Genomic DNA, 42,951 nt, shown 5'->3' on the forward strand with positions numbered 1-42,951 from the left:
AGGCCTTGCCCGCCTTCATCGACCATTACAACCTAGACAGAGCCCACCTCGGCATCGAAGGCAAACCACCCATCGACCGAATCAACAACGGTCGAGGTCAGTACATCTAGCGCGCCAGGCGTTCGTCGTGACGGTGGAGACACGCATAGATGAGGGCATGGAACCCGCTCCCGCCCCTGTGCGCATCCTGGTCACCGGAAGCCGGGAACTGACCGACCGCGAGCTGGTGCGCGCCGCGCTGAACGCGGCTGTCCGGGATCTACGAGCTGCCGGGCATCTCGGACCGGTTGTCGTGGTCCACGGTGACGCGCGAGGCGCGGACCGCATCGCCAGGGACCTCGCACGGTCAGCGCGGGTGGCCGACGAGGCTCACCCCGCGGACTGGGACGGGCTCGGGAAGTCCGCTGGCCACACGCGCAACCAGGCGATGGCCGACTGCGGCGCGAGCGTGTGCCTCGCGTTCCTTCGCGACGGGGCGGCGAATCGGCACCCGGGACATGATGCGGCGCGCACGCGCGTCCGGCATCCCTGTGAGGGAGCACTGGCAGGGGTAGCGGGCATCGCCTTCCGGAGGGACACCTCAGGCTGTGCCACGCACGTGGTCACGGTGTTGACCTCCAGCAGCCGTGAGAACGGGATCTAGGACCTTCTGAGCCGGGGTCTTATTTCGAACGATGTGGGATGAGGCACGAGGCGATGGGTCAGGAAGTCAGACTCCCTGGCGTGTTCCCGCGATTCGATTCTTGAAGCGCGGCACTCGGGTGTCGACGACGTTTGAAATGTGGGCCGATGTGACGGTCGAAAAGTAGGCCACCGGTTCGTCGTGTTCAGTCTGCCGTGTCGTGGGTTTTGATGCTGGGGAGGCTGTCGATCCCGCGGCCGCGGAGCCGGTAGCTGGCACCTTTGAGGGTGAGGACGTCGGCGTGGTGCACGATGCGGTCGATCATCGCGGCCGCGACTGCTTGGTCGCCGAACACGCCGCCCCAGCCGGAGAACGGCAGGCTGCTGGTGAGGATCAACGAGGCGTGCTCGTAGCGGGAGGAGACCAGTTGGAAGAACAGGTTCGCGGCGTCCTGCTCGAAGGGCAGGTAGCCGACCTCGTCCACGATGATCAGCCCGTAGCGCTTCAGCCGCGCGAGCTCGGCCGGGAGCCGGCCCTGCCGGTGCGCATCCGTGAGCCGGGTCACCCAGTCGGTTGCGGTGGCGAACAGCACCCGGTGCCCGTGCCGGGCCGCGACGATCCCGAGGCCGGTGGCCAGATGGGTCTTCCCGGTTCCGGGCGGCCCGAGGAGCACAACGTTGCGCGCCTCGGCGAGGAACCCGCCGGAGGCCAATGCCGCGACCTGCTGCCGGCTGCCGGGCTGCGCGTCCCAGTCGAAGTCCTCGAGGGTCTTACGGGCGGGGAAGCCAGCGGCGCGGATGCGCAGCTCGGCGCCGGAAGCGTTGCGTGCTGAGACTTCCCGCTCAAGGACAGCGGCGAGGTAGTCCTCGAACGACCAGCCGGCATCCCGGGCCTGATCGGCCAGACGCGATGCGGCCTCGGTGATCCTGGGTGCTTTCAGCGCCCCGGAGAGGTAGGCGATCTGCTTGACCGCCTCGCTCGAGATGGCGCTCATCAGGCCACCTCGCCGGTGAGCCCGAACGCCCGGTCGTAGTCGGCCAGATCCCGGCCGAGGTCATCGCCGAGCACGGGCTTGGGCTGCTGGAACTGCGTGCGCATGAGCTTCGCGGTCTCCACATGCGCCGGGTCGGTGATCGTCATCCCGCGTGCCCACACACGAGCGTGGTCGGCGATGATGCGGCCCTCCAGCCGCACGCGCACCCGGTCGAGATCGGCAGCCACATCGACCATGCGTCCGATCGCGTGCGGATCGACCGAGTAGTCACTCCCGGCGAGGCGCACGTAGTAGTCGCGTCCGAGTCGGAACCGTTCGCGCCAGCCGAGCTGCAGCGGGATCGGCGGCAGTGGCAGCATCCGGGAGCGATCGTGCTCGATCAGATCGATCGGCCGCGCCATGATCGTGCGCACCAGCCGCGCGTTCGCCTTCTCGAGCCACTCGGCCAGCTGCGTGTTGAAGTCCTGCGGCGAGGCGAAGGCGCGACCGGGCATGAACGAGGTCTCGAAGAACCCGTTGTGCCGCTCCACGATGCCCTTGGACTCCGGATCGTACGGTTTCAGCTGCACGATCCTCGCAGCCAGCGTCCCAGCGAACGAGGACACCCCCTCGGCCAGGCGCCCCCTTTGCCCGATCCCGGACTCGTTGTCCCAGATCAGCCTCCTCGGCACCCGGCCCAGCTGCCGGATCAGCTCCCACGACCCCAAAAGCAGATCCTCGGTCTTACGCGACGGGATCATCCGGGCGGTGAGGAACCTCGAGTGCGCGGCCACGATCACCAGCACCGGCAGCAACGCGGCCGACCCGTCCTCGAGCGGGATGCGCTGCGGCGGGAACCACAGATCGCACTGCACCGCATCGCCGGCCGCCCACGTAAGTCGATCCGCGGGATCGACCGGGCGGTGCTCGGGCCGCAGCCGCTGCACGTTCTGACGGAACCAAGTGATCGACCCCGACCACTCCAGCCGCTCCGCGATCACCATGGCCGGCATCTCCGGGTGCTCCTCAAGCAGCGCCCGCACCCGTGGCTCAAACGGCGTAAACGACGTCGGAACCGCCTTGCGCTCGTACTTCGGCGGCCGCTCCGACGCCACCGCAGCCGCGACCGTCTTCCGTGCGATGCCCAACTCTCTCGCGACCCGACGCTGCGGAACACCCTCCGCGACCAGCCGCCGGATCAACGCCCAATCCTCCAAGGAGGTCACCCATCCAATCTGTCTGGATGGCCTACTTTTCAACCGTCGCTATGGCCTACATTTCGAGCGTCGTCGACACAGACGCCCCCACCCACTGAGTCCACGGTGCAGCAGACCTGATCGGCGAATCTCAGTGATCGGGTTCATGTGCAGCCGGCGAGGTTCCAGAGACGTCCCCGTGAGCGTGACTGATGCAATGCCACTCTGGTGGTAATGCAGTTTCGGCCGCTCGTCGAGGGTGACGAAGTCGGTGGCTTTGTCGAGCAGGTACCTCGGAGTGACGCCGTATGTCCATCGTGCGTTGGCGATCTTGGCGGGCGACACGAAGATGCCGCCGTCGCGAATCATCCCGATCGCGCAGATCGGCTTGAACTCGCCCCGTGCACCGCGCGCGACACCGAAGCGAAACGGCTTCGCACGCGGGACCACATCCATGGGGTGAACGTAGCGTGCTCGGCCGACATTGCCTGGCAATCTCGGACGACGAGCTTGACGTCAAACCGAGGAGACGCGACGGATGGTGGCCCATGGGCTGATCGGCTGCATCGCCTGGACGTACTCGTAAGGATGCTCCTCGATCTGCTGAAGGTCGCCGGTCGCGTCTCTCGCCCAATCCCGACCTGCAGCGTCGCGGAAAGCTATCGCGGCTTCCACATGGATATGCATTCCACCGCCGGGATAGCCCGGAGCCCCGGCTACAGCCCACATGCCCGGCGGGAGACGGTTGATGAAGAGGAGCGCGTCGTTGGAGTTCCACTCCCCCTTGAGGAAGCCGGTACCCGCCCCGTAGGCGACGCCGTAGCCGATCACGACGTCGTAGATGGCACCGGTCGAAGCGTTCGAGAGCATAACGTCACCGCGGCCCGACCCCTCGTCCTGGTCGAGCCAGACCGTGATCAGCTCGGCCTGGGCCCGAAGATCGGCTTCACGGCTTCGACGAAGCTCGTCTTCCGCTCTTGCTGTGACTTCACGCGATCGCTTCCGATCGACGAGGGCCAACCAAAGCGACACGAGCAACGCCGCGATCGCCACGATCGCCGTAATAACGGTCGCCAAAGCGCCGCCGGCTTGCGCAGCAAGCGCCAGCCAGTCATAGCCGTCATGTCCGAAGAAGACTGATGGGACGATCACATGTCGAGCTTCGCAGCTTGCCGTGCACAACGTGGGCACGAACAGCGCCCGATCCACGATCGTCACGGCGCCAAACCGCTCCGCGTGAAGGAGTTGCTTCGCCTGAGGCGAGAGCACGTCTGAGAATCACGACCGCCACCTCCATGCTGAACAAGAAGTGAATCCGGCGCCGCGATAAGCGCTGACATGGGCACCTGAGATCAAAAACCCCTGCGATCCGCCGAGAATCGGCGAGTGCGCCCGAATCAATCGGCGAACAGTCGAATACTTATCGAACCCCATGCACATCGATCCGCAAAGTGGCGATCAAATAGCGGCTTGATCAGGGCTCCTGGTGGATCTGAGGGGACTCGAACCCCTGACCCCCTGAAGAATCCTGACCGCCTCTGGTGTGGCGGCATGGGGGCCACGGTTTCGAGTCTTCTCGGCAAAACTCCTGATAGATCTGGCCATTCACGGAGCCAGTTCTTGACCTCTTTATTAAGCATCGTGCCACCTCGGTCGCTCTGGAGCCAGTTCGATGAGGCTGAACTGTCGAATAACTGTCGACTGCGCCCCACCACAGACTGGACGTGACCTTTGGGGCATCGCGGTTGCCGTGCTCGCGCTCACTGCCGCATCTACAGCACGAAATCGACAAGCGGTCAGTCAGCGTTCGATGTGCCGCGACTCGCTGCAACGAGCCATATACCGCGTCGCAATCGACGATGAGATCTCTTCGCACGTGAGCACGTTGTTAGCGCCTCTCGACCGCAGCGCGGGTCGCGCAATCGCCCAACCAGTGCGTGTTGCGCCGCACCGCCGTGGTGGACGACGACGGAGAAGGATGAGTGTCCAAGCAGCAATAGAGAACAAGGTCTACGACCTTATGTCTGATCGACGTCCGTGTAGTCGGCGACTGCGATTGATTCCAGCAACTCCTCGTACACCCTTAGGTCGACTGGGAGCGCGGTGCCTGTTGCTTGAAGGCGCCGGAACAGGCTCATCGCGAAGGAGATCAGTTGAACGCCCGGTTCGCTGAACGTCAGCCCTGGCGTGAGCGGCTTACTCGTGGATGATGCGGGTCAGCCTCCCTTTGTAACAAGGTGTCTGCATCACACAGCCCCAAGAGCACACCACTCACGCCGATGCTCTCCGGTTCGATTGCACTCATGTGCGGAACTCTTCTGCGCGATCCGAGACGCTGAGTCCGTGACCGGGCAGGTCGTGCGGTACCAGGGCGCCGGACCGAACGTGGAGGGTGCCGTCGAACAACAGCGGTTCGATCCGGGCGTGGTCGTGGAAGTACTCAAGGTGCCGGGCGTTCGGGCTGGCGCACACGGCGTGTGCACTGAGTTGGGGTGCGCAGTGCGCCGAGATCTCGACGCCGTGGGCAGCGGCGACTGCCGCGCCCTGAAGCCAGCCAGTGAATCCACCGCAGCGAGTGACGTCCAACTGCAAACAGTCCACGGCTCGTGCTTCGAGGAGGCGCGCTGCGTCCTGGACGCGCCAGCAGTATTCGCCTGCGGCGATATCCATCCGGCTGCTTGAGCGAATGTCGGCGAGCTCCTCGGGCATGTCCGAGGAGACCGGCTCCTCGAACCAGCGCACCCCGAATTCCTGGAGTGCGCGCTCCATGCGGCGGGCCTGGGACGGCGTGTAGCCGCCGTTGGCGTCGACGAACAGCTCGACAGACGGCCCAATCGCCTCGCGGGCCAGACGTACGCGGTGCAGATCGCGGCTTTCAGCGCCGCCTCGGGACTCGCCGATTTTGATCTTCGCAGCCGTCATCCCCGCGGCAACCCAGCCGCGCAACTGCTGGGCCATGGTCGAGTCGTCGTACGTCGTGAAGCCGCCACTGCCGTAAGCCCGCGCCGAGGGCGAGGCGCGGCCGAGAAGAGCAAGTAGCGGCACGTCGAGGAGGCGTGCCCGCAAATCCCACAGTGCGACATCCATCGCGGACAGGGCGCACGCGACCAGGCCGTCGCGGCCGGTGTTGCGGACCTTGTGCTCCAGCACCGCCCTGATCGCAGGTAACTCCTCGGGGCGACGCCCTCTCACCAGAGGTGCGAGCATATGCTCTATGACATCGGCGGCGCCGGCCTCGCAGTAGCTGTAGCCGAGACCTTCGGTACTGCCGGCGGCGACCGTCGCGACGACGATCGTGGTCTCAGCCCATTCGGCCGTTCCGTCCGCTTCCGGCAGATCTGTCGGCACGCGGTACACATTGGTCTCGATTCGATCGATCGCCGCTGATGCCACCACCGGTTTCTCCTCTCTTTTCTTTCACCGGAGGCCACGCGCCTTAGGGAGGATTCACGCGGCTCCGACCCCAGCAACACCCAGTCGGTGGATGAAACTAGCCTGTGGCCGCACCGGGGGTGCCTATTCGCGTTGCCCGGGATCGTTCTTGCCGAGGTGGAGCGCGCTCTTGGTTCGGTGGAGGGCTTCGCTGGCCAGCGCCTCGGCGCTGTCGACCAGCGTGGGGACTTCCAGTGGGTCGGCCTTGAGCATCGCCTTCATCATGTTGTTGCGATACTGCTTCGTGATCTTCGGCGGCAGCGGGGGCGCGTTGCGGGTCACATACGCGTCGATCAGTGTGGGGCCGTCGTGCGCGAATGCCTCGTCCCATGCTGCGCCGGCATCCTCGTCGCTCCTCAGGCGGATCCCTTTGAAGCCGAGCAACTCGGCGTAGCCGGCATAGTCGACGGATTCGACGTCTTGCGCCGTCCGCCAAACAGGGTTGGCATCCTCGGTGCGCATCTCCCACGACACCTGCGACAGGTCATCGTTATGGAGCACAACAACGATGAATTGCTTGTTCGGCCACCTCTCCTGGTACTTCTTGACCGTGATTAGCTCGTTCATGCCGAGCATCTGGAAGGCGCCGTCCCCGATGGTGCAGATCACGGGCCGCTCGGGGTATGCGAATTTCGCGGCGATCGCATAAGGCATCGCGGCGAGCATGCTCGCCAGGCGCCCCGAGAGGTCGCCGCGCATGCCGCGGCGCAGGCGAATGTGCTGCGCATACCAGTCCGCGGTCGTCCCGGCGTCCGCGGTCACGATCGCGTTCTCGGGCAGCCGTTCGTTCAGCTCGAAGTACACCCGGCGCGGGTTCCCACCGTCGGGGAAGCCGAGCATCGCCTGTGCATGCAGCTCTTGCTCGGCCTGCGTCCATTCCTTGGCGATCTGCTCCTGCCAGGACAGGTCTTCCTGCTGCACGAGCATCGGCAGCAGGGCGGACAAGGTCGCACCGACATCGCCCCATAGATTCACCTCGGTCGGATAGCGTATGCCGAGCTGCTCGGGCTTGAGATCGACCTGTACGGCACGAGCCTGGCCCGTCTTTGGCAGGAACTCCCCGTACGGGTAGTTGGTGCCGAGAAGGACGAGCGTGTCGCATTCCGTCATCTGCCGGTAGCTGGGAAGCGTGCCGAGCAGGCCCACCTGCTGGGTATGGAACGAGACATCCGAGGGGATGACGTCCTTGCCGCGCAGCGCGGTGACGATCCCAGCGCCGACCCGCCGCGCTGCCTCCACGACGAGGTCGGTGGCTCCCCGTGCGCCAGCGCCTACGAGGAACGTCACCTTGCGGCCTTCGTTGATGACCTGTGCCGCCCGCTGGATGTCCGAAGACGGAGGCGTGATCTTCGTCGATGCCGCCGCGCTGCTGGATCGCGACACCCAATGCGCGGCCGCGGGCTCGGTCATCTCCATGCCCTGAACGTCGTGCGGCACAACGACGATAGCCGGCTGCAACCGGGTAGTCGCGGTCCGGAATGCGGTGTCGATCACGGCCTGCGCCTGCTCGGGCGACACGATCGTCTTCACGTATGCGGCAACGTCCGCGAACACCACCTCAAGGTTGCTCTCCTGCTGCGTGAAGGTTCCCAGCGCGTCAAGGCCTTGCTGGCCGACGATCGCGACGACCGGCACATTGTCCATCTGCGCGTCATACAGCCCGTTCAGCAGATGGAACGCGCCGGGGCTGGACGTGGCGGCGCACACTCCGACCTCGCCGGTGAACTTCGCATGTGCCGTCGCCATGAACGCCGCGATTTCCTCATGCGTCGGCCGGACGTAGTCCAACCCGGTACCGGCCCGCTCGGCGCGGCCCAGCGCCCCGTCGAAATCGCCAATGCCATCCCCGGGATATCCGAAGATGCGGCTTACGCCCCACTCTCTGACGCGTTGAATCAGGAAGTCGCTCACTGTGGTCATCAGGATTCCCCCTTTGCCGCTGTGGTTTCACCGCGCTGCCTGCGACACGGAGCGAGCCTCGGACTCGTGCACACCGGAATCTGCATGGATTGCATACGCGCAGCAGTTGGAGTGAAGCATGCTTGAGTTGCGGACGCGCCCGGCTTGCGCCCGTGTTCGATAGGGAGAGACAATCGGCCTCCTCGCATCTGCAAGCACCGAGGCGATCCACTCAGCCCGGTCACGCCGCAGCCAGGTACCCCGCCGTCCGCGCGGCGATGGCCATGATGGTCAGCGCCGGGTTGGCGCTGCCTTGTGTCGGCAGCACGCTGCCGTCCGCGATGAACAGGTTCGGCACGGCGAAGGAGCGACCGTACCGGTCGACGACGCCCTCCTGTTCGCTGGCGGCCATGCGGGCTCCGCCGACGAGGTGCGCGTATCGATTGATCGTGATGACCTCGTCAGCGCCCGCAGCCTTCAGGATGCGCTCCATCACGGCTGTGGCGGCCTTCACGAGCTGCTTGTCGTTCTCGCACTGGCTATAGGCCATGTGCGCGATCGGCATGCCGTTGCGGTCCTTCTGGTCCGCGAGCGTGATCCGGTTCTCAGGCAGCGGGAGGAACTCGCACAGGGCGCCGAGCACAGACCAGTGCACGTAGTCAGACATGTAGTTGCGCAGATCCCTGCCCCAGTGCCCCTGCGCCATCACGTGTTCCGCCCAGGTAATCGGTAGCGGCGAGACGGTCTGGATCGAGAAGCCACGCTTGTAGGACTTCGTCGGGTCGGTCTCGTAGAACGCCTCGGTGCTCACCTCCGGCGGCGGGGCCTTGAACATGCGGATCTCCTCGTCGAACCGCCCCGCCGTCTGCGGCGCTCCCTGCACCATCAAGTAGCGACCCACCTGGTCGAAGTCATTGCAGAGCCCGTCAGGGAACCGCGCCGAGGCCGAGTTGAGCAAGAGCCGCGGCGTCTCGATCGAGTAGCCGGCGACCACGACGATGCGGGCGCGCTGGAAGCGCTGGCGGCCGTCGCGGACGTAATGGACCCCTGTGGCGCGCCCGGTCCGCTCGTCGATTTCGACGCGCGTGACCATGCAGTCGGGGCGAATCTCGGCGCCGTGAGTGAGCGCGTCGGGGATGTGCGTGACGAGCGGAGAGGCTTTCGCGTTCACCTTGCATCCCTGCAAGCAGAAGCCGCGGTAGATGCAGTGCGGCCGGTGCCCGAAACGGCCGTTCGAGATGGCGACGGGTCCAACCTTCGCTTCGATGCCGGCAGCTTGTGCGCCACGCAGGAAGATCTCCCCGTTGCCGCCGACAGGGTGCGGCCGCTGCGGATAATTGTGCGGGTCGCCCCACGGCCAGTCCTCGCCGGCAACTGGCAACTCGGCTTCGATCTGCTCGTAGTAGGGCTTGAGGTCGTCGTAGTCGAGCGGCCAGTCCGCTCCGACGCCGTCCTGAGTGAGTGTGCGGAAGTCGCTGGGATGGAATCGCGGCGTGTACCCCGCGTAGTGCACCATTGAGCCGCCGACTCCGCGGCCTGAGTTGTTGGAGCCGAGCGGTACCGGGTCGGATCCTCCGATCTGCCGCGGTTCGGTCCAGTACAGCTTGTGGGAGCCGGCCTCGTCGCTGACCCAGTCCTGCTCCGGATCCCAGAACGGTCCGGCATCCAGGGCCACCACTTTCCATCCGGCCCGGGCGAGCCGCTGGGCGACGGTCGAACCGCCGGCGCCGGCTCCGACGATGACGGCATCCACCTCGTCCTCATCGTCGAAGCGACGCATCTGCTCGCGTAACTGGGTGGGGAACGCACCGCGCGGGGTGAGCAGCCATGCCGACTCGTTGCGGTCCCGTACCCGGCTCACGGCGCGCTCCGGTGCACGGGGTCGTCGCCGGGCATCGCGTCGGGTACCTCGTACGGTTCGCGTTTCCCGACTCCGGCAGCTTTGTAACCGCGGGGATACGCCGGGCCGCTGAATCCGATCTCGTTCCATGCCCACGGGTGCGAGTAGAAAGCAGTGGCGGCGTAGCGCGTCCACAGGCTCCACACCTGGGCGCGCGGCAGTCCGTGCCAGGTCTTCTCCTCAGACGTCTGAATCGCTAGTAACAGCGCGTGCTGCTCATCCCACTCGCAGTACGCGAAAGCCGCGCCGTGAGCCCCCTGGGCATCCTCGTCGAGACCAGCGAGTGAGCACCGCCACGCCTCCCGGTCCGGCGGCATCGTGTCGTAGTGCCAGCCGTCGGTCTCATCTTCAGCCAAGCGCGAGTCCACCATGCGCACCACGTCGACGGACTGCTCGCCGGGTGACGGGCGCTGGTCGAGCAGTTGATCGAACAGGCTCTTGGCCGCAGCCTCCTCCTCGATCGTGAAGAAGCGCACCGGCGGCAACGCGTGCATGCGGCCCGTGATCGCCGCGCGGGTGGCGTCGTCCCAGTGCGCCGATTGGTCGAGCACATTGAAGCCGGGAAAACGTGGGCCGACGGCGCCGGCCGGCAGCGGAGTGCGTTCGCTCATCGCTCCCTCCGCAGCACCGCGGCGAGCAGACCCATGCCCCCGACGAGCGTGACCAGGAGCGGCGCGAACAGGGGCGGCCCCATCTCGACGTTGTAGCGGAAGTTGCGCCACCCGCCGGGCCGCTGTGCCACCCCGCGGGCGTGCAGCACGGTACCTTGAAGCCCGTTGGCGATGATGACGGCGGATGCCAGGGGCAGCACGGTCTTGGCCATCGTCTTACTGCGATAGCCGGCCAGTCCTGCCAGGGCGCCCACTGGGCCGATCACGATAGGCGCCCACATCCAGCGGTTGCCGAAGCTCGCACGATCATGCTCGAAGAAGATCTCGGCGGTCGTCACGGCGGCGCCCATCGCGGTCAGTACGGAGAGCAGCCGTTCGAACCGGCCATGCCTGATCTCGTGGACTTCCCGCGCGGCGGCGCGCGCTGAATTGGCTGCTTTCGTCGTCTTCCGTTTCACGCTTCTCCTCACATTCGTAGGTCTCTTGAGTGCTACTCGTGCGCCGCATCCGCAGCGGTGGGCGACGTGACGGTGTCACCGGTGGCGAAGTCCAGGACGCGGGCCCAGTCCGATGCGATGGTCATGGCGGCTGTTTCTGCAATGACCTCGACATGCGGATGCGGAAGCCGCCGCGCGAACCACTTCGCGTCTGAGGGGCCGAGCCGCTTGTCGCGTGCGCCGTAGAGGACGAGGGTGCGCGCTCGAAGGGAGCGCGCCGCCGGTGCCCAGCCGCCTCGGTGTAGGGCCCGGCGGTCGAACTCGATGCCGGCCTCGCCCTGTGCGACGGCCTGGTCGAGCATCCGTTCGCAGCGCTGCTCGGTGCCGGAAAGGCGCAGCGCCTCGTCTTCGTCGCCAGCGCCCAGCAGGGACAACGCCTTGATCCTGGTGCCGCCGAGTAGTGCCGCGCGTGCTCGAAGCGGGTCGCGGTGCTGCGGGATCCAGGCGCGAGTGCGGCGGATGACGATGTCGTGTAGCCGGTTTTTCGGTGCTGCCGTCTGCACGAGCGCGACGCGCGCGATGGCGTCGGGGCGCTCCGCGGCGACGCGCAGCGCGATGAGGCCGCCGTAACCCCAGCCGATGACGGCGTCGATGCGAGCTCCGGCACCGGTCAGCTCGTCGAGGACGGCAAGCTCGGCGAGGTGCGGCTCAGCGAGCGGCGATATCCGCGGGGAGCTTGCCCCGTAGCCAGGACGATCCGCGGAGACGATCCGGACGGACCTCTGGCCGGTGATGACCGGATCGGGATCGAAGCCGGACGCTCCCGGTGTGGGATGGCACAGCAGGACAGTGTGTTGGGCGGCCGGGTCGCCGAGGGTGGTCATGCCGACCACGCCGCCGGTGGCGAGTTGCAGGAGGCGTGCGCTCATCGGGCGTGGAATCCGCGGTAATACTCGTAGACCCACCCGACGAGTGCGACGGCTACCAGCGCGCCGCCGATCATGACCATCCAGATGCCGATGGCGAAGCCGAGGAAGACCACGAAGCAGGAGGTGGCGAGAGCGAAGGGCCACCAGCTCCAGGGGCTGAAGAAGCCCATCTCCGGGTCGCCATCCTCGATCGACGCGTCGGCGCGATCCTGCGGGAGACGGTTCGGGGCGGAACTCGAGACGGTGAGGTAGAACGCCAGCAGCACACCGAAGATGAAGCACAGGCCCATAGCGACGGTTCCGGTCCATTCGATGCGGCCCTGATCGTGCAGCGTCCAGAGTCCATAGCCGATGTCCTCGAGGAGGAAGAAGCCGGCAAGGCCCCAGAACAGCAATGCGCTCGCCCTCATCGCTGAGCCCCTTCCGGCACGGCGATCGGAGCGGCCTCCGGATGGTTCAAGTCGAAGGCCGGAGACTCAGAACGGATGCGGGGCATGCTCGTGAAGTTGTGCCGAGGCGGCGGGCAACTCGTCGCCCACTCCAACGACCGGCCGTACCCCCACGGGTCATTCACCTGCACCTTTGGCGCATGCCGCCAGGTGACGTACACGTTGAGGAAGAACGGCAGCATCGACGCGCCAATAAGCATCGATCCGATCGTGGAGAGCTGGTTCATCCAGGTGAAGCCGTCAGATGCGGAATACGTGTAGTAACGCCGCGGCATGCCGTCCACACCCAGCCAGTGCTGGATGAGGAAAGTCGTGTGGAACCCGATGAACAGGATCCAGAAGTGCCAGACGGCGAGCTTCTCGCCCAGCATCTTGCCCGTCCATTTCGGCCACCAGAAGTAGAAGCCGGAGAACATCGCGAACACGACCGTCCCGAAGACGACGTAGTGCAAGTGCGCGACCACGAAGTAGGTGTCGGAGACGTGGAAGTCCAGCGGCGGCGAGGCGAGGATCACACCGGTCAGCCCTCCGAAGAGGAAGGTGATGAGGAATCCGATGGCGAACAGCATCGGCGACTCGAACGTGAGGTGACCGCGCCACATGGTCCCGATCCAGTTGAAGAACTTCACCCCTGTCGGCACCGCGATGAGCATCGACATGAGCGAGAAGAACGGCAGCAGCACGGCGCCGGTGACGAACATGTGGTGGGCCCACACGGTCACGGAGAGAGCGGCGATGGCGAGTGTCGCGTAGATCAGGCCCTTGTAGCCGAAGACCGGTTTGCGGCTGAAGACCGGGAACACCTCGGTGACGATGCCGAAGAACGGCAGGGCGACGATGTAGACCTCCGGGTGGCCGAAGAACCAGAACAGGTGCTGCCAGAGCAGGGCGCCCCCGTTGGCGGCGTCGAAGATGTGGGCACCGAGCATCCGGTCGGCGCCGGCTGCGAAGAGGGCTGCGGTGAGAACCGGGAAGGCCAACAGCACGAGGATCGCGGTGACGAGGGTGTTCCAGCAGAAGATCGGCATGCGGAACATGGTCATGCCGGGGGCGCGCATGGTGACGATGGTCGTGATGAAGTTCACCGAGCCGAGGATCGTGCCAAAGCCCGAGAGGATGAGCCCGAACACCCACACGTCGCCGCCCAGCCCGGGCGAGAACGTCGACGAGGCCAGCGGCTGGTACGCGAACCAGCCGAAATCCGCGGCACCTCCCGGCAGCAGGAATCCGAGGACCACGGTCAGCGCCCCGTAGGCATACAGCCAATAGGACAGCGCGTTGAGTCGCGGGAAGGCCACATCGGGGGCGCCGATCTGCAACGGCATGATCACATTCGCGAAGCCGGCGAACAAGGGCGTGGCGAACAGCAGCAGCATGATCGTGCCGTGCATCGTGAACAGCTGGTTGTAAACCTCTCCGGTCGGAACGAACCGCTCCCCCGGCTCGAACAGCTGCACCCGCATCAGCAACGCCAGCACCCCGCCGATCAAGAAGTAGACGAACGAGGTGGTGAGGTACAGGTAGCCGATGACCTTGTGGTCGGTCGCGGTGAGGAGGCCGAGGATGCGGTCGCCCATCGCGAGCGCGCGGCGCTGCCCGCGTACATCGCGTGCGGCCGCGTCGGCGTCCCGCACGCTCTGCATGAGCCGGGACGCTTTCATCGCCTGCTCCGAAGCGCTGTGCTTCCGCCCACCGCGGCGGCGGCGAGAGCGGCTCCTGCAGCCGCCCATGCCGCGGTGCGGTGGGTGATTGCCCAGGTTTGCGGAGAGGTGCGGCGAGCCCGGTCGTCGAAGATGCCGTGCGCGCCTTGGTCACCCGGGACGGGTTCGTAGAGGTTCACGCCGATCTGAGCCTCACGCTTGTCGGGGGCCTGCTGGCCGGAGTACCCCGTCCGAGCGAGGTACCAGTCCGCCACCCGGGTGGACAGCCGGTTGCCGATGATCGTCGCCACGGTCATCTCTCCCACCCAGGTCCGCCGCCTGGGATGCTCGGCAACGTGTGCGACGGCGCGGGCCCCGACTTCGGGCTGGTAGATGGGTGGGACGGGTTGAGGATGATGCGGCAGGGCGTTTCTCACCCAGTTGAACTGGATCGTGTTCAGCGCCGGCATATCAACCTCCGACAGCTTGACCCTACTGCCGTTGTGGAGCAGCTCGGTCAGCACGGATTCGGTGAAGCCTTTGATCGCATGCTTTGCGGCGCAGTACGCGGCCTGCAGCGGGATGCCGCGGTGGCCGAGAGCCGAGCCGACCTGGATGACGTGGCCGTGGTCGCGCGGGACCATGCGTTTCAGTGCGGCGCGGGTGCCGTTCACGAATCCGAGATAGACGACCCGGGTGGCGCGGTCGAAGTCCTCCGGATCGGTTTCGAGGAACTCCCCGAACACGCCGGTCATCGCGTTGTTGACCCACAGTTCGATCGGGCCGAGCGCCTGCTCGATCCTCTCGGCGGCGGACTCCACCTCGTCGTTGACGCTGACATCCGCGAGGACCGCCAAGCCGCGGCGACCCGCAGCCTCGACGTCCTCAAGCGCGGCCGCAGCACCGTCATTACCGCGGGCAAGGACGGCGACATCCCATCCTCGAGCCGCGAGCTCACGCGTGATGGCACGCCCGAGACCCGCAGATCCGCCGGTGACGACGGCCACCCGGCTGCGCGCATCAGAAAACTGCATCTCGTCCTCTACTCCTTCGGTAACCGGCACTGTTTTCGCCCATGTCTGTCACGCCTGCCCTGCGCTGTGATCTCGGTGAGGCTCGGCGAGGGCTCGCGCGGTCTCGGCGAAGAAGGCGTGCACGAACGCCTGCGGCACGTTGCCTCGGCTCTGCCGTTGCAGGACGTCCCATTCTTCGGAGAAGAGACCTGCCGGTCCGCAGCAGCCGCGGACGCGCTCGAACCACCTAGTGGCCTCCACGTCACGGCCCTGCTGATGCAGGGACAGCGCCATCATGAGGCTGCACAGCAGGAAAGCTCCTTCCTCGTCCCCTAACTGGCCGTTCTGCGGGAAGCGATACAGGTATTCCTCGCTGGCCAGCTCGCCCAGCGCTGCCGAGACCGTCGACAGGGCTCGCGGATCCTCCCAGGCGACCGCTCCGCGGATCGCCGGCAGAAGCAGCGCCGCATCGATGCCGGGATCGTCGGCTGCCCGTTGCCATCTTCCGCTGGCGTGCACACCTCGGTTGCCCACCTCGGCGAGGATCCTGTCCGCGAGCGCCGCCCACTGCGCCCCGCGCCCTGAGGGTGCGTGGGCAGCTACGGCGCGCAGCCCGGCGACGCAGGCCAGTCGGGAATGCGTCCACCACCGCGCCTTAAGCTCCCAGATTCCCGCATCCGGCTCGTCCCAACGTGCGGCGATTGCATCCACTGCCACTTCAACCGCCGGCCACATCTCCACGTCCAAACGGTCAAGGCGCGCTGCAGTGCCGAAGAGCGAAAGAGCCTCGCCGAAGGCATCGAGCTGGAATTGCTGGTTGGCCCGGTTGCCGGCGATCGCCACTCCGCCGGGATAGCCAGGCAGCGGCAGTCTCTTCTCATCCGGCACGGGACCGCCGTCGACGGCATAGGCCGGCTTGAGTCCGGGGCCGTCCTGCTGCAGCCGGTCGGCGACAAAGCTGACGGCATTGTCCAGCAGTGCATAGTCCCCGAGCGAGGCCATGCTCTGGCCGGTGAAGCACTGGTCCCGAATCCACGCGTAGCGGTAGTCGTAGTTGCGCCCCTGCTCGGCTCTCTCCGGCAGCGACATCGTCGCGGCGGCGACCATGCCGCCGTGTGAGCTGGTGAGCCCCCGCAGGACCGCCCGGGCGTGGTGCACGTCCCGATCCGCGACGGTACCGTGCGTCTCCGGCACCTCGCTACGCCACCGCTCCCGCGTGGCCGTCCATAGCCGCTCCTCCTCCGCCGGCTCCTCGGCGAGAACCCCGCCTGCGATCTCCAGCACCACGTCGTGCTGCTCCCCCGCGGCAACCGTCAGCACCGCTTCTAGGCCGCCATCCGCACTCAGACGTGCATCCTCGAGCCCCTGCACGCGGAACGAAAGACCGCTACCGTGCCCCTCCCACAGCGTCCTTCCGCTACGGCTCCACGAGACCCGGTGTCTTCCGTACCCCGGGCGCGGGTGCAGCACGATCCGAACGCGGCAGTCCCCTTCGCCCGCCACGACACGCCGCAGCAGCACGAGGCGGTCCTGCTCACCGGGGAACGCGAGCGCCTCCTGGCACTCGACAATGTGGGCGTCCTCGACCCACCGGCTGTGCCACACCAGAGTCCCCGGCTCGTAGTACCCGCCCCACACATAGTCATCCGCGTCCGGAGTGATGGCGAAGAGGCTGTCACCGCCCAGCAGCCGAGAGAAGACCGCCGGCGAATCCCAGCGCGGAGCGCACAACCACACGACCTCCCCCCGAGGGCCCATGATCGCCCCGCGCTCCCCGTCCGCGATCAGCGCGTAGTCCCGGGCGACGTGCAGGCCGTAGCCGGTCGCGCCGGTCACGTTACAGCCCCGCTCGGGGATTGAGATCCCGCAGATGCGGACACTCTCCCGGACAAAACTGACCGCCCGTGTCCGAAGGAACGCCGTTGCTCACCACCACACTGGAAATCGCCCGCGCCGCAGCCGGCCTGCTGTGCGCGACCCAGGCCGACACAGATCCGGTCGTCCGCCGCGGCACGAAGATCGCCGGCGCCAGGCACATCGTCCAAGCGGCCCTCACCATCGCGGCACCCGAGCTGCGAACCCTGGGCCTGCTCACCGACGGCCTGCACGCCGCGTCCATGCTCGTTGTCGCGGCATCCCCGCGCTACCGCCGCCCAGCGCTGAGCCAAGCGGTGCTCGCCGCCGCGTTCGCGGGCGCCGAACTCTGGACGGTGCGCCACCACGCCGCACAACACACCCGCAAGCGCCGCTGTCGGCGTCCATAGCGTTGTCGACATCGGCCCACCACCTCAGCTTGACGCTTGCACGTACGCAACACTTGCAATGCTGCACACAATCGCCAGCAGGGCCAACGGCTTGCGCAGCAACGGTCGGCACGGTAGACACGGGCCCGAGCGCGCCGGGGGGCTCAGGCAGCTTTGAAGGCGCTATTCCAGCGCGGTCGCGCGGAACGCGCCACCGGTTCCCAACTGCGACGTTCCGCTCAGCTGGCACCTCGGCCCTGGCGCACCAGGATGCGCGACAGCCGGTCGTCTTGCATCATCCGAAACCGCGCGCCGAACTGCCTCCGAGCTCCTCGTTCGCGACCGATCCTGCACCTAACGCCGTGCCGACGTTGAGACAGAGCAAGCGATGCCAGGCGTCATCACTTTGGTCGCCCGGCTGAGGCTGTCGCCGCACGGCTTCGCGGGTCGCCGCTACGTCAAGCGGCCAGGACGCAGGGAAGCGCGCGTTTTACCTCTCGTCTTCCGGGTTGCTGTCGGATGCGGGGCCATCATTGCCGACATCGCCGCCGACCCAGAAGCCCGCCCCATCCACGAAACCCTGCCAGGGGTGCGGCGTACGGGCGCGCTGATACTGCGGCGTCTCGGCGTCCGTGTGAGAGCGCGAGCGCTCACGCTCCCTGACATGGCCACCGAAGAGGAGGACGCAAGCGGCCACCAGTCCAAAGGCTGCGATCAGCAGCAGCACGAAGAGCGCGACCGCAGACATCGCCACGGTATCGATACCTGACTCAGGACTCATAAGCGTTGCTCCCTCCCCTCGAGTCGTCGCGGCGACAGATGCCGCCGTTCATTGCACAACAGCATTATTTGTATGAATGCAGTAATCGTCTAGTCTCTGGGGCCGAGGGCTCCGCGGTTTTCGGCTACGGTTTGGTACCCGTCGTTGTCGGCGATGAGGTGGCGCTGGGCTGCGGGGATGCGTCGGGCGTGCTCGTTGCGGTCGGGCTCGGCGTGGGTGTGCGGGTCGGCGCGGCGGGATACCCGACGAGGGCGGTGTCGGGACTGGGGAGCGTGGTGCCGCCGAGTTGGCTGTCGAGGACTGGCAGGAGCTGCCTGGCGATGGAGAATTTGGCGTCGTAGCCGTTGGTGCCGGCCAGGAGCGGCCAGGTGCCGAGGTGGACTTTGCCTGCGACGTTGCCGACCCAGGTGGAGTTGGTGTATTTCGTGGTGGAGGTGATGAGCCAGTTCTGCTCGTCGTAGTCGCTGGTTCCGGTCTTCGCGAAGTGCGGGGTGCCGTCCGCCGGGTTGGCGGTCTCGGCGGTCCCGCCGCGTCCGAGGACGCCGCGCAGGTCGTATTCGACGGTGTTGGCGATGTTCGTCGGAATCGCCTGGGTGCAGTGGGGGGTCGTGAACGGGATGGCCTTGCCTGCGGGGTCGGTGATCTTCGTGATCGCGGTCGGGGTGCACACGATGCCGCTGTCGGCGAAGCCGGCGTAGGCCTCGGCCATGGTCAGCGGGGAGATGGCGTTCACGCCGAGGATCATCGAGGGGAACTCCTTGAAAGTGCCGCCCGGGTCGGCAAGGTGCACTCCCATGTCTGTGGCGATGTTGTAGATGTCGCAGAGGTCCAGCTGGGTGCCCATCTTCGCGAAGGCGGTGTTCACAGACTGCGCGGTGGCCTGAAGCACGGTGAGGTTGGGGGCGGCGGGGTCGGCGTTGCTGACGTGCCATTCTCCGGTTCCCAGGTTTTCGCAGCTGTTGGCGAAGTCGCCGAAGGGGAACTGGTGCTGGGTGGTGGAGACGGTCTCCTCGAGGGTGTGCCCGGCTTCCAGCCACGCGGCCAGGGTGAAGGCTTTGAAGGTGGAGCCGGTCTGGAATCCGATGGAGCCGCCGTAGTCCTTGTCGGTGTTGTAGTTGACGGACGTTCGGCCGTCTGCCTGCTGGTTGCTGTAGCTGGTGTTCTGCACCATGGTGAGGACGTTCCCGGTGCCGGGCTCGACCGTGACGTTCGAGCCGCCGAGCTTCACCCCGGCAGCGGTGGCCGGGACGTAGCTGCTCAGCGCCTTCTGCGCGGAAGCTTGCAGGCCAAGGCGCAGCGGGGTGTAGATCCTGAGTCCTCCCGTGTTGAGCGCGCCGATCCGGTCGGCACGGGTCTTCCCGAAGGCGGGGTCATTCTCCAGCTGGTCGCGCACGTAGGAGCAGTAGTACGCCGCGTCGTACTTCGCGGCTGCCGCGCAACCGGAGGTCAGCGGGGTGATCTTCGGGGAGACCGGGGTCTTTTGCGCGGTCTTCAGCTGGGCTTCGGTGATGGAGTGGTGGGCGTACATGCGCGCCAGGACGTAGTTACGGCGCGCGAGGGTGAGCTTGTACCCGTTGGCTGCCCCGTTGGCGGTGTTCTTCGGCTGGTCGATGCGGAGGTTGTCCGGGTTGTTGAGGATCGCCACGAGGGTGGCGGCCTCGTCCAGGGTGAGGTGGGCGGCATCCGTGTCGAAGTAGTAGCGGGCGCCGGCCTGGACGCCGTAGACGGTGCCGCCGAGGCCGACGATGTTGAGGTAGCCGGTGAGGATCTGCGACTTCGTGTACTTCTGGTTCAGCGCCGAGGCGTAGCGGATCTCCTGCAGCTTCCGCTGCGGCGTGATCGCGGTGGCCTTCTTGTAGCACGCAGTGACTTGCGCCGTTGGACCCAGTTGTTCGCATTCCTGGATGCGGACGTTCTTCACGTACTGCTGCGTGATGGACGATCCTCCCTGCACGTCATCGCCGTGACCGAACGCGGTGGCAAGCGCCCCGCGGATGGTGCCGATGACATCCGTGCCGCCTTCGGAGTAGAACCTGGGGTCCTCGGTGTCGATGGCCGCGTCCTTCACCAGCGGGGAGATCTGGTCGGCGTCGACCTCGATGCGGTCCTCGGAGTAGAAGGAGGCGATCGCGATCTGCTTCCCGGCCTGGGTGGCGTACATGGTGCTGACCTGCTCCGGGGTGCCGATCTTGAGATCCGCGGGGAGCGCGAAGTACGCGCTCGCGGCGGTGTTCACGCCATGCGCACTGAGCATCGCACCGGGCACGGCCACGGCGGCGAGGAACACTCCGGCGACCGCGCTGAGCGCAAGGAAGCCGAACAGCCCGGACAAACGAATGAGCACCCTCACCAGCTCCTCCTCACGCCGCTGAGGGCTCGTCGTCGTTAACGGCGCCGAGCATGCGCCGGTACTCGACGTCCTGCAGCCGCTCGATGTCCTGCCCACGCCGCAGCAGCTTCTGCGTGTAGATCGTCCCGTAGGAGATCGACCGGGAGATCAGCGTCGAGATCGCCGCCGTCAGCATCACCGGCAACGCGAGCGAGAAGTCCCCGGTCATCTCCACCACGGACGCGAGCCCCGTCAGCGGCGCCCGGGTTCCCGAGACGAAGACTCCGGCCATCCCGATCGCCGCGTACATCGCCGGGCTGCCGGCCGCGGCCCCGAAGAAGTGGTCGGCGATCATGCCGTAGGCGGTGCCGGTCATGAGTCCCACGAACAGCGAGGGGGCGAACACGCCACCAGACCCGCCCACACCCAGGGTCAGCGAAGTGGCGAGGATCTTCGCGGCCGCCAGCAGCACGATGAACCACAGCGCGTAATCGCCTTGAAGGGCTTTGAACATCACCGGGTAGCCCACCCCGTACATCTGCGGGATGGCCAGCAGCAGCAGACCCACGAGAAGGCCCCCGACGGCAGGGCGCGCCCACTCGGGGCGTCCGGCCCAGACCTTGTCGCAGAGGTCCTCGATGGCATAGAGCGTCCATTTGAAGAACTGGCCGACGACCGCGGCGATCACCGCGAGCAGCGCGATCAGCAGGTAATCGATCGAGTGATGCAGGCTGACGCCCGTCGGGAACTGGGCCAGGAACGGCGCGCCGCCGAGGATCGGCCGGATGATCGCGTCGGCGACCATCGAGGAGAGCATGATCGCAAACAAGGACCCCGCGGAGATCTCCCGCAGGATGATCTCGGCCCCGAAGAAGACGCCTGTGATCGGCGCGTTGAAGGTCGCTGAGATGCCGCCGGCGGCGCCGCATGCGACGAGGATCCGCAGCCGGCTCTCCGGCGCACGAACTGCCTGGCCGGTGCTCGAGGCCAGCGCCGAGCCGATCTGCACGATCGGCCCCTCCCGCCCAACGGATCCGCCGGTGCCGATGTTCAGCGCCGAGGCAAGTGCCTTCACCGCGGCGACCTGCGGGCGGATGCGCCCGCCGTTTTCGGCAACGGCGACCATCACCTCGGGAACGCCGTGCCCGCGCGCCTCCCGCGCCCACCGGTAAACGACAGGACCGAAGACGAGTCCACCGAGGGCCGGAATGAGCACATAGAAGCCGGAGCCCAGCCACGGCAGGTGGCTGCTCGCAACCCGGCCGGCCTGCCCGAACTCCTGCTTCCCGGTGGCCAGCCACGTGAAGCCATAGACCATGAACCGGAACGCGAGAGCGCCGAGAGCCGAGCCGGTTCCGACGATCAGCGCCATCAGGAACAACCCATAACGGTTATCCCGCAAGACCGCAGAAACCCGAGTTAAGATTGCACGCACGCAACTATTGTAAGAGTGCAATCATCCGTCACCGACCATGCGGGTCGGCACCAGAGGAGAAGTCGATGGCTGAAGCGAAAGAGCCGTCCGATCCGGCCGAGGCGACGCTCACCGCGTCCCGCGCGCTGCTGGGCATTGTGGCGCGCTCGGTCGCGCCCGCGCTGGAGGTCGTCTCGCTCCCCCAGTTCCGAGTACTCGTGCTGCTGTCCGCGGCCGGCCCCACGCGGGTGGGGCAGCTGGCCGAGAAGGTCGGCGCGAACCCCTCCACCTTCTCCCGCTCCATCGACCGCATGGTCGCCGGCGGCTGGGTCATCCGAGCAGAGAATCCCGACAGCCGCCGCGAGGTGCTCCTCGAACTCACCGATGACGGCCGGTGGCTCGTGGAATCCGTCACCGTCCGCCGCCGCCGCGCGCTCACAACCGTGCTCGAGCGGATGAGCCCCGCCGACCGCAGCGCCCTCACGAGCGCCCTCAGCGCCTTCAACACCGCCGCCGGCGAGACAAGCATCGGCGACCTCCTCGCCCTCGGCCTCTGACAGCCAGACTTCAAAGAAGGGTTGCATGCCTTCAAAAGCGGCCACCACACTCCTCCGGCTGCCGAATGTCCTCTATGGGGTGCACCTGGGCTGGGTGCTTGGAAACCGGTTCATCCAGCTGACGCATACCGGCCGCCTCAGCGGCCGCTTCTACACGGTCGTGCTTGAAATCCTGCGCTACAACCCGGACACCCGCGAGACGATCGTCATGTCCGGGTTCGGCACCAAGGCCAACTGGTACGCCAACATCCGCTCCGGTCGCGCCGCCTGGATCGACAAGGGGCACGGCCCCTACCGGGTCAACTACCGCCTGCTCGAGACCGAAGAGGCGGTATCCGTCCTGGCCGACTACGAGCGCCGCATCCGTCTGGTGCGCCCGCTCGCCGGCTGGGTGCTCGGACGGCTCGCCGCGTTCGACTACCACGGCACCGCCGCCGACCGCCGCCGCCGCCTGGTCGAGACCCTGCCGCTCGTCGCCTTCACTCCGATCGCCGAGAAGTAAGCCACCGCGCGCATGACCATGATCCCCACATCCTCGCCTCTGCCATCCGGTATGCCCATGCCCACAGGAACACCGATGGGCGGCGCGCGCATGTCGGGCCTCATGTGGATGCCGGCCGAGCCGCCCACGCTCGCCCGCATCGTCGCCTGGCATCCCCAGCCGATCCCGATCTTCCCGCTCCTCGGTATGGCGCTCCTCATCGCGTATCTTCTCGGCGTGGTCGTGCTGCGCCGCCGCGGGGACAGCTGGCCGATCGGCCGCATCCTGTGGTGGCTCGCAGGGGTGTTCACGATCGAGGCGATGACCGTGACCGCGGTCGACGGATACGGCATGGAGCTCTTCAGCATCCACATGATCCAGCACATGGTCATCGGCATGCTCACCCCGATCCTGCTCACCCTCGGCGCCCCGATGACTCTGCTGCTGCGCGTACTGCCCGCCGGCCGCGGGCGCAGCGCCCGCGGCACCCTGCTCGCGATCATCCACTCCCGCGCCGTGCAGGTGATCGGCAACCCGGTCGTGACCCTGCTGCTGTTCCTCGGCAGCCTCTACGGCCTCTACTTCACGCCCGCCTTCGACGCGCTGATGAGCACCATGTGGGGCCACAACCTCATGCTCATCCACTTCCTGGCCATCGGGATGCTGTACTTCTGGGGCGTGATGGGCATCGACCCGAGTCCACGTCGCGGCGGCGGGTTCATGGGCGCCTTCGGCAAGCCGGTGATCCGCGTCTCGGAACTCGCAGCAACGGTCCCCTTCCACGCCTTCTTCGGCATCGTGATCATGATGGCCAGCACGCTCATCGTGCACTTCTACGCCCGCCCGTACCCGTCGTGGCACGTCTCGCCGCTGTCGGACCAGCAGACCGCCGGCGGCATCGCCTGGGGCTTCACCGAGCTGCCGACCCTGCTGGTGCTCGGCGTGCTGTTCCTGCAATGGCAGCGCTCGGATGCCCGGCATGCCCGCACCGCCGCGCGCAAGATCGCCCGCTTCGGCGACACCGAGCTCGATGAGTACAACGCGCGCCTGGCAGCGCTGGCCGCCCGGGATGCCGGGCGCCCATGAGCGCGGCGCTCGTCTACGCGTTCACGCTGGGTCTGGTGGGGCTGCTGAACCCCTGCGGCTTCCCACTGCTGCCGGCCTACCTCGCCCTGTTCCTCGGCGAGCAGGACGGCGGCTGGACGACACGGGTCGTACGCGGCCTGGCCGCAGGCGGCAGCCTGACCGCGGGGTTCATCCTCGTCTTCGGGGTCCTCGGCCTCGCCGCCGGCGCGGTCTCCACGGTCCTCGATCCGGTGATTCCGTGGTTGATGATCGCCTGTGCCCTCGCCCTGCTCGTCGTCGGCGTCCTCGCCTCCGCTAGCCGGATGCGGGAGCTGCGCCTCCCCGCCCTGCCCTTCCGGCCCGGCACCGGAGCTGTGACGATGGTCGGCTTCGGCGCCGCCTATGCGCTCGGTTCCCTCAGCTGCTCACTGCCGCTCTTCCTCGCCGGCGTCTCCAGCGCTCTCGCGCGCGGGGGCACGACCGGGGTACTCGCGTTCCTCGCCTACGGGATCGGGATGGGGCTGTTCGCCACCGGCGCCTCCGTCACCGCCGCCGTGGCCGGTGCGAGTGCCGTACGGGGTCTCGGGCGCGCCGCCCGTATCCTGCCGCGCATCGCAGGCGCGATGTGCGCCCTGGTCGGCGCCTACCTCCTCCTGTACTGGGTGCGAGACCTCGCCGCCCCGAGCGTGCAACTATCGGCGATCACCGTCGTCCAGGACGTCCAAGCGCGGCTCGCCGCCTGGTTCAGCGCCGCCGCGCTCCCCCTCGCCGCCCTTCTCGCCGCGATCATCATCGCCGCTTTCAGCTCGCTAGCCATCACCGCCCAGAAGGAGGCCGACCGTTGACCGCTCCCACCCCGACGCCCACACGCCGAGCGCGAGCAGCTGTGCTGATGTGGACCGGTGCAGCCGTCGTCCTCGCGCTCATCATCGCCATCGCCCTCGTCGCGATCGCAGGCAAGAACAGCACCTCCGCAGCTTCATCCGACGACTACCTGCGCGCCGGGCTCAACAAGCCCACCGCTGATCTGCTCTCCCTGGACCCGATGACCGGCGAAGGCACCGTCACCGCGCCGGCGATCAACCTGACCAACGAGAACGGCACGCCGCTGACCCTCAACCGGTTCCGCGGCAAAGTCGCCATCGTCACCGTCAACGACGACCAGTGCACCGACCAATGCGCGCTCTTCGCCCAAGACATCCAAGCCGCCGACAAAGACCTCACCGCTGCAGAGCGTGCCCATATCGTCTTCGTCGCGATCAACGCCAACCCCTACTACCCGTCTGTCTCCGACACCCTCGCCTGGAGCAAGCAGCATGGCCTCGCGGCACTGCCGAACTGGTACTACGGCACCGGATCCCCGGCGCAGCTCTCCGCCACCTGGAAGGCATGGGGAGAGCCCGTCGAGCTCGACCCGAAGACCCGGACCGTCGAGCACGGCACCGACATCTTCATCGTCGGCCCCACCGGCAACGAAGTCGATCTCGCCACCTTCGGCGACGAGTCCGCCGACACCGGCCCCTTCGGCCACGGCCTCGCCCAGATCGCCGTCGACGCACTACCCGCCGCCCAGCGCGGAAAGGTGGCCGGCGCGAACCTGCCGGCACCGCTCACCGACGGGACAGATGTCGGCGCCACTCCCGCTCCGTTCTCCCTCGCGTCGCTGACCGGCAGCGGGAAGGTCTCGACGGCATCCGACCGCGGCACGTACACCGTGATCAACTTCTGGGCGAGCAGTTGCTCGGCCTGCACCACTGAGATGCCCGATTTCCAGCGTGAATACGGCCAGCTCGACGGGAAAGTGGCGTTCCTCGGCATCGACGTCAGCGACCCGACGGATGCCGGACGCTCCTTCGCCACCAAATACCACGTGACATACCCGCTCGTCGCAGACCCCAAGGGCTCGATCGCAGGACGCTTCCGCATAACGGGCCTGCCCTACACCGTGATCCTCTCCCCGCAGGGCGAGGTGCTCATCAGGCATCCCGGCACCTTCACCCACGACGAGCTCGCCTTCGTACTCCAAGACCTCGACACCTCACTCCCCGACAACGATGACTAAAGACTGATGACCAAGGCACACCCCCTCACCGCGATCGCCGCCGGCGCGGTTCTCGTCCTGGCCCTCGCCGGGTGCACGAGCACAGCCCGAAGCGATGCCGGATGGGTACCGAAGCCGCACTGCCCGACCCCCGCGGCCCTCGCAGCGGCATCAGCGTTGCCGTCCCTAAAGTTCGCCGCGCACACCTCACAGCCCGAGACGCTCACGAAGACCGGCTGCGCCTACCTGGCCGGCGACAACGCGACACGACTGGACGTCGAACGCGACCCCGGACCCCCAAGCGAGATTGCCTTCGGCACCGCAGCCCACCTCACCATCACCCAGAAACCCAAGCTCGGGCCAGGGGCAGAAACGGCACGCTCGTCCTCCTTTCGCGCCCTCATCGCACCCGCCTCCGGAGGTGCCACCCTGCAGATCCAGGTCATCGCCTCCGGCGACACCGACATCGCCTCGGCCTGCCGGCAGCTCACCACGCTGCTTCCACAGTTCGCCACTCGACGGACAACGTGAGGCCCGGGTCGCGCGGCAGTCCTGGGGCATGCGACCACGTACGAATCCCCGCACTCACGCCCGGACGGCGCCCGCTGCTTGCGCGCTGTGCTAGCGAGCCGCGTAGCTCACCGCGCGCGGCGGCAGGTCTCTCCTACATCGCTTCCTTGATCCCCTTCTGGATGAGAACGGCGTTCACGGGGTAGCTGCAGGCGAAGCCGACGAGCATCGCCAGCTGCATGCCCAGCCAGAAGACGGCGGTCGTTGCAGGAAGCATGCCGCCCCACAGCGGCCGTGCGACCAGGAACTGGATGATCGCCATCGTCCCGTACATCCCCAGCTGCCACGCCAGGATCGAGAAGGTGTCCGCCTTCAGCGCATCCCGCAAGGAACGCCGCCGCGGCTGATCCCGCATCGGCGCGATCGCGAAGTACTGGAACACGATGCCCAGCACGAAAGCGAGCACCAGATCCCAGATCCACGCCGCAAAGAGATGCACCTCATACAAGTGATGCCACCCCACCGCAACCGCCAGCACCGGAAGCATCACAATCGCGAACTCAGCGATGAGATCACCGAGCGCACACCCGGCCCCGCAATGCGTCGTCCCGATAGCAATAGAGGCCCAACGCGGATGCTTGCTCGTCGCGCGATCGTCGCCTACGGCATCGGGGCGCTCCGCCCGCCCATAGCGGCGATACAGCCACACCCACAAGCCGCTGCCGAACAAGGCGGTAATCGGCCACACGAGATTCATGATCGCCGTCCGCTGCGGACGCCGGGCCACGTCGACCGCCGTCCACACCGCGCATCCCACCGCCGCAATAAGGGAAAGTGTGGCGACGACCGTCAGCCAGACGGGAACCTCCGCGTTTGTCAACTCCGTCACCGCACGCCTCCCCTCACGTAACGACCGCGTTACGGCTTTCGCTGATCTCCCGCAACCGGATTGAGAAACCATTTACATTCTGCAACTGTTGCAGGGATGCAATCAACCGCACAAGGGAGGCCCCATGTTGCACATTGATCCCGCAGACCTCGACGACCCCAGCTCGGTAAGCGTCGACCTCACCGACCTGCACGACGCCGTGCTGAGGCAACTCGGCGCCAATGAGGCGCACCGCCGAAAGGCGGTCGACGAGTGAGCATCGACCCCTTCCACCCCGACGACGCAGGCGACTACTCCGCGATCTACGAAGGACGACACACCCGCGGACGAGGCCGCGGCCTCGGCCTGCGCATCGCGGTCGTTGTTGGCGCAGTCGTACTCGTGGCGGCGGCAGCCGTCGTCGCCGTCGCAGTCGTCTGAATCGTGGTGCCTCCCCAATACGGCACGACAGTGAGAACAGCCGATGCGCTGGGTCCGGAACCGCCGCTGGCAGACCGCAGCATCACCGCTCCAGGAGACGCGCACGCCTCAGTCTTCTCGGACTGCGCGACGCATCAGACGGCAATCGACCTCCACGTCGTACACCTGTTGTGCCGCCTCATCCATTCGCGCGTGGTGTGGCGCGAACGTATTCGCAGAGAGATCCGGTCATCGAGTTACAACGCCTTGTTGACGGCTGTTGCGAGTTTCTCCCATGCCGCGCGCTCGTCATCGGTGAGAGCCGTGTATCCGTTCTGTCCGAGCCAGTTCATGAACGACTTCGAGAGCTTCCACTTGGAGACGCTCTTGGTCCCGTGCTCAGCGGCAAGAATTTCCATGATCGGCCGGGTCGGTTGGGCGGCGATCGTGGCAATGCTGTCCCAGCCGAGGTCTTTGGCGCGTTCTGCGAGTGTGCTGCGGAACAGATCCTCGATCTCGGCGCCGCGGTATGGAGTCACGAGGAAATCTGCAACCCGCAGAATTGCTTTCTTGGGAAGGAGGGCGGTCAGAGCGTCTTGGGTTGCCGCCTGGTCGCCGGCGTTATCGGAGTCCAGGAGCGCGGCCACGTCCAGACTCTGGCCCGCGTAGATCGTGCAGAAATATGCGACCTTGCTCGCCGTCCCCGCAGGGATGACCGCCGGCGTGCCTTTGAGTGTTGGCCCGTTCTCGGCGTCAGCTGCGGAGTTGACCGCGTTGAGGTAGAACATGTCGGTCACGCCCTCGCACACCAGATTCTTCTTCTGGGCGAACAGCGTCTGCGCGAGCTCGTATCCGAGAGCGGCCTGGAGGGGGAAGATCGAGCGGGGGTCGTCCACCTGGACGCGGGTGTGTACCTTGGTGCCCTCTTCGCGGCTTGGCATTTCCACGATGCGTACGAGATCGAGCTCGTCGGAGCCGACCATGAAGGGCGAGTGGGTGCTGTAGATGATCTGGTTGTCCTCGCCCAGCAGCGAGATGGTCTTGCGGAACTCCTGCTGTTTCAACGCGTGCAGGCTCAGTCCCGGCTCGTCGAGGAGCAGCACCGCGTTCTTCAAGTCGTCTGTGGCCTGGGCGCGGAAGACGACGAAGAAGGAAACCAGCCACCGGAAGCCCTCGCTGCGTTGGTCGAGCTCTACCTCCACGCCCAAGTCGTCGACGACCATGACCTTTAGATACTGACCGTCCGCGATCAGACGGAGGGTGAGCTGCTCGTCGCCCCACACACGGCGCAGATCGCGAGTGAGCTGCACCCCGGCGGCGTTAAGCCGATATTGCCGAGCGTCCAACTTCCGCTGATGCTCCTGCACAGCCTGGTCATGGGCTTCCCGGACGGCTTCGTTCTGCTCGTACTGCGGCGGCTTCACCGGGGCACCCGCGCCGAGCTCAGAGAGCTCCTGCGCGGTGAAACCAAGGAACTTCAGCAGGCATAGGTTTCCGAAGTCGTATTCATCATCGATGTCGTCGCGCGCCTGACGCGCCGCGAGGGATTCGAGGTCGATGCGAGGGCGCACGGTGAAATATGTGGAGTAGTACACCAGCAACGGGGTGCGCGCGTTCAGAATCCCGACGGCTTTCTTCAAGTCCGCGCCGTACTCGGTGGCCGCGTGCAGGCGCGAAAGCCGCGCCGTCTCTTTGTCATCCTCCTCGTCCACGATCGGGGTGGCCTGCTGCACCAAGCCCGCTAGCGACGTCGCCAGGGTTTCGGTGATCTCGGCAGAGTCCGAGTTGGTCAGCAGGTTCTCGAACGCTGTGATGATCGCAGTTTCGGCCTCTTGCTTCTCCAGATGCGCCTTCAGTCGCACCAAGTCCTGCCTGAGCTCCTTCATCGTCGGAGCATCAGCGATACCGGTCAGCGTGTATCGGCGGACGTTGTCGAGGTAACGGTGCCAGGTGAGTGAGGCGTCCTTCTGCACGGCAAGGCTCCCGGGCAGCGCCGCCCGATCGCTCTCATCGAGCGCGAAGGTCACCTCCGCGACTTTGATGTCCTCGACCTTGGCTTTCCCGGTCTGGATGTCGTTGAGGTGCGCGCGGGGGTAATCAGCTAGGAAGTCGAGCTGCCCGGTGTCATCCGGCGGGTTCACGGTCTGGATTGCTTTCAACAGGGCGGTCTTCCCGGACTCGTTGATCCCGACGAGGATCGTCTTGTCCCGCTCTAGCGCGAAGTCGTTGGAGTCCAGCACGGACCGGTAATTGCGCACACGCGCCTGGGAAATCCTCATCGCTCTCCACTTCTCCTGGTCGGATACTACGGGCCAGCTGTGACATTGACTCACCCTTGGCACCGCGCGGCGACGCGGAACCGCGGAGCGTGCGGACTTAGGGGCCCTTGCGTCTCTGGCTGTGATCGGTCCAGTCGCTTCCAGATCCTGATGCAGTAGAAGCCGCCCTTCTCGGCTTCACAAGAGTCGAAGCCCACTTCACCTGCTCAGCCCACATGCGACCGAAGAGCCCTTCTATGGGCCGCTTCCAGGAGACAGCGAGAACTGAGGGCGCCGCAGCGTCTTGGTCTTCGCTGCTGGCGATATGGCTACGAAGCTCAGCTTCTCCGAAAACCGGAGAGTGGCGCCGAGAAGCGGCTGCGTCACACGAGAAACGTCGACTAATTATCGAACCGTATGCCGATCGGTCCATCGCCGACCGAGCTGAATAGACCTCTGACCGGGAGCTTTGGTGGATCTGGAGGGACTCGAACCCTCGACCCCCTGAAGTCGGGCCGCATCCTCGACGTGGAATCTCGTTCCCCGTGGACTCTGCCGATCTCGACAAAACTCCTGACAAATCGGCTCGTTGCCGGAGCCGGTGCTGTACCTCTTCTATTAAGCATCGTCCAGGCTGCTGGTGTCTAGAGAGGTCTCGGCTGCTCTGAAGTGTCGAATATGTGTCGACCTGGATTGGGCGGCTCGTTGAAGCGGGCTTGCAGTTGGTGCAACATTTGTGGCCCTGGTGGTTGTGCTCGCCACCGCCGCGTCGCCAGTCACCGGCGGTTCCATGCGCCCGTTCCGGAGATTGCGGTCTGCTGGCTTCGTGCACCTCGGCTGCCGGTTCAGGGGTCACTCGAAATAGGGGTCGCGTCCGGGTCTGTGGGGGAAACCGAATGCGGAAGCCGCCAGCACCGGCACGAGGGAGGGCCCGAGCGTCTGAGCGGTGCGGCGCCGGCGGTCGAGACAGCGTGCGTCCACCTCGCCTCTGATCGACGCGGCGACGTACAGGAGCCCGAAAGGAACTCAGGCGGTCCCCCGCAGCATCACGCTGCAGGTGGCTCAGGCCTCCCTTCACCTCTCCTGTCGCCCTCACGGTTGTTTAGAGTCCGTCCCGTTGCGGACTTCGCGACGCCGTAGGCTCCTCTCGGTGCCGGCGTGAAATCACATCAGAGGAACCGCGTTTCAGCGCTAGGACCGGGATTGGGCGCGCATCCCGACTAGCAATTCACGTCGTTCGGTGCGGGTGAGCTTGTCGTGCTGGCGTCCTTCTGCGGCCTCAGCCGCGTAGACGTCCCGGACGGTAGCCCTCAGCATTCGCGCCTCCTGTGCTCGCACCCGGAAGAGCTTGACGGCGCTGATGGGGATGAACATGAGGAACTTAATGGCGTCCCAGAGTGCGACCGCTGCGAGCAGGTATAGCCATGGGCTGAGTCCCTGCTGAACGGCGTAGCTGATGCCGAGGAACATCCCGCCGTACGCGACGGCGCCGGCGAGTCCCACCACTCCGCCCCATCTGAGGCCACGCCGGCTACGGAGCCGCCAGAGCACGATGTTGGAGGGCCCGTACTTCTGCAGCAGCTCGTAGACGCGCACGCAGATGGTCCAGACGATGCTCATCATGACGTTGCCTCCTTCCGGCGGCTTTGCTGTTATGGCCAGGGTAGGTCGGACTCTGGTATTCCGGTATCGCTGAGGTCAGTTGAGCACCACCCACTGACATTCTTAACGGGACAGGTCTGGCGCATCCGGTCGGATCGAGCGCGAGCCGCCTGTTTGTCGCTGCGCTACGCCGAGTTCCCGTGCGGTGCGCAGAGCGTTCTCAGCGCGTTGCCGGTCGATGCGGCGAATGCTATTCCCAGTGCCGACGGGACCGAGAGGTGCCAATCCCGTCACCTCGTACCGATCACGGTAGGCGGCGACGACCGCAACGCTGCGCAGCCAAGCCTCTTCTCGGACAGGATCTGCCGGTCGCACCCCAAGCCCGGCGGCCCAGGAACGGGCATCGGTGACGGCCGCCTCGGCGAGGGCTCGGGCACGCTGCTCTATGAGTTGCTCACGTTCGTCAAGAGCGGTCTGAAGCTCTGCGGGCATATGACCCTCGGCTTTCGGGATCAGGCCAGCGATGAGGTTGGTCACCGCCGGAGCACCCACTGGCCTGCGCGTGACGGCGCGTTGGATGCGCCAGCGCAGGACACTGGCGACATCCTCGACGTCTGTCCAGTCGCGGGAAGCTGCGGCCACCTTCAGGAGCCACTGAGGGTCATGTCCATTGGCTTCGGCGCGCCGCAACTCGACGATGAGCGGGCCGAAGGTGTCGGCTTCGATGATCTGGTCGATTTGCTTCTCGGCGAGTCCAGAGTGCTCGAGGGCCTCGATCCAGCGCTCGCGTTGCGCGGTCTGGGCTACGGTTTCATACTCGGCGGCGAGCTGAGTGATGTTGGTCCAGGCCTCCTGCTCGCGGGTGGTGGCCTCATGGGCGGATATTTCGGCGCCGGAGTGGTGGAGGATCCCGGTGAGGACCATACGTGCGGTGATGTCTTGCCCAAGCTTCTGGTGTTCTTCGAGATCGGCTTCGTCGGTGGACACGTAGGCGATATTGCTGTCGCGTCCGCGGGTCATGGCTACGTAGAGGGCTTCGCGGGTCATAGACGAGGAACGGATAACCGAATGGGCGCGATCAACTGTCATGCCTTGGGCGCGGTGCGTGGTCACGGCGTAGCCGAGCTCGACGTTCTCGGCCACATACGGGGCCGGCAGTCGGAGGCGGCGCGGGTCGGTGGAATGAGCGCGGCGCACCGTCAACGACCCGTCGCGGTGGTGGGCCGTGACGGTCCAGCTGTCGCCGTTCTTCACCCAAGTGGAACCCGCGGTGAGACGCCGGTCGTTCTTGCGGGTCACGATGATGTCTCCTCGTCCAGCGAGGTTGCCATCGTGGAGAGCCACACCATCGGCGGCCACGTCTCCTGCCTCGATCAGATCGAGCCGCGCCCGCAAGTTGAGCTGGGTCACCAGCTCGATCGTCTCGGCGATCAGTACCGTACGGACGCCACGGGCTTTATCTGCAAGCCAGCCATGATAGGCGGCGTCCAGGACATCGTCCTGCGGTGCGGGCAGAATGCGTCCGTGCCGGGCATACGCGGTGATCGAGTCCTCCTCGCCGAGGCGCAACTGCAGGGATGCGCTTCGTTCCCAACTGTTGCGGAAACGGTGAAGGGCGGTCAGCTCGGGAGTGTCATCGCGCGTGCGGGCGAGCATGCCAAAGGCGCCGCCGGCGTCGATAGCCGTCAGCTGCGCCCAGTCCCCTACCAGGAGCATTTTCGCTCCTACCTCGGCGGTGTGCTGCGCGAGGGCGTGCAGGGACAGGGTCCCGGCAAGCGATGCCTCGTCCACAATAAGGAGGTCCCCCGCGTGGAGCCGCCAGCCCTCGATGTCGGCAAGGATGCCCCGGCGTCGTCCGTGCAACCAGTTGACCTGCCTGCGAGCCTCCGCGCGGGAAAGTTCGTGGTCCCGAAGACGATGGGCCACGGTGGTGAGCTGCGCGTCGATCTCGCGGATCTGCGTCGCGCGCTCGGCGCCGCGGCGATGCTCGTGGAGCCACTTCGCGGTGTTCTCGGTTTGGATGCCGAGCTCTTCCGACAGCACCTCGGCTGCGGAGGACGACGGGGCCAGGCCGACCACGCTTCCGGACCCGTGCTCGGCTTCCCAGATCATCCTGAGCATCCCCAGCGTCGTGGTCTTCCCCGCCCCGGCGGGACCCACGAGCACGTCGACAATCCGCTGCGAGGAGGCAATCTGAGCCAGCGCGGATCGCTGATCCGGGCCGAGCAGCAGCCCATTGGCATCCGGCTGTGACGCCGCCTCCTCGACGGCGTCGAGCGCAACTCCCGGGCCGGAGCAGGTGGCCGCCAGTTCGAGAAGCTCGTCCTCCACCTCCAGCACACGCGTTGACGAGTAGACCATCGTCGCCTTCGGGCGGAACACGCTGCGACCACCAGCATCGTGGAATGGTGTTGGTGACGAAGCAACTTCAGCGGGTGTCAGCTGGAGCGACAGTTTCTCGGCCTCATCGGCGATCAGTCCGATCAAAGCTTGCCGATCCTCTGAGGTGGCGAAGCGGAAGGGCATGCTAGTGCGCGCTGCTTCCGCCATCAGGTTCCAGCGCCGCCAAGTGGACCGTTTGGTTCCGACTGTGTTCACCACCGACGCCGCCAGCGCCACGACGTCATCAGCCGCAATGTCGTCAACCCGGAGCATCCGCCGCTCATTGCCCTCGAGCAAGTGTGCAATTGCCCAAGCCGCGGCATCGTCGCCGAGAACGCGCGCGGCTCGTGTGCGCCATCCCTGGGTCAGCTCAGAGAGGGAGTGAGGCTCCTTCTCGGGCCGCGTGGACAAGGTCGCCTGCTGGCGCAGATGCAGGATGGTGGCTCGCGCAGGGAAGCGCCCGTGCACGTCCAGGTAGGCCTGGATGAGGCGGTCTGCCTCGGCGTTGATGTCGTGGGTTCGATTGGAGAACTCGTCCAGCAGCTCGTCAGGGACGACCTCCAGCTCCCACGCCGGCGTGCGGTTCGGCCCACGCTGCCGTTGCTCCCAACCCAGACCGAGGCTCGCGCTGATTCGGTCGCTGAGCACGGCGTTGTAAATCTCCGACAGAGCGACCACCGACGCGAACAGGGGCCTGCCGTCCGGGGCACGCCACTTCCCGTCCAACCCCTGCACCTTGTTCCCCACGACAACATGCGTATGCAGTTGCGGATCGCCGGCACGCGAGTCGTAGTGGTCGAATGCTGTCGCAATGAGCCCGCTCGTCTCAACCTGAGCTACCGCGCCCCCGCGACCGTTGAAGCCCACCCGTGTCATGATGACGTCCTGCTCCATCACCTGCAGCACATCTTCGACTGCCGCGAGATGCGCGTTCGCGATCAGCGACTGCGTACCCGCATCGCTGACCGCCCACAGCACCGAGACGCTTTTCGGGACCGAGAAGGTGAAGTCGAATCCCGCGACCGCGCGTCTTTGAGTACGGTCCTCCTCCTCACGCGTGATCGTCGCGATGCTCGCGGCGCGCTCATCATCGGGCATCCCTTCGGGCAGCACCTTGGTCCGGCGTTCGATCCGTTCCTGGACCGTTTTGAACTGCCCGTAAGGGCGACCCAGTTGGACTCCCGTTACCGGGTCCATCCCCTGGCCCAGGAATCTGGCAAGGCCCTCTTCTGAGACCTCATCTCCGGGTGCAAGCGCGCCGTCAGCGAGACCTGCGACGCCGGAGCCCAACCATCGACCGGGAGGCGTTCCCTTCTCCTGGTAATAGCGCGTAAGCGGCGAACTGAAGTCCCGCTGCCCATCCCCAGACACGACAGTGCGCCAGAGATACAGATATCCGTCGCCAGCAGACATCACCCGCATCGAGACCGTCACACGGTTCAGGTGGTCGGACACCCCCAAAGGAACTCCGAAGGTAGACGACCTTACGCGTGGAATGCCCTTTAGCGTGACGCTATGGAATGGATCACAGGCGTGGCAGTTCCATTGCTGCTCGGGCTGTTAGCCGCCTTCGGCGCAACGTGGTACTCGAACAAGAAAAACGCGCAGCGGCTCAAACGCGAAGCCGACGAAAACGTCGCGAACGCTGTCCGGGCATACATCCGCTCGCTCCGAGACACATCGGACTATCTCGAGGCGCAGGCGATGGCATACGGAGGGTGGGACCCTACGAAAGCCGTGATCAACCACGGCGGACAGAGTGCGGTCCGCGATGCGTACACCGCGGCAGCACGCTATTTCCATCGGCTCGATATTCGGAGTGAGGACAGGAATCCGTTGCGGAATGAATTTCCTGACTACGGCCAGCACCCGATGGATGGGGCCGGTAACTTCCACGAGCGCGCAAACCAGATCCAGGCACTCCTCGACCGCGGCCTGAAGTGATGGGCAGCATTTGAAGTACTCGCCGACGGTGCACACCCGGACGGCTTGGAAATCGTCTCACACGCTTGAGACAACATCCCTCTCGCTCAGTCCTGGACCGGTTTCCCAGCGCAGGCTGAAGAGCGGTGGCACAGGTCACGCTATTACGCCAGCCCCACCCTGAGCTCCTTGCCACTAAGCGTATGCACGTGAAGCTAAAAGTCGGCATGCCGGTGAGAAGGATCTGACTCTTGGCGAGTCAGCGGGAGAAGCAATTCGCCCAGGTCCATCTCGAAAGCGCGGGCCAGTCGGAACCACGTATCCAAGCTCCCTCGCGTCGCTTCCCGACCGGGGTTGCGTCTCGGTTTGCCTGACTCAAGGGTGACAAGAGTAGAACGACCAATGCCGGTTCGGGCTGCGAGGTCGTCATATGACCACCCGCGCTCGTGGCGCAGCCGCGACAGATGGAGCCTCAGCGCCTCGTAGTCGGGCTCATCGGAGCGGGAATCGGCCACGACTCAAGACCATCGGACAGACCTCTTGCGGCTGTTATGGCTATCCATCACAATTATGGCTAGCCATCCTCGGGCTGGTCGCCGCTATACCCCTCCTGTTGACTCGTCTGGATAGAGTCCCGCGCCCTACGACAGTTGATGCGCACAGCCCGGGGATGGCATCTGCTTCAAGAGCGAGCACGACGCCTGCAGGCGATGCCGCGAGCGCGAACGGGGTCTGGCGCGGAGATCGATGCTGGTCAAAGCTCTGGCGGGGTGCCACCAGCAATCTCGGAGACGAGGTCGATCACCCGTTGATCGGGGGCGATACTGGCTTGCATGTGCGGTCGCTATGTGGTGCCGAAGACGGACGGCCTTGCGTCGCTGTTCGACGTCGACCTACTAGCAGAGAATCTGCCAGAGCCGACGTTCAATGCCCGCCCCAGCTTTTCGCTGACAGACCCGGAGCCGCCCGTTCCGGTCATCGTCGAGGCGATCCCGGACGACGACCGACTGGTGCGTCGGATGGAGCCCGGGTTCTGGTCGTACATTCCATCGTGGGCGAAGGAGTTGCCGCGGAATACGTTCAACGCGGTGAGTGAGGAGGCTGCGTCGAAGCCGACGTGGAAGGCGGCGGTGAAATCGAAGCGGTGCGTGGTGCCCGCGGCGGCGTACTACGAGGCGGGCGGTCGCGGAAAGAACGCCTACCGTTATGCCTTCGCACACCCGGGTGATGAGGTTCTTCCGCTGGCTGGCTTGTGGAGGTGGTGGCGGCCAGCCCCGGATGCGCCCTGGTTGCTGACCTTCGCGATCTTGACGATCCCGTCACCGACTCCGGGTATCGCGGCCGTGCATCATCGTTCACCTTTGGTACTGGATCGGGGCCTGGTGGACACCTGGCTTGATCCACGGCAGGCCGGCGATCAGGCGTTCCTGGACATGGCCGCCACGAGGGCGGCGGATCTGGTCAGCGGCTTGCGGTTCTGGGAAGTGGCACGGTTGGATGTGAATTCGGAGGAGATGCTGGCGCCGCGCGTCGACGCGTCTCCGCTTCTATAAGGTCCCAGGCCATCTCGCCGGTGACGGAGATGCCTCGGGCGCCTGACCGGCGGGTGCGGCCGCGGATCAGCAGGTAGGAGGTGCGGAAGATCCGGTTCCCGGCCTTCTCCTGAGCGTCCGGGAAGAGCACCACGTTCGCTAGCCCGGTGCCGTCGTCGAGGGTGATGAACACGGTTCTGCGGCCGTTGCGCATGGGCGGGGTGTTGGTCGCGCGTCGAACCCCGGCAAGGAGCACCTCGGTGCCGCCGGGAAGGACGATCAGGTCGCGGGCCGGGGTGACACCGAGTTCGCGGAAGAGCGTGTGAAACCGTGTCATGCGGTGACCGGCGATGGACACGCCGAGCTGCTGCAGCTCCAGGTCGGTCTGGGTGTGCGCGTGCAGGTCCATGGCGGTCACTCCGTCCAACCGTGGGATGGGCAGGTCGAGGTCGAAGGCGAGCTGTGTGGCCGGCACCTTCTGTGCGCTCCCGGTGACGCGGCGGATGTGCGCCAGGAGCTCGTGGCGGCGGTTTCGGTCGTGGTCGATGAAGGCGTCGAGGGCGCCGACACGGGCGAGGCTGTCGAAGATCCGGCGCCGTGGCCGTACGCGATCGCGGAAGTCCTGCAGGGAGGTGAAGGGCTGATGGTTCACGATGCGCTGTCGCTCCTTCTCCGAGGATCCGATTACCTCGGTGACCGCCACGCGCACGCCGAGTCGACCGTCTACGGTGCGTTCGAGGCGGTAGTCGAGGCCGCTGTTCTGGACGTCGATGGGCAGGAGCGGGATGCCGAGGTGACGGGCTTCGGCGATGATCAGGTCTTTGGGCCACATGCCGGGGTCGTGCGTGAGGAGACCTGCCATGTGCTCGGCCGGGTAGTGGGTCTTCAGCCATGCGGATTGGTAGGTGGGGAGCGCGAAGGCAGCGCCGTGGGCTTTTGCGAAGCCGAAGGACGCGAAGCCTTTCAGGATGCCCCAGACCTTCTCGACGACCAGTGGCGGGAATCCGCGTGCGATCCCGCGCTCCCGGATGAGGTGTTCGATGTCGGGGAGGTGGCGGTCGTCGGCGAGCCACCGGCGGTAGACGTCGGCCTTGCCGAGGCCGCACCCGGTGAGCGCGTCGATCAGCCGCATGACCTGCTCGTGAAAAACCACGACGCCACGCGTCTCTTCCAGGATCGGTTTCAGGCGTGGGTGGATGTAGTCGGGCATCACCTCGCCGTGGCGGGCTTGGAGGTAGTGCAGGGGCATGTCGTTCTTCATCGGCCCCGGCCTGAACAGGCTGATGTCGATGGTGAGATCGTTGAAGACTTCAGGCTGGAGCTTGCCCACGAGTTCCATCTGGCCCGGGGATTCGACCTGGAAGATCCCCAGCGTGTGGGTCGACCGGATCGTCTCGAAGGTGGCCTGGTCATCGAGCGGAATGGCGTCGAGATCGATGCGCTCACCAGTGAGGCGCTGGTGCTCCGTGACGGCGTGGGCCATGGCCGACTGCATGCGTACGCCGAGGATGTCGAGCTTGATGAGGCCCATGGGGTCCATGTCGTGCTTGTCGAACTGCGACATCGGCAAGTCCAGCCCGGACATCTGCACCGGGGTGCGATCCAACAGGGTCCGGTCGGAGAGGATGACGCCGCAGGGGTGCACGGAGACGTGCCGGGGCAGCTGGTCCAGCCGCTCCGTCAACTCCACCAGCAGATCCAGCTCGCGGCGGTTGCGGACCTGTTCGGCGAACTCGCTCAGCTCCGGCTTCTCCACGAGGGCCTGACGGAACTCGCCGGCGTCGAAGCGCCACAGCTCCTTCGCGATCCGATCCACTTCCTCCGGGGCCAGGCCAAGAGCGTGGCCGGCGTCACGGACGGCACCGCGGGAGCGGTACTGGTTCTGCATCGACATCAGCGTCACCCGCTCACTCCCGAACACGTCGAAGATGCGCCGGTAGATGTCATGCCGGCGCGCGGACTCCACATCGAGGTCGATGTCCGGGAGGGTGAGCCGTTCGGTCGAGAGGAATCGCTCGAAGATCAGCCCGTTGCTGATCGGCTCCACCCCCGAAGTGTGCAGCAGGTAGTTCAGTACGGAGCCGACGCCCGAGCCGCGGGCCTGGATGCGCGCCCCCATCTCCCGGATGAGGTCCGCGACCTTCGCGACGGTCAGGAAGTAGGCCGGGAAGCCCAGTTGCTCGATGATCCCCATCTCGTGACCCAACTGGTCCTCGACCTGCCGAACAAGGCGGGCCGAGGCACCGGCGTACCGAGTAGGGATCGCATCACGCGCCCGGGCCCACAGCTCCGCCATCGGTGCGCCGGTGATCCCGATCACGGAGGCCTCGGGCATCACCGGCCTCTTCCAGCCCACGTCTTCGGCGGTCAGGACGCAGCGTTCGGCGATCTCGTTTGTCGCCGCGACGAGTTCGTCCGCGGTGCGCTCATGCGCGGTCACGTCCAAGACCATGCGGGCCACCTGCCGCATCAGCGCCTCCGGCTTCAACCACGCCTGCCCGGTGGGCTGGACCTCCGGCAGATCCTCCAGGGGAAGCAGGAGTCGGGCAGAGTCCGCGACGTCCGCCGTCGCCGCTTCCTCCGGCGTCCCGTACCGCACGGCGTTCGTCAGCACTGCCGACAGGCCGGCCAGTTCGGCCAGCTCCAGCATCCGCGTCGCGGGAGTCACGCTGCCGGCACCCCCCGGCTCAGCCAGGTGGCACACCACCTCCACCACCACCGCACCGGACTCGAACTGCCGCGTCCACCAGGCGAGTGCGCGACGGGCGTCCGGCATCCGCCGGTCCAGTACGGCCTGGCCCACGTCGGACTCCGGCCCCAGCAGCACGAACATGCGCCTGCCGATCGCGAGCTCCGCCAAACGTGCGCGTGTGATGGCGGGGCTGCCCGAGTGCTCGTGTGCTGCCGATACCGCCCGGCACAGGGCGGCATACCCGGCCCGTCCGTCGTGGTCGCTGCGCGCCAGCACAACCGCGCGACCCAGCGGCGCGCCCTGCTCGTCGAAGACCGCCAGTTCCGCGCCGAGGATCGGGCGGATGCCCGCGGTCAGGCAGGCACCGATGTGCTTGACGGCGCCGTAGAGACCGTCCCGGTCGGTGAGTGCGAGGGCGGTGGCGCCGTGTGCTGCTGCGAGGGGGACGAGGTGCTCGGGTGGGGTCACGCCGAGATGTGCCGAGTAGCCGGAGTGCACATGCAGGTGCGTGAACACGCGCGCCCCTACTCCCAGGCGAGCATCAGCTGCCAGCCGTCGCCGTCGCCCAGACGCAGGAGGTCGTAGCTGGCGACATGGTCGCCGTCGCAGGTCGCCTCCACCCGCCAGAACTCTTTGTCGATCCGCAGGAGATCCGAGCCGAGCTCGCGCCACCAGTTGCGCCGCTGATAGAACGATTGCGGCTGCCCGATCACCTCGTACTCGAAGCGACGCCACACGAATGAGCGCGGCTCCCCGTCCGGGGACAACGCCACGGAGATACTTTCTTCGATTTTCTCCGGCATCACATCACTCCCAGATCGAACAGGCTTGCGATACGGCAGTGTATGTCGGCACACTGACAACGCCAACCCACCCCGGTGCCGCGAAGGCCCTCATCGAAGCTCAGCCGTACCGAGGCTCGACGACGAGCAGGCACCGGCCGGGGCTGGAGTGTGAAAGGAGACCACCGGATGACGTCTAGCAATGCGCCGACGTGCGATGTCCGCGACTGCGGAAGCCCGGCAGCCCCTGGCGCGCCGTTCGCGCTATGCCCGGGGCATCTCGCGCTGGCGGCGGACTGGGTCGGGCAGCAGCTCGGCGTCGAAAACGTCCTCCCGTCGCCGTGCGTGGCCTGCGGGGCGCGCCTTGGCATCCGCTACCCCTCGGGGTGGCTGTGCGCGGTGTGCGAATGGGTCTACGGCACCAGCCCGGACGAGGACCTTCCCCGGCCGCGCGTGGACGTCGTCTACTACATCCGCTTCAAGGACCGGATGAAGATCGGCACCACCAGCAACCTGCGCCAGCGCATGTCCCAGCTCTGGCACGAGGAACTCCTCGCCATCGAGCCCGGCGGCCGCGACCGCGAACGCGCCCGGCACAGCCAGTTCAGTGCACAGCGTCTCGAGTCCAGCGAGTGGTTCAGCCTCAGCCCGGAATTGCTCGCCCACGTCGACACGCTCCGTCGCGGCATCGACGACCCATGGGCGCTCTACGCCCGCTGGCTCAGCGAGGCCATCGCCGCGCGCGCCTGACATCACAGCAGATAGGCGTCGACGAGGAGCGATCCGCGCAGGGCCCGCAGTTCGTCCACGAGCCGGCTGAATGTCTTGCCAGTGACCCCGCTCGCCAGGACGTCGTGCTCGTTCAAGAGCTCCAGCCGCCCGGTGCGTACCCGGATGACATCCCACCCGGCGGAGCGCACGATGCGGTCCTTGCGCTCATCGACTTTCTGCCGTCGCCCGACATGCTCGAGCCCGTGCCGGCCCGTGCTGTCATACTCGACCGCCACCCGCAACTCCGGCAAGAGAATGTCCGGCCACACCTCGAGGTGATCGAAGAACGGGCGGCCTGCGCGGATCGCGTTCGTCCCGTGCGTGACCATCAGGCGCTCCTGGAGGCCCGCGCGCAACTCAGCCTCAATGGCTGAGGCGGGCCGCGGCGCGCATTCGCTGACAAAGGCCTCGCCCACCGGCAACGCCGGCGTCTTCTCGCACAGGACTCGCTTCGGCCGTGACGGCGCAGCAGTCGACGACGGACGGCGGCCGAGCGCGAGCTGAAGACACTCGGGGCACCACACTGACCGGCGCCGCATCTGGCCTGGGCGGTCCCGCTGTTCGGCTGGGGTGGCCACGAAAATGTGGCCGACGTCGCACTGCCACTGCAGCAGCACCTCGGCCGCGGGTGGGATCTGCGTCAGCGTGATCCCGGCATTCAGGTCTGGGTGATCCTGCCGGATCAGCACTGGGAACGGCGCCCACGCCTCCCGGTACGTGCCCACCGGATACGGCACCTCGGTGCCGCGCGAGAACTGCCTGCGCGCCCACCACCGATCCACCGGCTCCGCCATGCCGTGCAATTTACGTCCGACCACCGACAGTTGCTCGTAGGGCTGGGCGACGGCACCGTATTGGACCGCCTCCCCCGCCCCTTGCATCGCTTGAGCGCCGCGAATCCGTCATCGCGCCGATTCAGGACGGCCCCTGTATCGCATGCCGACATGGGGAGTTCCAAACGACCGCGCCCTGAGGTGAGGCAACCGAAGGCGCGCTCAGGCAACGGTTGCGACGCCTGAAGCAAGCGCAACCATGACGCAACGCCCCGCGTATGTGCCGACGTAGTCCGACCAGACTCGTGCAACCCCTCTAGCTGCGGGTCTGTCCGATGAACGGTGTTTCTGGGCTGGCGGTCATTAGTTGATGCGGCCCTCGAAAGCGATCGCGAACGCGTTCAGCGCCGGCTTCCATCTCGTGGC

The 42,951-nt window shown here is 66.3% G+C and carries 38 protein-coding genes; 13 read left to right on the plus strand and 25 right to left on the minus strand.

Going from position 1 to position 42,951, the window contains the following annotated elements:
- Positions 1-127 precede the first annotated feature (127 nt).
- Complete coding sequence (locus ACFOYW_RS17280) at positions 128-643, plus strand: DUF2493 domain-containing protein (protein WP_390231899.1); 516 nt, start codon at positions 128-130, stop codon at positions 641-643.
- A 184-nt stretch (positions 644-827) separates the two neighbouring features.
- Here ACFOYW_RS17280 and istB read toward each other — a convergent pair whose 3' ends face one another.
- The 14 genes from istB to ACFOYW_RS17350 all read right to left on the minus strand — a co-directional run bounded on the left by istB (position 828) and on the right by ACFOYW_RS17350 (position 16,937).
- Complete coding sequence (gene istB, locus ACFOYW_RS17285; protein ID WP_390231902.1) at positions 828-1,616, minus strand: IS21-like element helper ATPase IstB; 789 nt, start codon at positions 1,614-1,616, stop codon at positions 828-830.
- The gene (gene istA / locus ACFOYW_RS17290; protein ID WP_390232001.1) at positions 1,616-2,812 is read right to left on the minus strand and encodes an IS21 family transposase; all 1,197 of its coding nucleotides are present in this window, start codon (positions 2,810-2,812) and stop codon (positions 1,616-1,618) included. Before istA ends, istB begins: the two co-directional genes overlap by 1 nt.
- A gap of 48 nt (positions 2,813-2,860) precedes the next feature.
- Complete coding sequence (locus ACFOYW_RS17295; RefSeq protein WP_390231905.1) at positions 2,861-3,247, minus strand: hypothetical protein; 387 nt, start codon at positions 3,245-3,247, stop codon at positions 2,861-2,863.
- A 60-nt stretch (positions 3,248-3,307) separates the two neighbouring features.
- Positions 3,308-4,009, minus strand: a complete 702-nt coding sequence (locus ACFOYW_RS17300) for a hypothetical protein (RefSeq protein ID WP_390231907.1) — start codon at positions 4,007-4,009, stop codon at positions 3,308-3,310.
- A gap of 1,083 nt (positions 4,010-5,092) precedes the next feature.
- A complete protein-coding gene (locus tag ACFOYW_RS17305) occupies positions 5,093-6,187 on the minus strand; it encodes an enolase C-terminal domain-like protein (RefSeq protein ID WP_390231910.1) in 1,095 nt (364 codons plus the stop codon).
- A 120-nt stretch (positions 6,188-6,307) separates the two neighbouring features.
- Entirely contained in the window at positions 6,308-8,143 is a 1,836-nt protein-coding gene (locus ACFOYW_RS17310) for a thiamine pyrophosphate-requiring protein (protein ID WP_390231913.1), read from the minus strand.
- Between the two features lie 220 nt (positions 8,144-8,363).
- Positions 8,364-9,983 (minus strand): GMC family oxidoreductase, encoded by a 1,620-nt coding sequence (locus tag ACFOYW_RS17315; protein ID WP_390231916.1) that lies wholly within the window; start codon positions 9,981-9,983, stop codon positions 8,364-8,366.
- Positions 9,980-10,633, minus strand: a complete 654-nt coding sequence (locus ACFOYW_RS17320) for a gluconate 2-dehydrogenase subunit 3 family protein (protein WP_390231917.1) — start codon at positions 10,631-10,633, stop codon at positions 9,980-9,982. The genes ACFOYW_RS17315 and ACFOYW_RS17320 overlap by 4 nt, the downstream gene beginning before the upstream one ends.
- On the minus strand, positions 10,630-11,091 hold the full coding sequence (locus tag ACFOYW_RS17325; RefSeq protein WP_390231920.1) for a hypothetical protein: 462 nt from the start codon (positions 11,089-11,091) through the stop codon (positions 10,630-10,632). Before ACFOYW_RS17325 ends, ACFOYW_RS17320 begins: the two co-directional genes overlap by 4 nt.
- Before the next feature lie 32 nt (positions 11,092-11,123).
- Positions 11,124-11,999, minus strand: coding sequence for an alpha/beta fold hydrolase (locus ACFOYW_RS17330; RefSeq protein ID WP_390231922.1), 876 nt, complete (start codon positions 11,997-11,999; stop codon positions 11,124-11,126).
- Complete coding sequence (locus ACFOYW_RS17335) at positions 11,996-12,409, minus strand: cytochrome c oxidase subunit 4 (protein ID WP_390231925.1); 414 nt, start codon at positions 12,407-12,409, stop codon at positions 11,996-11,998. The genes ACFOYW_RS17330 and ACFOYW_RS17335 overlap by 4 nt, the downstream gene beginning before the upstream one ends.
- Positions 12,406-14,025, minus strand: coding sequence for an aa3-type cytochrome oxidase subunit I (ctaD, locus tag ACFOYW_RS17340; RefSeq protein WP_390232004.1), 1,620 nt, complete (start codon positions 14,023-14,025; stop codon positions 12,406-12,408). The genes ACFOYW_RS17335 and ctaD overlap by 4 nt, the downstream gene beginning before the upstream one ends.
- An 80-nt stretch (positions 14,026-14,105) precedes the next feature.
- Positions 14,106-15,122, minus strand: coding sequence for an SDR family oxidoreductase (locus tag ACFOYW_RS17345; protein WP_390231928.1), 1,017 nt, complete (start codon positions 15,120-15,122; stop codon positions 14,106-14,108).
- A 48-nt stretch (positions 15,123-15,170) separates the two neighbouring features.
- Positions 15,171-16,937, minus strand: coding sequence for a glycoside hydrolase family 15 protein (locus tag ACFOYW_RS17350; RefSeq protein WP_390231931.1), 1,767 nt, complete (start codon positions 16,935-16,937; stop codon positions 15,171-15,173).
- Between the two features lie 68 nt (positions 16,938-17,005).
- Here ACFOYW_RS17350 and ACFOYW_RS17355 point away from each other — a divergent pair, with 68 nt between their 5' ends.
- Complete coding sequence (locus ACFOYW_RS17355; protein ID WP_390231934.1) at positions 17,006-17,365, plus strand: hypothetical protein; 360 nt, start codon at positions 17,006-17,008, stop codon at positions 17,363-17,365.
- Positions 17,366-17,834: 469 nt separating this feature from the next.
- On the opposite strand, the gene ACFOYW_RS17360 is transcribed toward ACFOYW_RS17355, so the two are convergent.
- From ACFOYW_RS17360 to ACFOYW_RS17370, 3 genes are all read right to left on the minus strand, one after another.
- Positions 17,835-18,092 carry a hypothetical protein gene (locus ACFOYW_RS17360; protein ID WP_390231936.1) on the minus strand — a complete coding sequence of 86 codons (258 nt, stop codon included), beginning with the start codon at positions 18,090-18,092 and terminating at the stop codon, positions 17,835-17,837.
- 157 nt (positions 18,093-18,249) lie between these two features.
- A complete protein-coding gene (locus ACFOYW_RS17365) occupies positions 18,250-20,475 on the minus strand; it encodes a transglycosylase domain-containing protein (protein ID WP_390231939.1) in 2,226 nt (741 codons plus the stop codon).
- A gap of 10 nt (positions 20,476-20,485) precedes the next feature.
- On the minus strand, positions 20,486-21,826 hold the full coding sequence (locus tag ACFOYW_RS17370) for a chloride channel protein (protein ID WP_390231942.1): 1,341 nt from the start codon (positions 21,824-21,826) through the stop codon (positions 20,486-20,488).
- A gap of 128 nt (positions 21,827-21,954) precedes the next feature.
- Between ACFOYW_RS17370 and ACFOYW_RS17375 the strand changes: the two genes are divergently transcribed.
- From ACFOYW_RS17375 to ACFOYW_RS17400, 6 genes are read left to right on the plus strand one after another with little or no spacing between them, the layout of a single operon-like run.
- Positions 21,955-22,425 (plus strand): MarR family winged helix-turn-helix transcriptional regulator, encoded by a 471-nt coding sequence (locus tag ACFOYW_RS17375; protein WP_390231945.1) that lies wholly within the window; start codon positions 21,955-21,957, stop codon positions 22,423-22,425.
- 25 nt (positions 22,426-22,450) lie between these two features.
- Entirely contained in the window at positions 22,451-22,927 is a 477-nt protein-coding gene (locus ACFOYW_RS17380; RefSeq protein WP_390231948.1) for a hypothetical protein, read from the plus strand.
- A gap of 57 nt (positions 22,928-22,984) precedes the next feature.
- Positions 22,985-23,992, plus strand: coding sequence for a cytochrome c oxidase assembly protein (locus ACFOYW_RS17385; protein WP_390231951.1), 1,008 nt, complete (start codon positions 22,985-22,987; stop codon positions 23,990-23,992).
- Entirely contained in the window at positions 23,989-24,816 is an 828-nt protein-coding gene (locus tag ACFOYW_RS17390) for a cytochrome c biogenesis CcdA family protein (protein WP_390231954.1), read from the plus strand. Before ACFOYW_RS17385 ends, ACFOYW_RS17390 begins: the two co-directional genes overlap by 4 nt.
- Entirely contained in the window at positions 24,813-26,033 is a 1,221-nt protein-coding gene (locus ACFOYW_RS17395; protein ID WP_390231957.1) for a redoxin domain-containing protein, read from the plus strand. The genes ACFOYW_RS17390 and ACFOYW_RS17395 overlap by 4 nt, the downstream gene beginning before the upstream one ends.
- 6 nt (positions 26,034-26,039) lie before the next feature.
- Positions 26,040-26,543: a hypothetical protein gene (locus tag ACFOYW_RS17400; protein WP_390231959.1), complete on the plus strand. Its 504-nt coding sequence runs from the start codon at positions 26,040-26,042 to the stop codon at positions 26,541-26,543.
- 133 nt (positions 26,544-26,676) lie between these two features.
- Here the strand turns inward: ACFOYW_RS17400 and ACFOYW_RS17405 are convergent, their stop codons facing one another.
- Entirely contained in the window at positions 26,677-27,411 is a 735-nt protein-coding gene (locus ACFOYW_RS17405) for a DUF4396 domain-containing protein (protein WP_390231962.1), read from the minus strand.
- 124 nt (positions 27,412-27,535) lie between these two features.
- Here ACFOYW_RS17405 and ACFOYW_RS17410 point away from each other — a divergent pair, with 124 nt between their 5' ends.
- Both ACFOYW_RS17410 and ACFOYW_RS17415 read left to right on the plus strand, forming a co-directional pair.
- On the plus strand, positions 27,536-27,667 hold the full coding sequence (locus tag ACFOYW_RS17410) for a hypothetical protein (protein ID WP_390231965.1): 132 nt from the start codon (positions 27,536-27,538) through the stop codon (positions 27,665-27,667).
- Positions 27,664-27,831 carry a hypothetical protein gene (locus ACFOYW_RS17415; protein WP_390231968.1) on the plus strand — a complete coding sequence of 56 codons (168 nt, stop codon included), beginning with the start codon at positions 27,664-27,666 and terminating at the stop codon, positions 27,829-27,831. Before ACFOYW_RS17410 ends, ACFOYW_RS17415 begins: the two co-directional genes overlap by 4 nt.
- A 236-nt stretch (positions 27,832-28,067) precedes the next feature.
- On the opposite strand, the gene ACFOYW_RS17420 is transcribed toward ACFOYW_RS17415, so the two are convergent.
- The 3 genes from ACFOYW_RS17420 to mobF all read right to left on the minus strand — a co-directional run bounded on the left by ACFOYW_RS17420 (position 28,068) and on the right by mobF (position 35,507).
- Positions 28,068-30,089, minus strand: a complete 2,022-nt coding sequence (locus ACFOYW_RS17420; protein ID WP_390231970.1) for an AAA family ATPase — start codon at positions 30,087-30,089, stop codon at positions 28,068-28,070.
- A gap of 1,170 nt (positions 30,090-31,259) precedes the next feature.
- Positions 31,260-31,691 carry a hypothetical protein gene (locus ACFOYW_RS17425; protein WP_390231973.1) on the minus strand — a complete coding sequence of 144 codons (432 nt, stop codon included), beginning with the start codon at positions 31,689-31,691 and terminating at the stop codon, positions 31,260-31,262.
- Positions 31,692-31,793: 102 nt separating this feature from the next.
- On the minus strand, positions 31,794-35,507 hold the full coding sequence (gene mobF / locus ACFOYW_RS17430) for a MobF family relaxase (RefSeq protein WP_390231976.1): 3,714 nt from the start codon (positions 35,505-35,507) through the stop codon (positions 31,794-31,796).
- Between the two features lie 60 nt (positions 35,508-35,567).
- On the opposite strand from mobF, the gene ACFOYW_RS17435 reads away from it, so the two are divergent.
- Complete coding sequence (locus tag ACFOYW_RS17435; RefSeq protein ID WP_390231979.1) at positions 35,568-35,996, plus strand: hypothetical protein; 429 nt, start codon at positions 35,568-35,570, stop codon at positions 35,994-35,996.
- Between the two features lie 194 nt (positions 35,997-36,190).
- Here ACFOYW_RS17435 and ACFOYW_RS17440 read toward each other — a convergent pair whose 3' ends face one another.
- Positions 36,191-36,490 (minus strand): helix-turn-helix transcriptional regulator, encoded by a 300-nt coding sequence (locus tag ACFOYW_RS17440; protein WP_390231983.1) that lies wholly within the window; start codon positions 36,488-36,490, stop codon positions 36,191-36,193.
- 318 nt (positions 36,491-36,808) lie between these two features.
- Between ACFOYW_RS17440 and ACFOYW_RS17445 the strand changes: the two genes are divergently transcribed.
- Entirely contained in the window at positions 36,809-37,528 is a 720-nt protein-coding gene (locus ACFOYW_RS17445; RefSeq protein WP_390231986.1) for an SOS response-associated peptidase, read from the plus strand.
- On the opposite strand, the gene dnaE is transcribed toward ACFOYW_RS17445, so the two are convergent.
- Together dnaE and ACFOYW_RS17455 are read right to left on the minus strand one after the other, a co-directional pair.
- Positions 37,437-40,715, minus strand: a complete 3,279-nt coding sequence (dnaE, locus tag ACFOYW_RS17450) for a DNA polymerase III subunit alpha (RefSeq protein ID WP_390231989.1) — start codon at positions 40,713-40,715, stop codon at positions 37,437-37,439. The genes ACFOYW_RS17445 and dnaE overlap by 92 nt on opposite strands.
- 8 nt (positions 40,716-40,723) lie before the next feature.
- On the minus strand, positions 40,724-40,972 hold the full coding sequence (locus tag ACFOYW_RS17455) for a DUF6504 family protein (RefSeq protein ID WP_390231992.1): 249 nt from the start codon (positions 40,970-40,972) through the stop codon (positions 40,724-40,726).
- A gap of 198 nt (positions 40,973-41,170) precedes the next feature.
- On the opposite strand from ACFOYW_RS17455, the gene ACFOYW_RS17460 reads away from it, so the two are divergent.
- Entirely contained in the window at positions 41,171-41,731 is a 561-nt protein-coding gene (locus tag ACFOYW_RS17460) for a GIY-YIG nuclease family protein (RefSeq protein ID WP_390231995.1), read from the plus strand.
- Positions 41,732-41,733: 2 nt separating this feature from the next.
- On the opposite strand, the gene ACFOYW_RS17465 is transcribed toward ACFOYW_RS17460, so the two are convergent.
- Entirely contained in the window at positions 41,734-42,546 is an 813-nt protein-coding gene (locus ACFOYW_RS17465; protein WP_390231998.1) for a hypothetical protein, read from the minus strand.
- Between the last annotated feature and the right edge of the window lie 405 nt (positions 42,547-42,951).

The organism is Gryllotalpicola reticulitermitis (assembly GCF_042651345.1).
GTDB lineage: Bacteria > Actinomycetota > Actinomycetes > Actinomycetales > Microbacteriaceae > Gryllotalpicola > Gryllotalpicola reticulitermitis.

Coding starts and splice junctions, on each gene's coding strand:
- istB (WP_390231902.1), bottom strand. CDS start 1,616: ATGAGCGCCATCTCGAGCGAGGCGGTCAAGCAGATCGCCTACCTCTCC.
- ACFOYW_RS17295 (WP_390231905.1), bottom strand. CDS start 3,247: ATGGATGTGGTCCCGCGTGCGAAGCCGTTTCGCTTCGGTGTCGCGCGC.
- ACFOYW_RS17310 (WP_390231913.1), bottom strand. CDS start 8,143: ATGACCACAGTGAGCGACTTCCTGATTCAACGCGTCAGAGAGTGGGGC.
- ACFOYW_RS17320 (WP_390231917.1), bottom strand. CDS start 10,633: ATGAGCGAACGCACTCCGCTGCCGGCCGGCGCCGTCGGCCCACGTTTT.
- ACFOYW_RS17330 (WP_390231922.1), bottom strand. CDS start 11,999: ATGAGCGCACGCCTCCTGCAACTCGCCACCGGCGGCGTGGTCGGCATG.
- ACFOYW_RS17335 (WP_390231925.1), bottom strand. CDS start 12,409: ATGAGGGCGAGCGCATTGCTGTTCTGGGGCCTTGCCGGCTTCTTCCTC.
- ctaD (WP_390232004.1), bottom strand. CDS start 14,025: ATGGGCGACCGCATCCTCGGCCTCCTCACCGCGACCGACCACAAGGTC.
- ACFOYW_RS17345 (WP_390231928.1), bottom strand. CDS start 15,122: ATGCAGTTTTCTGATGCGCGCAGCCGGGTGGCCGTCGTCACCGGCGGA.
- ACFOYW_RS17360 (WP_390231936.1), bottom strand. CDS start 18,092: ATGTCTGCGGTCGCGCTCTTCGTGCTGCTGCTGATCGCAGCCTTTGGA.
- ACFOYW_RS17370 (WP_390231942.1), bottom strand. CDS start 21,826: ATGGCGCTGATCGTCGGAACCGGCTCGGCTCTCGGCGCTCTCGCGTTC.
- ACFOYW_RS17375 (WP_390231945.1), top strand. CDS start 21,955: ATGGCTGAAGCGAAAGAGCCGTCCGATCCGGCCGAGGCGACGCTCACC.
- ACFOYW_RS17380 (WP_390231948.1), top strand. CDS start 22,451: ATGCCTTCAAAAGCGGCCACCACACTCCTCCGGCTGCCGAATGTCCTC.
- ACFOYW_RS17385 (WP_390231951.1), top strand. CDS start 22,985: ATGCCCACAGGAACACCGATGGGCGGCGCGCGCATGTCGGGCCTCATG.
- ACFOYW_RS17390 (WP_390231954.1), top strand. CDS start 23,989: ATGAGCGCGGCGCTCGTCTACGCGTTCACGCTGGGTCTGGTGGGGCTG.
- ACFOYW_RS17400 (WP_390231959.1), top strand. CDS start 26,040: ATGACCAAGGCACACCCCCTCACCGCGATCGCCGCCGGCGCGGTTCTC.
- ACFOYW_RS17410 (WP_390231965.1), top strand. CDS start 27,536: ATGTTGCACATTGATCCCGCAGACCTCGACGACCCCAGCTCGGTAAGC.
- ACFOYW_RS17420 (WP_390231970.1), bottom strand. CDS start 30,089: ATGAGGATTTCCCAGGCGCGTGTGCGCAATTACCGGTCCGTGCTGGAC.
- ACFOYW_RS17425 (WP_390231973.1), bottom strand. CDS start 31,691: ATGATGAGCATCGTCTGGACCATCTGCGTGCGCGTCTACGAGCTGCTG.
- ACFOYW_RS17435 (WP_390231979.1), top strand. CDS start 35,568: ATGGAATGGATCACAGGCGTGGCAGTTCCATTGCTGCTCGGGCTGTTA.
- ACFOYW_RS17445 (WP_390231986.1), top strand. CDS start 36,809: ATGTGCGGTCGCTATGTGGTGCCGAAGACGGACGGCCTTGCGTCGCTG.
- ACFOYW_RS17460 (WP_390231995.1), top strand. CDS start 41,171: ATGACGTCTAGCAATGCGCCGACGTGCGATGTCCGCGACTGCGGAAGC.
- ACFOYW_RS17465 (WP_390231998.1), bottom strand. CDS start 42,546: ATGGCGGAGCCGGTGGATCGGTGGTGGGCGCGCAGGCAGTTCTCGCGC.